Here is a 57,671-nt window from a genome sequence, read left to right as displayed (position 1 = left end):
CTGTTACTGATTTAGCAATAGGCGAAGTATCGGGGTTAGGTGAACAAAATATTCAAATTTGTATCTCCCGTGCTGAATCAAATTTGGAATTAGAACTTTAGACCTTATAAACTAAAAACAAATAAGATTGAAATAAACGAATTAATCATAGGAAAAAATAATGAAAACGATTAGCAAAAAATTAAACAAAGAAGAAATCGAAGCATTTGGCAATGAAGTAGATGCCTTGCGAGAAGAAGTTATGGCAAAGGTAGGCAAGGAAGATGCTGATCATATCCGTTTCATCTATAAAACATATCGTTATACTGAAATTTTGGGTCGTGGTCTCATCCATTTTAGTTTTGAACCAATATCGTTTGTAGCCGGGACATTGTTACTTTCCTTATCTAAAATCATCAATAATATGGAACTTGGTCATAATGTCCTACATGGACAGTATGATTGGATGAATGATCCGCGTTTTAATTCAAGGACTTTTGAGTGGGATATTGTCAGTGATGCACACCAGTGGAAATTTTATCACAACTATATGCACCATACTTATACTAACGTATTAAACAAAGACCATGATTACGGTTATAATTTTACACGATTGACTGAAGGACAAAAATGGAAACCAGTACATCTAACACAGCCTTTTACAAATTTGTTTCTTGCTATGAACTTTCAATGGGGAATTGGTGCACATGGTTTCCGTGTTGAACACTTGGAAATTCCTAAAAAACAAAGAAATAAAAGATCCTTAAAAGATTTTAAGAGAGTTTTCTTTAAGAAAATTGAACTACAGGTTGTAAAGGATTACTTATTGTTTCCATTACTTGCAGGCCTTAATTTTCCAAAAATCATTTTGGGGAATATGATTGCGAATTTAATTCGTAACCTTTGGACCTATGCAGTGATTTTCTGTGGTCACTTTACTGAAAATGCGGAATCCTTTTCTACCGAAGAAATTGTTGGTGAAACTAAAGCACAGTGGTATTTGAGACAACTCAAAGGATCTTCTAACTTGGATGGTAGTAAGTTCTTTTATACAATGACTGGACATTTGAGTCACCAAATAGAACACCATATGTTTCCAGGTATGCCGGCCAAACGTTACCGTGAAGTAGCTCCTCGTTTGAAAGAAATTTGTGCTAAATATGGCCAACACTACAATACAGGAAGTTTTGTGAAACAGTTCGCTTCTGTATGGAAACGAATCATAGCTTATTCATTTCCCGATTCTATTGCAGGAAAATTAATGGGAAATAAAAAAGTTTATTTGGAACCAAAACCTATGAAAACACAACCCAGTTTTCAAGTTTCCCTTCCTATGGAAGAGAAATCCGTTACTCTCACTTAACCTGAACAATATTGGACTTTCCACTGGCGCATTGGGGAAAGTCCATCCCTTTCCTTTTTTACGGGTCCTCAACTTAGAGGACCCTTTTTTTCATTTAACTCAGTTTGATTTTGTTAGCAGATAGGATTGCTAAACTATCAGTATGAAAATCTTTACACCACTGGCTGCGTAATTCCTTTCTATTTGCTGATTTATTTTTTGCTCTTTCCATTAGATATCCAACAACAACTCGCGCTGCGGACTCTACTACTTCAAAACTATGTGCTTCTTTTCTTTGTTGGTCTTCAATGGCTTTATATGTTTCCACAATAGATTCAAATAGATTTCGAATTTCCGCAAGTTTGGCATTGGCTTCTGAACCTTTTGCCAAATGATCTAAATAGGTACGGAATGTACCAGTGGCACTCATACCAGATGTAATACCACCTATGGCAGCATTCACTTGGATTTGTGTTGTGCCATCATAGATATTGGTGATTCTTGCATCTCTATAAAGCCTAGAGAGATCATAATCTTCTGTATATCCTGCGCCACCTAATACTTGCAATCCGTCGTATACTAAATCATTACACATTTCTGAGTTATAGTATTTGGAAATTGGAGTAAGTGTATTTGCTACCTTTTCCCAAAATTTTCCCGTTTTGGATTCTTCGGCTGTCGTGATTCGACCATCTTCATACCAATAATATTTATCAACGGAGTAGGCAGCTTCTACCATGAGGCAACGCATTCCTGCCAGTTCCCTTTCCATTCGGTCCAAAATACGACGCACGGCAGGAATTTCATAAATGGGTTTTCCGAATTGAATTCTTTCTTTGGCGTATTTAAGAGCTTCTTCATATGCCGCAGTGACAATTCCTGTTCCTTGGGAGGATACGCTGAGACGGGCTCCATTGAGCATTCCCATTACATATTTCACAAGTCCGAATCCTTCTTTGCCAACTAAGTGACCTTCGCTATTTTCAAAAACAGTTTCGCATGTGGCTGATGCTTTGATCCCAAGTTTCTTTTCAATTCCCTGTACTGCATAATTCTTATTTTCTACGATGAAGAATGATAGTCCTCTGGCCCCACTTTCCTGGGTTCCTGTTCTTGCCAGTGTGAGCGTAATTCCGGGGCTTCCATTGATTCCACAAGCAACAGTTTGAAATCGTTTGGTTCCGTTCAGGTACCACTTATCATCTTTTTTAATAGCCTTTGTTGTGATATTGGGTAGGTCGGATCCAAAGTCTGGTTCGGATAGACCCATTGTGACTGTATAATTTCCTGAGATCAATTTCGGAATCCATTCCTCTTTCATCTCATCAGTGGCACATACTTCTAAAATTGCCGCCAGCCCCATACTTCCTACAGCAATAGTGATGGAACTATCAGATCTATACATTAACTCAGCGATGATCGCCTTGATGATACTTGGAGTTCCCAGTCCGCCGTATTTTCTTTTGAAGGCGGCAGGTCCAAGCCCTGCATCATGATACATTTTAATTACATCTACCATCTCTTGCGGATGAATAACATTACCATTTTCAAATTTTAATCCTTTGGAATCGACCACACCAGCAACTTGAGAAACATACATTCCGCTAATTTCTCCGCAAGATTTTAGGATTTCTTCATAAAAAGCTTTCGCCTCATCTACATTAGATGGTGCATATTCTAATCTGGGATTATTGTTTTCTGCATATTGTTTGGAATCTGAAAAATGATTTTCGTAAAGAGGAACAATTTCATTCCAATCGATTAAATCGTAAAAGTGTTCCTTTAGGTCTTCGTTAGTTTGAAAGTAGTTGCTTTGAATCATATAATTTCCTTTTGGATTAGAAGATAAATTTCAGGAATGCTAGGCGATAAAAAAAAATCGTATAACAAAAAAAATGGAACACTTTGGTATTTTGTGAACCGATCGGTATACCGTATGGGTATCGTAAGATTTTGAAACAAAAAAGAACGTGGTAACTAAATTTCCTAAAGATCGTAATCTTGGAAATTGAATGAGAAATTAAGGTTTCTTTTTTTCTAGTTTTCTACTAAGATTCAAAACTATCTCCGCTTCATGATTTGGTTTTCCATTTTTTGTGGCGGAACAGGAGAGGTATGAAACAACTTATTTCTATTTTTACACTCGTATTGGCAATTCAGTGTGCGAGCGTGCCAACAGCGCAACTTCCCGTAAAAACAACGGTCACAGGAACTCCAGTGGAATATAAATTGGACGGGAAATTGTATGAAGGATATCTCGCCACAGATTCTTCCCTTACCGGAAAACGTCCTGGTGTTCTTGTGATTCACGAGTGGTGGGGATTAAACGAATATCCAAAACAACGTGCCAGACAGTTGGCCGATTTAGGTTATGTTGCCTTTGTGATGGATGTTTATGGAAAAGGAATTATTGCCAAGGACCATGTGGAAGCAGGAAAACTTTCTGGTGCCAACGGTGATCCCAAAATCATACTTAAAAAAATCTACAAAGCAATCGATATCCTAAAATCAAATCCCAATGTTGATGTGAGTAAAATTGGGGCCATTGGTTATTGTTTTGGTGGTGGGGGTGTCATTGAACTAGCATTAGATGGTGCTGATTTAAAAGGTGGAGTCGTTTCCTTTCACGGTTTTTTGGGTAGCAAAAATTTGGCAACTGGAGCCAAAAAAATTAAAAGTAAGGTTTTAGTGCATCATGGTGCAGATGATCCTTTTGTACCTAAAGCTTCGGTGGAGACTTTTATTAAAACAGTGACAGATGCAAAAGCTCCCGTAATATTTGTTTCTCATCCAGGAGCAGTACATGGATTTACTAGACCTGGTTCCGAAAAACATGGGTTACCTGGTCTAGCATATAATGAGAAAGCAGATTATGCTTCTTTCGATAGCATGAAAACTTTCTTTGCAGCAAACTTCAAATAAACGAGAGGTAGAACAAAAAGGGTTAGGGCACTTGCAGAAACTAACCCTCCAATTACTACGGTAGCAAGAGGTCTTTGGACTTCTGCACCTGGTGATGTGCTAATTGCCATTGGAATAAACCCAATTGATGCAAGAAATGCTGTTGTGAGTACAGGACGTAACCTTGAAATGGCGGCTTCTTTTATAGCTTCTTCTTTTTTCATTCCCGAATGTTCTAAGTCACGAATAAAGCTAATTAACACAAGTCCATTGAGCACAGCAATTCCAAAGAGAGCAATAAAACCTACTCCAGCAGAAATACTAAATGGCAAACCCCTGAGATACAGAGCAAAAATTCCACCCGTGATTGCAAATGGAACATTAAGGAATATAATTATAGCCGCAGATACTTCGTTAAATGCAAAATAGAGAATCAAAAAAATGATAAGGAGTATAATCGGTACAACAACATAAAGTGTTTGTGTTGCAGATTCAAATTTTTCAAATTCTCCACCTGTCGTGTAATGGTAACCAGAGGGAAATTTTATTTCTTTTTGTAGTACGGTTTGTACGGCATTTACTGTACTTACCATATCACTTCCTCGAATGTTAAATTGAACTAGGGCATAGCGGTTTTGATTTTGATGGTAAATTTGTACGGGACCATCTTCGATTTGAATTTCCGATAGTTCATGTAATGGAGCAAAAGTTTTATTCCCCACTTTCACTGGGATATTTTTAATTTGTTCTGGATTTGCACTTACATCTGTTTTAACTGTAATATCAAAACGTTTCATACCTTCATAAACAATACCTGCAGGAACACCTGATGATATAGATTCTGTGACGCGGTTTACATCAAGTATGGATTGGTCATATCTAGCCAACTTTTCTCTGTTAGGTTTTATTCGCAGGTATTCTAGGCCATACAATTGTTCGATCCGCAAATCGACAACTCCTGGAACATGTTTGATTTTTGTGGATATTTCTTCCGCTAATGTTTTTAACTGAATTAGATCATCACCAAATATTTTGATTCCTACATCTGCTCGAATGCCTGCCATAATTTCATTGTTACGCATTTCAATAGGTTGGGATAGACCATATGCAACTTGAGGTGTCACTCTTTCTATAATTTCTTGTAGTTTGGATTCAATCTCTTGTTTGGTTAAATTCCATTCTGACCTAGGTTTCATGTCTAAATACATATCTGTTTTTTCGACACCCATTGGTTCTATAGCCAATTCCGGAGAACCTGTTCTTGAAACCACTTCTGTGATTTCTGAGATTTCTTTAAGAATAGCCTTTTCTATTTTCATAGAAGATTGTAAAGATTCTGTTAATGTGGTTGATGGGTACCGACTAATTTCGATTAGTAAATTTCCTTCATCTAATTTAGGAAGGAATTCTCCACCTAATCGGAAGAATAAAACAATAGAAAGGATTAGGATACCGATTGTAGAATAGGTTACTTTTTTAGATTCTCTTAGGCAATAATCCAATTTTGGAGTATACCAGTTGTGAATTTTTTGGAAAAACTTTGTTTCTCCTTCGGCAATATGGCCGCCTTTTAAAAAGTAGGATGCAAGTACTGGAATTAGAGTCAGTGTCAAAAAGAATGCACCGAGAAGTGCAAATAGTACGGTTGTAGCCATTGGAATGAACATTTTTCCTTCTGTTCCACTTAATGTAAGAATCGGGATGTAAACGATTCCTATTATGATCTCTCCATAAATAGTGGCTTTCCGGACTTCGATGGTAGCGGTTAAAATGGTTTCTTTTTGCTCCTCATCGGTAAGATCTCGTTTTAATTCTTTTCGTTTTAATCCTAATCGTCTATGTGAGTTTTCAATCAATATGACTGCTCCGTCGACTATCAGTCCAAAATCTATTGCTCCCATAGACATTAAGTTTGCCGGGAGGTCCCGTAAAAACATTAATGTAATGGCAAATAACATAGCAAGAGGAATGACCGAAGCGATCACAAGACCTGACCGGAAGTCACCAATCATCAAAAATAGAATAATGATTACTAGAATGGCACCTTCCGAAAGATTCCATACAATGGTTTTTAATGTATTTTTTACCATAATCGATCGATCATAGTAGGGTTTTATTTTCATACCTGTTGGTAGAGTTTTTTCGATTTGGGAAATTTTATCTTTTACAGCCGTTGTTACTTCTAATGAATTTTCTCCCAGTAACATCAGTGTTACGGCTCCTACCACTTCGGCCTTACCAGAAGCAGTCGCTGCACCTTTTCTCAACCTAGGACCTTCTACAATTGTGGCAATGCTACTTAAATAAATGGGAAAACCATCTCCCATTTTTCCAACTTGGATTTTTTCAAAATCAGTTGTCGTTTTTAATAATCCATCACTACCAACAATCAACTGTTCGCCGGATTTTTCAATATATCCACTACCAGTGGAAAGATTATTATTTTGTACTGCATTTACAATTTGATTTAGAGAGACACCGAGAGAAGCAGCTTTAAAAGGATCCACAATCACTTGGTATTGTTTGGTTTTTCCACCGAAACTATTTACTTCTACAATTCCTGGAACGGTTTTGAGTGATGGATTGATATACCAATTTAAATAGGTAGTGAGTTCCATTTGACTATGAAATTCGCTTTCTAAGGTAAACTGAAAAACCTCTCCAAGGCCTGTGGTGATTGGGCCAATCACTGGTTTTCCAAAAATAGCTGGAATATTTTCGGAGGCTTCGGTTAGTTTTTCACTTACTAACTGTCTACTTTTCCACAAATCAGTTCCATCGGCAAATACTGCTGTAACAAGGGAAAAACCGTAACGAGAAACAGATCGAACTTCAATTAAATTGGGTATTCCTGTAATGGCTCTTTCTACTGGCAGAGTAATGTACTGCTCAATTTCCAATGTAGATAACGCAGGTGAGGTTGTGATGACCTGAACTTGAACATTTGTAATGTCAGGAACTGCATCTACTTTTAAATGGTTAAGTGAATAAAATCCACCAAATACGAGTAATGCGGTTATAATTAAAACTAATAACCGATTGTGTAAAGATACTTGAACAATTTTTGTTAAAAATTCCATGATTATTCTCCACCAAATGTAGATTTGAAGAGAATTGCTTTGAGTTCGAAGGCTCCTTTGGTTACTACACGGTCACCTTCATTAATTCCAGAAATGATTTCCGTTTTCCCATCTGTAGTGATACCTGTTGAAATTTCATTCCACTTGAATTCATTAGTTTTAGTTTCAACAAATACAAATTTTTTATTTTGATAAGATTGGATCGCCTCTTCTAAAATATGGATACCTAATCTACCGTTTACACTCAAAACTGCTTTGCCAAACAATCCTATTTTGGCTTTGCGGTTTTTATTTTTAAAAACTAACCTAGCGTGGACAGTTCTGGATTCGGGATCTACTTTTTCACCTATATGTTCCAAGATGCCTTCAAATTCAGAATCGGGATATGCATTTAGTATAATTTTACCAGGGATTCCCTCTGAGAGATATTTTAAATCATTCTCGAAGATTTTCGCTTGGAACCAAAGTTGAGAGAGTTCTGCAATCGTTGTTAGGATTTGATTTCCTAAAACAATAGACCCTGGGATTGCGTTTCGTGACAATGCTAGTCCAGATCTTGGAGAAAAAACATGATAGACGCCGGAAGCAGAATTATCAATGACAAGTCCGTTCGCACGTAAGTTTTCTTCTGCTGAAATTTTTTCAGATTCTATAACTTTTAGATTTGATTCAGCATCAATAAGCTCTTGTTTGGCGGCCAAATTCATTTTTACTAATGAATTAATTCTATTCAAATTTTGTTCTGCTGCATTGTATTTAGATTTTGCTACTAAATAAGCTGATCTTAGTTTCGCTAACTCTGGCGAATCGATGGTTGCTAATTTTTGGCCTTTTTTAACGGAATCACCTTCCACAAAGGAAACAGAGGTAATTCGCCCTGAGATTCTTGCTGGTACATCAATGATCGCATCGGGTACTGCTTCTGTTTCACCAATGAGTTCAATTTTAGTTTCAATTGATTCGGTTTTTGCTACTTCAATTTCTAAAGGTAAATTTTTTCTATTTCCCTCCAAAATTTTCACAACATCTTTAGTTTCTCCTGCAATTTCAGAGACGGAATTTGATTCTCTAATCTTCCAATAATATATTGAAATGAATACAAGTAGAATTGAGCTAAGTAGTATTATGATTTGTTTTTTCATGGTTTGACCTCTAAAGAGTCGCTAGTAAGGCCGAGAACACGAACGAGTTCAATTTGAGATAATTCAAACTCTGACTTTGTGTTCAGGTAATTTAGTTTTGTTTGTAAAAGAATTCTTTGATGATTGATCGCATCGATGATTTTAATTTTACCAAATTGGATTGCTTCCTGGAGATTTTTTAGATCAGTTTCTGCTCGTTCCATTTTGGTTTTATCATAAAGTTTGATTTCTTCAGAAAGATAAATAAAGTTGGTAAATGCAAAGAGGACTTCTTGTTTAATATTTCTTGAAACAGATTCTTTAAGTTCTATTGAACTATCAACTTTTGAAGTCGCGATGAAAGTTTCGCCTTCGTAATCACGCCAAATGGTTAATGGCAAACTTAACATTCCACCCACCACTTTTTCATTAAATCCATCGTTTTGTGCAAATGCTCCCAAAGTTACATTCGGAATTTTTTGTCGTCTAACTTCGTTTTGTCGTAAAATCGACAATTCAATTTCCTTTTCTGAGAGCGAAAGTTCTGGACGCAATTGCATAGCCATTTGAATTAACTCGGATTTTTCTTTAGGTAATTCTTTTGGAAATATCCAGTAATTATTCGGCATAATTTCTAATTCAAACGGTAAACCAAGTAATACTTCTAACTCAGATTTTGCATTTTCGGATAACCTATGAGTTTGGTTCCAAATTTTAAAAATTCGGATTTCTTCCGATTCAGAGAGTGATTCGTCTATTCCTGGAGCTAAACCTTCATTGACTCTTGCTTTAGAAACTTTTTTAAGTTCTTTAACAAGATTTAAGCTATTGAGGCTATTCTCTTCTTCCAAAAGTAAATAACGATACCTGATTATCTTTTTTAATGCATCAAATTCTAAAGTTCTTTTTACCGATTCTAACCGAATCACTTGTGCCTTAAATTCTTCATCTGCGATTTGAACTGAGATCTCTCTTTTTCCATTGGTAAAAATTTCTTGGTTTACCATAACCTGGAAGTTGTCAGCTGCATTTGGTCCTGATAAAAATGTGGGTCCAGAAGACTCGCCTTTTCTTGTCGCCACATAACTGCTGAAAACGGGATTCGATGGAAAGTAGTAGGAAGCAATTTTTTTTCTACCTGAAATTTCTTTTAGTTTAATTTCTTCAACTCGGAAGTTCGGATGTTTACTGACAATACAATGGCTAAGTTCCACTAAGGAACTATTCTTTTTACAAGAAACTCCATAGGAATTCATTGATTCCGAATGAATTGGTTTCACCGTAAAAGAAAAATAAACCAAACAACATACCATTACTCTAAGTTGTTTGGGGAAAAGATTAGAATACATAGAACCTCCCAAAAGTGTTCTTGCAATTAAATTGCAAATCAACTAAGAGAAGTTATGTTTAGGTGGTCGGAAAAAATTATTTAATGTTACTAGTTTTGGGATAAGAATTTCGGTTTGGCTGATATAAACTTTATGAAGTTGGATTCGTACGTGAGACAAATACAAATCCCAGGAGCAAGACATGATCAAATTACAAGGGCAAGAGAAACAAACATGATCAGCATGTTCTCCTTCTTCCTGCAGATCATGGCCAGGATTCAATCCTAAGGCATGATCTAAAAATGCATAGGGGCATCCACTTTCTGGAGAACCGATGAGTCCACAATTGATTTCATTGTCAACAATGCGTTGGTACATGAAATTTGCAGAAAATAAGAAGACAAAGCTAAATAGAAAAATTTTCTTCCAGAACCTGAGTTTTTTCAGATTTAACTTCATGACCTTACTTGAAGTTTGGTATCTCCTTTGCAATTTGCAATAACTTATCTGCTATTTCAGGTACACAAATTGGAGAAACATGGCTACTATCCACAAAAGTTTTACAATTCGTATTCCCTTTATTTAAGGAGATGAGACGAATATTTTTTGAATTTGCATTCACCAATGGTCGGCCAAACGTTTCCAATAAATTTCCCCCAGTGATTGATTTTCTCAGTTGGCTGTAATAGGGGTGGACTTGCGGTTCCCAAAGGACTGTTGGAATATTATGTTCCTCTGCATGTTGGAGGATTTTTTTTAGAAAACCATATTCAGTTTCTGAAAAAGTATAATTTGTTAGCAAAAGTTCACGTTGAGATTCACTATAATCTACGATTCTATCTTTGTATTCTTGCGGTGAAAAATTATCTAATGTGATTCCAATTTTTTTCGGATCGAACGGCCTTTTCTTATTTAAATAGGACGCAAGCGCAATGAAATATGTATCGTCGTTAGCAGTTTTACCTTTGATCCAATTTGATACACCTTGTGTCGGACTAAAATGATAGTTATAGGAAAGAAAAAATAATTTAGATAATATTTCTCTTTGGTATTTAAAATTAAATGTTGGATAGATGTCGATTAACTCATCTTCATGTAACATTAACTCTTGCCATTTGGATTTATAAGAAAACACATTGTTTTCATTTAACATCTCTTCTGAAAATTCCAAAAACAATAAATCTGGTTTAAAACCCGACTTAGTCATCGATTGAATCATTAAATAAAATAAAAAATACTCTGATGCTTTGATGGAAGACCTAGTTTCGAAATAAATCGGTCCTGTATAAGTAGATTGGTTTACTGGAATTTGTTCCCATTCGTGAAAAATGTCAGAACGAGAAGTGCCTGTCACAACTACCACTTTGGTATTTTCAGATTGGAGTTTTTTATCTTCTTCCCATACTTTTGGTAAGCCAACCAGTACGTTTTGTCCAGATTTGTAAGCTCTTCTACCTGCTTCTCTTAATTCAGGTATACAAACTAGTTTATCAACTAGAAAGACAAAAAAGATGATGAAAAAAGGATATAAATAAATTCGTTTTTGGTTCATAAGTTCTCTTAGAATTGGAAATAGATAAATGTTTCCACTGGGTTCTCAATTTTGACTAATGCGAAAAAAACGAGTAATGAAAATATTGGAACTAACCAATGCACGTAGGGTTGCAGTTTTTCTTTAAAATAGTTTTTGTATTCAACAAATTGAAAGACGTAACAAGCTAAAATTAATAACCAAAAATCTGGTTTATAAATAAAGTTTTTAGCCGTAGAAGTGGATGCTGACCAAAATTTATAAATACCTTGTAAGGAATCGATACGAAAGAAAGGACTAATCAAATTAAAACCAATAAAAACATAAATGAATCCAATGATTTTTTGTTTGGTGGTCATATCTTTTCTGTTTACTTTGCCAAAGGTAAAACGTTCTATCGCTAGAAAAATACCGTGTAAAAATCCCCAAATAAAAAAGGTGTATGTATTTCCATGCCATAATCCTGCCAAAGCCATTACTGTGACAGTATTGAACATAAAACGTGACTCGGATACTCTATTGCCACCTAACGGAATGTATAGGTAGTCTCTGATCCAAGTAGACAAGGTAATATGCCATCTTGACCAAAACTCAGAAAAACTAACAGATAAAAATGGTGAACGAAAGTTTTCTGGAATTTCATATCCAAGTAAAAAAGCAGATCCTCTTGCAAGATCAGTATAACCTGAAAAATCTCCATACACTTGTAAAGAGAATGCCATCGTAGAAATAAAAATACTAAGTCCATCGTATCCAGCAGGATCGGCAAAAACTGGATTGATGGTCTTTGCAATTTGATCTGCAATTAAAACTTTTTTAATTATACCGGAAAGTATATGTAGAATTCCTCTATGTACAAAATCCCAATTGAGTTTGGCATGATCAATTTGTTCATAAAAATCATCATGTCGCATGATAGGACCTGCAATGAGCTGCGGGAAAAATAAAATAAAAAGTAAAAAATTGGTAAAAGGCGATTCTGTAAATTTTCCTCTCCAAACATCAACAAGGTAAGCTATCATTTGAAACGTATAGAAGCTAATGGCCAGTGGAAGTGCAAATTGACTTAATGATTGGATAAAGGGAATCGAGATTTCTCCTTCTTTACTTAAAAATTGTAAGTAAGTCAGGATATATTTGAAAAAACAAAGGTTGAGTAAGTTAATCACTACTCCTAAAACTAAAAAGATTTTTTTTCTAGTTTTTATGATTCCTAAAACAAAAAAGTGTGTGATAAGAATGAAGAGTAAAAAGTGAGTTAAAAAAGAAAGACTCCAATATCCATAAAAAACTAAGGAGAAGAAAATCAGAATGTACTTTCTGAACTTTCCGGGTGCCATCCAATAGATAGTATAACAACCTACAAAAAAAAGAAAATAATCAATGGAATTGAACAGCATTTTCCCTAGAATTTCTGCGATATTTTTTTCTACCAGTCATTTTACACAATCATACTTGCCTCTAAAATCAAACCCAGGAAGATCAGTCTTCATGGCGACTCAAAATATACTTTGGACACCTCATTCAAAAGATACCAACCTTACTCGTTTTTCAGGCCATCTAGAATCCAAGTTTGGAAAATCATTTTCCGATTATGTTTCTTTCCATAAGTTTTCTGTGGATGAATACGAATCATTTTGGAAAGAGTGGTTAACTTACTCTGGATTTAAGTTACACATAGAACCAGAAAAAACGATAGAATTGAGTCAACATTTTTCAAAGTCGAATTGGTTTCCTGGTGCTTTGTATAATTTTGCTGAGAATTTATTGGAAGTGGGAAATTCGAATGATCTGGCTTTGGTGTTTTATTCTGAGGATGGAAAAATTCAAAAGTTAACCTATGCAAAACTTAAAAATGAAGTATTAAAATTACAGAAACATCTGATATCGCTTGGTGTTAAAAAAGGAGATAGGGTTGTTGGACTTGTGCCAAATGCACCAATATCCACAATAGGAATGTTGGCAACGACTTCGTTAGGTGCTATATGGTCAAGTGCCTCACCTGATTTTGGTGTTCGAGGAATTTTAGACCGATTCGAACAAATTAATCCAAAGGTTCTAATATCAGTAGAATCTTATTTATTCAAAGGCAAAAAGATCTCGATCACAGATAAACTTGAAGAAGTTTCGAATCAATTAAAAAATGCCAACCACTCCGAGTTCAAACAAACTTTGATTTATGATTTTGTGGAACCGATTAAAGATTTTGGTAAAATACAATTACCATACAAATACGAAGATATTACTGCCGCGAATTCTTCGGATATTATATCTTACACCTCCATATCCTTTTTCGATCCCGTTTATATAATGTTTTCATCCGGGACTACTGGTTTACCCAAATGTATTGTTCAAGGCGGGGGAGTGTTACTCAATCATACCAAAGAACTTTCGTTACACTGCAATGTATCCAAACAAAATCGATTTTTTTATTATACAACATGCGGATGGATGATGTGGAATTGGTCTCAATCTGTTTTGGCATTGGGTGCAACACTCTACCAATTTGATGGAAATCCTTTTCATCCATCTTGGGAAACTCTTTGGTCTATTGCTGAAAAAGAATCGATCCAAGTTTTTGGAACCAGTGCAAAATACCTTTCTGTTTTGGAAGAGGAAAAAATTCAAATCCAATCAAAGTATCCTTTGCCGGATTTAAAAGTCATCCTATCGACAGGTTCACCATTGCCGAACTCAGGGTTTCGTTATGTTTATGAAAATATTAAGAAAGATGTACAATTGTCTTCAATATCTGGTGGAACTGACTTAAACGGATGTTTTGCATTAGGAAATCCCAACTTACCAGTGTTTGAAGGTCAAATCCAATGTAAAGGCCTTGGAATGGATGTACAGGTGTTTGATGACATGGGTAAGTCAGTTGTTAACCAAAAAGGGGAACTAGTTTGTCCCACGCCGTTTCCTTCCATGCCGCTTTTCTTTTGGAATGATGAATCTGGTACCAAATACAAATCCGCATATTTTGAAACCTATGATAATATTTGGTGTCATGGAGATTTTGCTTCGATCACATCAGAAAATGGACTCGTGATTTATGGTCGTTCCGACGCTACGCTGAATCCAGGTGGTGTAAGGATCGGTACTGCCGATATCTATTCTGTTGTTTCTACCATTCCAGAAATAAAGGATAGTGTGATTATCGGGCAAGAGTATAAGGATGATGTCCGAGTGGTTTTGTTTGTTGTTACGGCGCCTGGAGTCACTTTAGATGAGTCTTTAGTTAAAAAAATCAAAGAACAAATCAAATTGGAAACATCGCCAAGACATGTGCCTTCTTTAATTCTATCTGTTCCAGAAATCCCTTATACAGTAAATGGGAAAAAGGTAGAAATTGCCGTCAAACAAACGGTAGCTGGTTTGGAAGTAAAAAACAAAAATGCACTATCAAATCCAAATTCACTAGACTATTTTAAAAATAGAAAGGAATTAAGTGAATGAACTGGAGATATAAAAGATTTGGTTTTCTATTTTTATATTTTTTTATTATAACTAATCTTTTTTCAGAAACAAATTCAAATCATTTTCAAACTTGTTTTCAATCCAACTGTATTTCGTTTGATCTCCCATCGAACTGGTATCTTACGGAAAGAAGGTCAAATGGAACCACAACTAAGTTTGATCATTTCAAAACATTTCCTCTCAAAGAGGAATCGGGACGAGAAATTATACCAGCACTTGTGGTTCTTTTTAAACAATCAGAAAATAAACTTCCACTTAATCCGATTATCTTTCATGCAGAATCCAGAAGATTCAGTATGGTGACAAATATACGTAAAGCAGTCACCTTGCAGAAAATTCCGAATGTTGAAAATGGTTTTAAGTTTTTAGGAATATTCGGCAGTTTTAAAGATAAGGAAGATACAATTTTACAACACTATATCACTGCCACTGACGAAGAGTTTGGATTTACGATTATCATTACTTGTTATGAGTCAGCTTATCCAAAAATCGAAAAGGATATCCAGCTATTTTTGGATAGTTTGTCTTTAGAAAAACGAATGAAACCCTGGAAGTTCCAATCCGTTGATGAACAAATTTTGAAATCAAAAGAATTGGAATCTTCTGCTCTTGTTAGGTTAAAAACTAAAAAGGCCGAAGAAATTGGAATGGCATTAGAAGAACTAAGTGACTCATGTGAATTAGGATCCGTAACATCTTGTGAAATGTTTACTACCTTGATGAATTTGGGAAGATAAAGTTCAGTATTTTATCTTTGCATCTTTTGAATGAATTCGGCAACTGCTTCAATTTCCTGTATTCGCATATGTCCATAAGCTTTCATATACGTTCCTGGAATTCCATTTTTAATGGTTTTGGCTATGGCTTCTTTTGAAGATCCATATACGTAGGTAGACTTGTCTTGGAAGTTGGGAATTCGTGAGTTAGATAACAAATGTGATCTAGTTCCGCGTCCATTGCCCTCCATTCCATGACAGGCAGCACATCCATTTTGTACATACATCGCTTCTGGAAAAGGAACAGTCACTGCGGGTGGTGGAGGCGGTTCTTTGACCGGTGATTCATTTTCCGGCGAACAATTGTTAAGTGTTACAAGGAAAACAATCAGTCCGAGGGGTATAAAATGAAATTTATGATTCAAACTTGAATGTTTAACTTTTAAAACATTTAAAAATTTTTTCATTAAAATAAAAATCATTCGCAGTACGTTCCCGAACCTGCTAAACTTAAATTGTATTTTTGTGACAAATAACAGAATACAATGTCTCTTCCTACATTCGTTAAACTAGTTTTATAATAAATGACTTCGCTGATATGGCCAGAGAAATAGTTGGTGGTTGCTGCATCTGTTCCCAAATAGACATTATTCTGCGTAAAAGTTTGTGTAGTGTTCACCGTGAATCCATAACTGAGTCCACTGGAATAAAGACCAAATAAGCTCGATCCCAAATGTTCAACGGCAAGTAAATAAGGCACCAAAGTTCCAGAAAAAATAGGACTGCTGTATCCAACATCACCAAATCCTGGTTTGGTCATATGAACTCGATTGCTTTGTAATTGGTAAGAAACTCCACCAGCCGCTGATTCTAATAATGGGCCATCAACAAGATTGGTTCTACTAAATGCCAAAAAGAAAGTCGAGTTGTTGAAGGGAAGGTCTAAAGCAGTTCCTCTATAAAGATATTGGGAACTAGCACCAATAAAGTTTACAGATGGTTTACCATTGTAACCCGCATTGTTGTAGGTTGGGGCTGCGGGTCCATTAAAAAAGGAAGCTGCATTTCCGCTACGATCGTGCCATGTAGTGACTGCTGTGCCATTTCCTTGGTTTGATAAACTATCGGCACTTAGGTGGAGGCGCAAACTGCTAAGACCAAGTGTAGGTGACCAGGTTGTTACTTGTCTTGGATCATATCCTGAGAGGGCTTGGATTTCATTCGTACTTAAAGCTCGATTATAAACCAAAACATCATCCAAAATTCCTGAAAAATTTGTACTGAGATCGGCTCTAGTTCCTATCGTAAAGGCTGTTGGTGTTGTATTCCATGTATTTTTGACCTGAGTATCAAGTAAAACCCCATTGTGGTAAATCATCGCCAAATTTCCGTTATTTGGGCCGTGAAATACTCCACAAAGTTGGTGCCATACATTTTCATGGTTATAATAGTAACCTTCGACATCATTTCCATAACCTGAAAAAAGATACCGACTGCCCACATTGGCAGTTCCAAGTGAGGTCATACCATCTGTACTGGCCTGACCATAACTCACCATTGTGCCCGGGTCAGATACACTGGACTTGTAATGCGCACAAATAGTACGTGCTTTGTTTGTTTTTGGTAATTGGGTATCGGTTGTGGAAATATTAATATAATTGGTTCCATTGGTACTAATCGCACCGGCAGCATTACCAAACCGATCGGTAAAAAGACCCACACCCATATTGGAAACTTGGTTTCCCATTCCACTGACATCTTGGAGGTCTTTGTTAAAGTCAAATCGGGCCACAAGGCCTGTTGGAATTTGAGCCGAGAGACGACGAATTTCTTTATTGGATAAGGCTTTAGAATATACTCTGAGATCAGCAATTTTACCAGCAAAGGTTTGTGTGGGAAAGGACATCATTTTTCCGACATAAACTCCTGTACCTGGCGTTGTAGTGACAGACGAACCGATATTAGATGGTCCAATCACATCGATTCCGTTCACATAAATAGATCCGTAGGTTCCATCAAAGGTTCCGCAAAGATGTGACCATCGGTTGATTGGAACGGAATGAGTTGTATATACTTCGCCACTTCCAAGTCCGCCGTAACGAAGTAAATTGTTTCCTCCTGCATCTGTATACATAGACAGAATGAATTCAGTACTCCCACCCGCCGTTCCATAGGAAAAGATGGCAGCGTTTTGAGTTCCTAGCGGATATCTTTCCGGATGAATCCAAACACAGACACTGCGTGGGTGTTGCCCCATTGGAAGTCCAAGTTCAAGACCATCCAAATGACCAACATTATCTGCCACGAAACGTACACTGGAACTTGGACTTCGGTCACGCCCTGGAGCAAACCCAGTTAAACCCCCGTACGCCGAAAGAGTTCCACCTATCGGGCCTGAGGGATTATAATTTCCATTCATTTCATATTGCATTAGGAGTTCTATTGGGCGTGAGGCAAAAGAGTTTCCCACAAGAGTAGAATCCGCATTCCGAGCTAAGTCATTCACTTCTGCTTCATTTAATACTTTGGAATAATACCGAACATCCGCGATCCTTCCTGGAAAATAACTGGCAAGAGAGGCAACTCCAATGGAAAAATCTCCCGTTGCTGCATTAGTTGGAAATTGTTTTTGAAACACCAAATTTCCATTCATATAAATGCGATAGATATTGTTGTTATCAACAGTCATTGTTACATGAGTCCATAAACCTGGAATGATCGTGATTGGAACCGCGTCAGGGGTATAACCTCCTCGTAAGATCCCAAGTTGGCTTTCGTTTGTGATAAAAAGTCCATGACCATTGGTACTAGCAGTTCCATTATAAAAGATCATTTTTGCAACGGCTGGTAATGTTCCGTCCCAATTCAACCATGCAGAAATGGATACGTTGTTTACCGAACCCGCTGGTAAGGGAGCGGTTCCAGCATTTCCTAACGATGTGGCCGCGGCACCCGTATTTTCTCCAAACCTACCTAATCCAAATCCTGGGCTTCCCACCGCCGTGAGGGATTGGTTGTTCATCAAATTTTGAACTGATCCGTTTAACGGATAATAGGCTAATAGTCCAGGAACATTGAGTGAGCGGAGAACATGAGTGGTTCCAAATACTAAAACATTTCCAATGTTTGCAATGTACATCGGAGCTTCGATAGTTGCATTCACACCTTCCCCATTCACAAGGCCAGTGCCTCCCGATCCAGCAATTGTAATCACTTCTCCAGTTGTCATATGGACACGGCGGATTCTATGATTTCCGTAATCGGCTACATATAAAAAAACACCATCATTTGTAATCCCATGTGGCATCACAAAACTGGCGCTAGTTCCTGTTCCATCCACAAATCCAGTACTGGTACTGCCAGCAAGGATCGTAGTGATTCCTGTATCTTTATGGGTTTTTGTAATGTTATGTGTCCCTAGGTTGGATGTATAAAGATAATCGCCAGATACAGTAATTCCTTCGGGTTGGTTGATATCTCCGCCAGTGGTGAGTGTGGATACTTCCCTAGTTCGAAGTTTCATTACGCGGATGGATGAATTGTTCCTATCGGCAATGTATAGTTTATCGTTATCAAAAACAATTCCAGTGGGAGAAGCAAACCTTGCGAGTGCAGGATCTGTGGAATCCACATTGGCATTGGCTGGGGAAACTGTAGAATCATCGCCGGCTAAAGTTTCTGCGAAACCTGAGCTTATCAAAATTCTTTTGATTCGGTTTCCCGTAAATTCTGTAACATAAAGATAAGTTCCATCGGTTGTGATTCCTCTAGGAAAATTGAGAGCACTCACAGAACCTGAGCCTGCCGTATTTCCAGGAGTTCCATTTCCAACAAGGGATGTCACAGCACTCGTGCTAGGATTAAAGATTCGAATTTTATGATTTCCTGAATCGACGATGAAACCTCTGGTTCCATCAAATGTAACTCCTCCAATACTAGAAAAAGTGGCTGAGGTTCCTATAGCATCTGCGGATCCACTTGTAGTTTGTCCGGCAGCTGTACTTACTAAACCACGGTAATAATGGATTTGTAAGGGTGCTGGTTTTTTGGCAGTAATTACATTTCCATACCGGTAACCCTCTACACAGTTTACCGCCACATTGCTAATGTTAGCTCCTAAAACTGTTCCAGAATACAAGGATTGGATGGCACAAACATATCCCGGTGGTTCTGCATTGATGGCAATATTGTAACCTGCTCCACTGTTAATGGGTGTGGAAAAAGATATAGGAGTGGATGTGGCACCGCCAGGGACATTAATGGTATCGATTCCATTAGTGACAGTGAGCCCTGTAGGTAATGGAACAGTGCTTGTAATGTTTCCACTCATGGTATACTGATTTACCGAACAAGTGATGGAGACATTACTGATGGCCGCTGCACCAACAGTACCTGTTGCGTTGGTTACATTACAAGTTTGCCAAGGGTTTTGTGGGTTTGAAAAAACTGTGACAGCATAATTGGAACCAGTCGGAATAGCTGTATTAAAAGTAAAACTTCCATTTCCGGCAATGGTCAAATCATCGGTAGCGTTGTTTTGTAAAACAAAAGTATTAAGCCCAAAAGGAGTAGTTAATAAATTTATAGTTCCACCTACTGTATACACATTTGGTTGATAATTTAAACTTACAATATCACTACCCAAGTAATTTACTTTACACATTCGGGCTTTAACATTTTGTGAGGATCCAGGTGTAGGGAAAACAAAATTACCCACTGTCCCCGATAAACATGTATTTGTTGCAGCTCCGCAAACAGGATCCGTTGGAGTTCCTACAGCACTATCTTTACAAATCCAAGTGGAACCAGTAGTTGTTGTTGAGAAACTAATTGAATCCCCTGAATTGAGTAATGAACCTGTCGCAAAACTTGGAGTAGGTGTGGAAACTTTTAAAGTATAACTAGAAGTGGTAACCGTTGATTCAACCCATCCAGTTTTACAATGGATGGCTTTAATGACACCAGAATTTGTATCAGTGATCGGAACTGTAGTGGTTGTTAACGTTCCTGTGGCGCAGGTTGGGTCCACTTGGCCACCGTTACCCAAAGTATAACGATACTCAGACCCAGGAATGAGCGTACTGAGAGTCACTGTTCCATCATCATTAAATACAGCGCCAGTAGCTGGAGAAAAAGTAGGGGTTGGCAAACTACAGTTTACAATCGCAGTACCTTGGTCAGATGTTGTGCCTGTGTGAGTGGCTCCTGCAGTCATTGCACAAACTTGGTCAGGTGCCGAACTTGAAACGACAATCTGATAGTCTGCACCGCCAGGTATGGTTGAAGGAAAAGAAAAGTTGGTAGTACCAACATTTACAACAGTTTGTTGTGATACAAATGGTGTACCACCTGTATTGATCAAATCCAATGTGACGGAACCGCTAATGATACTCGTTGTGGTTCCTCCAGGACTGGATACGGTCCCACTGATAAGAAATGCATTACTACAATTTACTGGGATGGTATAAGCACCATTTGCTATCGTAATCGTTCCTGAACTTAGTGTACATACACCAGTAGAAATGATTCCGCCTGGATTACCAATGGCTATGGAAAATGCACCTCCGCTTAAATAAGTGCCTGGGAAAGGAAAGGTACCATCAGCAGTTACGTTAATTGTATTTGAACCATCTAACGTAAGTTTCAGTTCGTTTCCTGCACCTAGTGTTCCAAGGATCCCTGTCACTTGCGCATTCACAACAAAGGAATTGGTTGTACAATTGATAGTTGATGGTAAATGGGCTGCTGCCATCGTTCCCGATGTGACTCCTGGTGAGGTAATCGAACAAGTTTGACTTGGACTTGTAGGTTGGCTTATGATATTGAAATTATAAGTTTCACCAGACGGAATGGGTGGTAAAGAAAAATTGGCTGCATTGATATTGACTACATCCGTACCAGAGCCAGTCACATTTTGGATTTGTAGTCCGTTGCCTAACAGTCCCGTAACTGTTCCTTGAATGAGATAAAGTGCCTCCCCACAAACAATTTGGATGCCTTCGATGTTGCCGTTAATTACGGTTCCTGATCCAGAAGAAACTATACATTTTTGGATCGGAGAAGATGGGGGAGTTTTTACGATTACGTTGTAAGGAGAACCAGAAGGAATTTTTTTTGAAAATGTATATGTTTGGTTGGCTGAAACATTGACAACATCTCCATTGTTTTCAATTTGTAGACCCGATCCCAAAAGCCCAGAAACACGGAAAGAGACAGTGTAAGAAAGAGTGTTTGTTTGTAAAAATCGAAACGTGGAAATGGTTTCCAAAAACGACCTATTGATGTTTGGAAATTGACAACCAAACAGTGGAAATAAGATCAAATAGAGAATGGTCTTTTGGATATGTCTCATAAGATAACGCTGATCAGAATAAGAATTTTCGAATGTCCTTAACTCTTTTCATTATCGAAAAGTAAAATGCAACAATCCATAAAGTCCAGATTATTTCTTTCCTAATGTTTCTATTATTAGGTTAAAAATTTCTCAAACTAGTACATTCCGAACTATAAAGTGAACCATTGAGAAGGAGTTTCAATTGAAACTCTTCTAATAACAAACTTTTGTTTGGTTTAAGTGAGGCCTTTCGAAGCCAAAAACTCTTGATTGTAAATTTTAGATTGGTATTTTGCTCCACTGTCACATAACACGGTGACTATGGTGTGGCCTGGACCAAGGTCCTTGGCAATTTGATAAGCTGCTGCCAAATTGATCCCCACACTTCCTCCCATAAACAAACCATCCTTTTTTAAAACTAAATTCAATATGCGAAGTGCTTCTTTGTCATGGATACGAACTGCATCATCGGCAGGCATTCCTTCCATATTTTTGGTAATTCGACCTTGCCCAATTCCTTCTGTGATGGAAGATCCTTCGATGGTAATGTTTCCTGTTTTCACAAAAGAATAAATTCCTGAACCATAAGGGTCAGCTACAATGCATTTGATCTTGGGATTTTTGGATTTGAAAAAAAGTCCTGTTCCCGCATAGGTTCCTCCGGTTCCTAGAGAAGTAGTCCATACATCGATTTTACCTTGGGTTTGATTCCAAATTTCGGGACCAGTGGTTTCGAAATGCGCATTTCGATTGGCTAAGTTATCAAATTGGTTGGCCCAAACGGAGTTAGCAGTTTCCTTTGCGATTTTTTCAGAAACTCGGACATAATTTCCTGGATCGGAATAGGGAACAGCAGGAACAAGTGTCACCTCAGCACCTAACGTTCGTAGCATTTCGATTTTTTCTTTAGATTGAGTTTCTGGAATCACGATGACAGATTTGTAACCTTTTGCATTACAAATATGTGTTAGGCCAATTCCGGTATTACCGGCTGTTCCTTCCACAACGGTGCCACCTGTCTTTAGGAGTCCCTTCCTTTCTGCGTCTTCGATCATATATAGGGCGGCTCGATCTTTGACAGAACCACCTGGATTTAAAAACTCTGCTTTGCCTAAAATTTCGCATCCAGTTTCTTCACTTAGGGAGTGGATGCGGATGAGTGGGGTGTTTCCCACTGTTTCAATAAAACCGTTTCGTATATTTGTTTTCATGAGAATCGACTTGACTCCTTCTCTCTAAACATCATCTTCCTAGTCTATGTTACAAACCATTCGCCTATGGTTCGCTCCTGCTCCGTCCATACCCCAAAAATCAGAAAAAGAAATTCAATCTCTTTATCCTAAATTTCGGTTCCGAGTTTTGGAATCGACTTTTCTTGGTTATACGACCTACTATTTAACTCGAAATAACTTCTCACCTGTTTCTAAAGAAATAGGAGAAGCTTTATCATATTCGAAAACAGATATAGGTGACATCCTCGCAGTTACTGCCATCACTTATGGGATTGGAAAATTTTTAATGGGATCACTCTCCGATCGTTCCAATCCAAGAAAGTTTATGGCGGTTGGTTTGTTTCTTACTGCCATTTTGAATTTTTCATTTGGATTTGCGAATCATTATTGGATTCACCTATTTTTATGGGGTGCTAATGGACTCGTACAAGGAATGGGTTGGCCACCCTGCGGGCGTTCGCTTGGACATTGGTATTCAGTGAGAGAACGCGGTACTACGTTTGCATTTTGGAATATTGCACATAATATTGGAGGAGGAATCGTTGGAGTAGTGGCTTCTCATTCCGCAGCGCAATTTGGATGGCAATATGCTTTTTTTGTTCCAGGAATCATTGCCCTTTTTGGCTCAGCATATTTATACATTCGACTCGTAGACACTCCTCAATCCGAGGGTCTTCCTCCCATTGAAGTTTATAAAAATGATTATCCACCGGAAGAAAAGGAAGACCACGAGGCAGAACTCACCACCAAACAATTAATTATTGAGCAAGTCCTAATGAACAAATACATCTGGTTATTTGCGGTGATTAATTTTTTTGTTTATATCATTCGTTATAGTTTGATTGATTGGGGTCCAACTTACTTAAAAGAAACAAAAGGGGCCGATCTTTTGGGCGGTGGATATTCTACACTCATATTAGAGTTTGGAGGAATTGGTTCCACAATCCTTATGGGATGGGTTTCTGATAAATTTGACGGAAGAAGGGGGATGGTTAGTTTACTTTGTATTATCCCGATTTTTTTTGCCTTTCTCGGAATTTTATGGAATCCCCCTGGTAATATTATTATCGACTATATTTTATTTGGACTCATCGGACTTTTTATCTATCCACCTGTAATGTTGTTAGGTGTGGCAGGTATGGATTTTACATCTAAAAAAGCAGTGGGAACGGCCGCAGGTTTTATTGGGTTATTTGGATCTTTGGGAAGAACAGCACAAGGCAAAGGCCTTGCGATCCTTGCCACAAACTACTCTTGGGATGTAGCCTTTTATGCGATTCTAGTTTCCACCTTGATCGCCATCGTCCTGCTCGTTTTCAGTTGGAATTTACGGCCACGTGGGTAAATAAATTGACTAAATGAAAATAGAACTATACAATCATTAACTTATGACACTCGGCAGAAAAATTTCCATAGGAATCATTGGCATAATCGCCATTCCCTTAGTTGTGGCCCTCTTTCTACCTACAGGATATCAGGTAGAGCGTTCCATTGACATAAGTAAACCAGCATCAGAAGTATTTGAGTACATTCGAATGTTGAAGAACCAAGACCAGTATAGTGTTTGGGCTAAAAAAGATCCAAGTATGAAAAAAATATATACAGGATTAGATGGCACGGTTGGTTTTATTTCTCGTTGGGAAAGTTTAGACAATGAAGTGGGAACTGGCGAACAAGAAATTAAAATGATTAATGCGGATGCATTGGAGATGCAAACTGAACTTCGATTCTTTGAACCTTTTGAAGGAACCGAACGCAGTTATATGAAAGTTTCTTCTTTGGACCAAAAAAAATCCAAAATCATTTGGGGATTTGATGGTTCGATGCCTTATCCTTCTAATTTGATGTTACTTTTTATGAATTTTGAAGAAATGATAGGAAAAGACTTTGAAGAAGGACTATCCAACCTTAAAGTTGTTTTAGAAAAATAAGGAAATTCATTTCGATTGAACAAACAAAATATCTATTGGCAACTATACCAAGATGATCCCATTCTAAAACCCGGATTCCCATCTCCCATATTGGCGGATCCGAGTTTTTTATTTCCTGAAAATTGTCCAGATGGCCTTTGGCATCTCTTTGCTCACAGTATCTTTGGTGTACAAGAATTTCTTTCGGAAGACGGAATCCACTGGAACAAAAGAACAACTGTAATTTGGAATGCCATGCGTCCTTTTATCTTTTTTGAAGATGGGACTTATTATTTATACTACGAAAAATACAAATTCTTACATGTCCTTATGTCTTGGTTTCCGTTTCGGAAATGGAAGTCTCATATTGAAGTGCGAACCAGTAAAGATTTAAAGTCTTGGTCTTCACCCAAAAAAGTCATTACACCTAAATTTCCATTCCATAAAGATTCGAAATATGGAGAGTCTGTTAGTAACCCTTGTTTGTTAAAATTTGGAAAAAAGTACAGAATGTACTTTTCTTCGTCTCTCGTTTTTATCCCTGATTGTGGGTTTTGTGAACCAAAACATATCACAGTGGCGGAAGCAGAATCTCCATTGGGACCGTTTTCCTATTTTTCTGATCCTATTATTTCACCAAATGAAATGGATCCATTTTGTAATTTGGGGGCCGGTTCCATCAAAGTCATTGAATGGAAAGGTAGATACTTGGGATTTCAAAATGGAATCTTTTGGAATCCTGTCAGGAAAGAATCTTGTTCGGCCATTCTCTTTTTACAAAGTGAAGATGGGATCAATTTTGATCGCATCAACCAAACTCCCATCCTTGGTCCAACAGGCAGAGGTTGGAAAGCAAGTCATGTATATGCTTGTGATGTGAAGTATTCGGAAACTGAAAAAATCTTTATCCTTTATTTTAATGCACGAAACAAAGCGCATTGGACCCAAGGTAAAGAAGCCATTGGTCTTTTTGTAGGCAAAGTAGAAGAATCGAAAACTTCTGGAACTAAACCTACCAAACGAGTCACCAAACAAAAAACAATGCCCAAAAAGAAAATATCCAAACCAAAAGCAAAGGTTAAGAAGTCTAAACGCTAATGGCAAATTCTCTTATAGGTCATTCTAAAAATTTAGGGGACAATTTTATCATCCGCCGTGTTCTGCCCGCAATGGAGAAACGTTCGGTAGGCCCTTTTGTTTTTTTTGACCACTTTGGTCCTGTACCTGTAGTGACTGGTGAAGAACTTGTGGTTCGTGCGCATCCACACATAGGTCTTGCTACCATTACTTTTTTATACGATGGAGTCATCACTCATCGAGATAGTTTAAAAGTGGAAATGGACATTCGCCCACATGAAACCAATTGGATGGTAGCAGGATCTGGAATCGTACACAGTGAACGCTCAAAATTTGATCCAAAATATGAGATATTAGAAGGCATACAAACATGGATCGCTTTGCCTAAAGATAAAGAAGAAATCGAACCAAGTTTTGAACATTTCTCGGAACAAGAAATTCCCGTTTTAACAAAAGAAGGTTTGGTTTTTCGTTTGTTAGGTGGTAGTTTATTAGGTTTAAAGTCTCCTGCCACCGTGCATTCACCTTTATTTTATGCAGACATAGAAATTAAACAAGGTTCGGATGTTGTCGATTGGGTCCTTTCTGATAAAGAAGAAGCGGGACTTTATGTGTCTCGTGGTGCAATTGAATCCAACGGCGAGTCATATACGGTCGGATCAATGGTTCTATTTGAAAAGGGGACTTCTGTTTCCTTTAAGGCAAAACAAAATAGTCGATTGATTTTGCTGGGAGGAGAACCCCTTACAGAGAAAAGACATATATTTTGGAACTTTGTTTCCACAAGCCAAGAAACTATCGAAAGAGCAAAGGAAAGATGGGCAAAAGATGAATTTCCGAAAGTTCCTAAAGAAACAGACCGAATTCCTTTACCCACTTAACAATTAAAGTTTAGGTATTATTTGATTTCGTCGGCAGCTTTTTTGTATTCTTCCGCTTCTGCACGAAATTCTTTTGCAAGAGTTAGGCAATGTTCTTTAAACTTTGCTTCGCTTATTGCTTTTCCACCTTTGTTTCCCGCCATTTTTTCATGTCTTTTCGCACTTACTTCCTTCTCTTTTGCCATCGCATTGAGATAAGAACGTGCAGCTTGTTTACTTTCTGGAGAATTTGCCTCTTTAATCATCAAGTTTTCCAAGTCAGATAAAGCAAATACAGATGTAGATGCTAACACAAGTAATAGGGAAATTATTTTTTTCATAGAACCTCTCTTTTGACTATTATAGCGATTCTATTAGAAAGTCAATAGGGCAGTGATTGATATTTTACGGTATCGGAACCAGAAGACATAAAAGCTAATTTAGTACCGGTTTCCGCATAGGCAGATATGGTTTCCAAAAATCCAGATGCGGTTACCATAAATGTTTCGTTAGGTCCTACTAATTTTTGAAATTCAGGAAAGTAAATAGAACCGGAAACAGTATAAAATATTCCGAAAGTTACTGGGTCGCATAACGGTGAGAATGTGAAATTTTGTGCTTGGTTAAACTCCCAAGATTCCAATCGAAATTTGTCATTAGAAGTAAAGAGATATCTTGGAAAAGGATGGTATGTGATGAGTTGTTTTGATTGTTTTTCGGAACCATCCGATTTTTGAAAGTTGAGGACAGCGAGTGCTTTTTCCAAATGAAGTTCTCTTGGATTTCCATCATCACCCAATCTTCCATAATCGTACACTCTGTACGTGGAATCTGATGATTGTTGCACTTCTAAAAGTAGAACCCCTCCACCAATGGCATGTATTGTCCCTGGGTTTAAGAGAAAAACATCACCTGGTTTTACTTTCCATTTGCGTAGAACAGTTTCTCCTAAATTTTGTTTTACTAGTGTTTCGTATTCTTCTCTGGTAGTTTGGGTATCAAAACCAACAACAAGTTCCGCACCAGGTTCAGCGCTTAAAACGTACCAACATTCCTTTTTTCCATTGGCTTTCGGATCGTATTTGAGTGCATATTCGTCGTCTGGATGGACTTGGACAGAAAGTTTTTCTTTTGCATCGATCACTTTCACAAGTAAAGGTAATCCTGATTTTTCAAAAGGTTTACCAATAACTGCTTGTGGAGATTTTCGTATAAGTTCTGTTAGTGGTAGATTCTGATACTCCGGATTTTGAATCGGGGATATATCGTCTCCGTAAACAGAAACTTCCCAGGATTCTCCAATTGGCCCTTCTGGAATTTTTCGACCAAGTTTTGTTTCGAACTTTCGACCACCCCAAATTTTTTCCCTATAAAGAGGGGATAAGAATAAAACTTTGGGAATCTTCTCCATCGAATTCCTTTTTAGACAGCACTCTTTACTCGTAAAGGGATATTTTTATGGACTAAGAGTTTCACACGTAGGAATTTTTTCTTAAAATGGGTGAAGGAATCCGGTCGGAATTTGGAAAGATCAAATTCAAAAACCTTTCCATGAACAAGGGCAGATTTTGGAAATTCTACCTTTAGGTTTTTGTAACCCTTATAACTGCCTCGTCCGTTGCAAGCGGGACAATGTGGGTCACTTCCCATACAATCACGGCAAACAATTCTCACTGTAAGCGGAATGACTGCAATCACAGGTCGAAAAATCTCCGATTCTTTTAAATCGATAATTAGATCATAATCAATTCCAGTAACTTTACGCCTATCTTTGTTACGGAAGCCCTTTCTCATTAATCCACGTTTGGCGAGCTCTAAAATCCCCGTTGTGAATCGAACTCGAGAGACAGGAAGAACCACTGGGTGTTCTTCTAATTTGCGTTTTAAAAATTCACGAGCATAGTTTTTTTTAAACTCTTCATCGTAAGTTTTTCTTCCCTCTCCCGATAAAGTTTGGTAGGCAAAGTATAATTCTTGGAATTTAGAATAGGATCCAGTGATAGGATTGTCTGGATGGAATTTTTTTACCAAATGACGGAAAGAGGATTTAACCTCTTCCGTCGTGGCTCCAAAGGGAATCTCTAGGACTTCGTATAAGTTGGAAACTTTCGGTGGTATGGAGAAACTCATTCCACCCTCATCATCATTATGGTTCTTGGAAATCCCCGCTCACAGAAACTTCCATAATGGATTCAGAAACCATTCTTGTTTCTAAACTGCCTTTTGCTTGGATGTATCTGTCAATGGTCCGCGCAACTTCGCGGAGTCGGTCGCGGTAGGCTTTTGCTAATCGCAATCGCTCCCAAGGGCTTTGGATTTTTTCTAACTCAAAACTTAATGTATTGTCATCAGCATTAGTAACAGTACGAACTGAAAGTGTAAGTCCTTTGACACCACCGCTGGTATTGTTTTTTAATTCACGGTATGTAGTGATAGGATCCTTTCCTTTTTCAGTCAGTGATTTTCTAGACCAGAAAGAAATTTCGTCCAACGAGAATCCACCACCTTCAGCACCACCGCCACCTTTCAATTTCATCACAAAACGACTGTGTAAAACATAACTTGGTTCAAAAGGAAGGTGGATTTCCCTTGCATTGGTCACTTGGCCATAACGGCTGTCTTTGATTTTCTTTTCGAAACTTAAAAACTTAATTTTTTCATTGATCACTGCATGGTAATCATCCACTTCTTTACCAATTCGTTCAATCTTCTGTTGTTGTTTCGCATTGTACTGGATGATAGCGATACTTCCATCCGGATTTAACTTTTGTAAATCTGTTTGGCTGACAGGTTCATTTTTCTCATCCGCGGCCAAAAGGCCAATGGTGAGTAGAAAGGATAAAATTAGGACAAACGAGATACGCATACGAACTCCCAGGTAGTAGACTCTATATATATTTTCGACTTTTGAAATGAAATCATTAATTTGTTAAAAATAAGGTTGATAAAAAACGCAAAAACACGACTCTAGCGGAAGGTCTTCTATGGAAATCAATCTAAAAAAAAATGCCGACGCCTATGTGATCAGCATTTCAGGAAGTTTGGACATTTATACTTCCCTCGATTTTAAAAACTTCCTGGAAACCAATGTTCCCTCTCAACCGACAGAAAATCTTCATGTCATCATCAATTTAGAGAAACTCAATTATATTGATTCGTCTGGAATTGGAATGCTTATCAAACAGCTGAATTATGTCCAGGAACTCAAGGGAAAGTTCTCGATAGCCAATATGAAACCGGCCATTGAGAAGGTTTTTAAAGTGGCAGGTCTCACTAGTTACTTCCAAACCATTGGTGAAGACGAATACCGAGAAAAATACGCAGTTTAAACCTTTCTTTTAGTTTTTCGCATCCAAACGATTTTCCAAAACATACGCATCCCAAATCCCCCAAAATCGACCAAGCGAGTTATGGCTAGGCACTAAATCCACATATATCTTTCCATCTGGGTATTCGGAAGGTTCTAAAGGAATTTCCACGGGATTTGTGAAATTTTGGTTTCGATCCACATAGACAGAAATTTTTGGCCTTCCGTTCACTAGAATATTTAGTTTTCTAGGTTTGAATTTGGAGCCTTTCAAGGGACGGTAACGAGTGAGGTCTAAGTAAAGGTAAACTGTTGATTTAGAGATCACCTGTTTTTCCAAAAGGAATTGGAGTCCAGTTTCTGGTACCATTCGGCAAATATAATCCTGGAGTCCTAAGTGAGGTGCATCTGGTTCTAACTCGTAAGATTGGTAGATGGCCCAAGTTTTTAGTTCAGGAAAGGTGGCAATATCTTCAGGGAGTAAACCTTCTTCTAATCCGAAGTCTTTTTTGGGTATGAGGGAGTCTGATGCCGACATCGAAGCAAAGTTAGATAAAAAGATTGCCGTTAGGAGAAGGATTCGTAGTTTCAATGGAAGCACCTAGTACAAGTATCGGAAAACGAGACAAGTCCCCCTTTGAAAATTATTCGCTCTTTAGAATCGATCCAAAACGAGTTTCAAAATGGCTCCTCTTTGACACTCGGCAACTTTGATGGAATCCACGTGGGCCACCAGACCCTACTCTTGCGAACTGTGGAAAAAGCAAAGGATTTAAATCTTCCCTCTGTCGTTGTGACTTACTTTCCCAATCCATCTGTGGTTCTAGGAAAAAAACCAAATTTCAAATACCTTTCATCGGAAACAGAAAAAGAAGAACTCATCCGTGGGTTTGGGATCGACTACTTGGTTGTTTTAGATTTTACTTTAGAACTTTCAAAAATGTCTGCAGAAGACTTTTTAGAAAAAATTATGATTCAAACTTTGAATGCTAAACATATTGTAATTGGTTATAATCATTTTTTTGGAGCAGAACGGCGCGGTGATTTTACATTACTCGATTCCAATAAAACTAAATATGGTTATGCGGTCGAATTAAAGGAAGCTGTTCTGAAAAAGGAAAGTAAAATTTCCTCTTCCCTCATCAGAGGATTTTTGGAAAAAGGGGAAATGGAAGAAGCAAAAATTCTTCTTGGAAGAAATTATCACATAACAGGCATTGTGTTTGAAGGTGCCAAACGAGGAAGAACCATTGGGTTCCCAACTGCCAATATCAAAGTTCCCGAAGATAAACTATTACCATCCATTGGTGTATATGCTTGTTTTGCAAAGTTTGATGGCCGTGACCACAAAGGTATGGTTAACATTGGCCATAATCCTACCTTTGACGGAATCGGATTACATGTGGAAGTCAATGTTTTTGATTTTGATGGTGATTTGTATGGAAAATATGTAGAATTAGAAATTGTTAGTAAAATCAGAGATGAGAAAAAATTTAGCGGTTTAGACGAACTAAAAAACCAACTAACAAAAGATAAAGAAGAGAGTAGCCGAATCCTAAATTTTAACTAAGTGGTATAACTTTCCTTTTCGTTTTATTTTTCCTAAGATTTTTTCGTTTGTAGAATCCTTTTCTATCAATCCTTCCAAAGATGTTTTAGATACTGCCCAATCTTCTTTTAGCTCATCAAAATAAAATCCATGTTCCTTTTTTGAAGAGTCTTTCATTAAAATTACATTTTTTTGTTTTTTTTCGCCTTCTTCCATAAGTACGAACCCAGGTCCTGGAAATAAAGGTACGAATTTTTCTTTGATGCGTAATTGTTTTTTGAAAGCAGGAATGTCACGGAGTATACGATAATTTTTTTTAGGAACTAAAAAGTTTACACCTTCTAACACATAACAAATGAAAACCAACTTATCTTTAAGATCTTGCGATGAAGCTGGAATTTGTTTTTTTACTGAGAGACGATTTGCAATGCGGTTGATTCTACTTTTTAAAGCGGAATCCAAAAACTCAATTTTATCTTCAGATTTAATTTTTTCTAAGATATGGAAAAGTGTATCAAATTCTTTTTGTTTGTATTCATTTTTGATTTTGAACTTTAAAATTTCTGCATTTAAACGTTTGCTTCTTTGTAAAAAGTAAGGCGATTCGTTTGTTTCAGAAAGTTGAATCAGTTGTTCTGAAAACTTAATCATTGAGGAGATATGAATTTTTGATTCCCTTTCGAGTTCTTCCAAACGAATCAATTCATTTTCTAATTTGATTTTAGTCTGAAAGAACTCTTCTGCCCCCAATATTTTTTTGGTCGGTTTCATCTTGGATCTTAGTTCGCAAACTTACGTTTTTTAATAGATAAGATAATCCCAACGGCAGTCATTGCCATCACCAAATGCGAGCCACCATAACTCATAAATGTCAGTGGAACACCTGTTACAGGTAGTAGTCCAATCACAATCCCCACGTTAATTGCAATATGAAAAAAGATCATAGCAACAATTCCTGCAGCCAGTAGGGATCCAAATCGGTCCTTACTTTCAAAACTAATTTGAAGTCCTCGGAGAGGGATTGACATAAGAAAAAATAAAAGAAGAACACTACCAAAAAAACCTGTTTGTTCTGCCCATGATGCAAAAATAAAGTCTGTTCCCGATTCGGGAACATGAGGGACACGACCTTCCGTCATCTCTCCGTGAAATAATCCTTTTCCAAATACCTTCCCTGAACCCACTGCGGGTTTGGATGCTCGGAGTTGGTAACCCGCTCCTTGTTTGAATTGGTCTGGATTGAGAAAAGCAGTAAGACGAATGACTTGGTTTTCGCGGAAGGGAATGGATTTGTGGACGGCAATGGCAGATAAGATGGACAGTCCTAAAATTCCAATAGTGATGTAGTAGTTTCTAAGATTTTTGGAACCGCGTGCAATTCGAATAAAAATCATTACCAAACTAATGAGGGCAAGTGTTCCACCGAGACCAAACATAAAGGCTTCGTTTGATAGAATTTTATATCCGAGACTTGCATATTCATCTTTTACAATTTCAGCTGCTTCCCGAATCATCTGTAGGTTCTTTGGGTTTTCGATACCAGGTAAAGTTAGACCAGAAACTTTTTTCCCATCCAAAATTAACCAAATTTTTCCTTGGAGTTGGTTTACTATGGATACAAGTTCTACCTTGTTATCTTTGCGAAGTAAATCAATGAGTGGTTGGATGAGAGTAAGTTGTGAGTATGCAAGGTACATGGGAACCATGAGGGAAATTCCACCGAAAGTAAGTAGGGATCCCACATGTAAAATATCAGCTCCACCTAAGTATAACATGGTGAATAACATTGGCAAAAAAGATACGGCAGTTCCAAAGTCTGGTTGTAAAATGATGAATAACATTGGAACCAAACAAATGATAAAAGGCACAATTAATACAGTGATTTTGTGCATTTCTTTTTCTTTTAAAACTAAATATTGTCCAAGTAGAATCACTGTGGCTAGTTTTGAAAACTCGGATGCTTGGAGAGTAATGGGACCTAGTTTTAACCAAGAACGAGCACCACGACCGGAAGGAAGGTATCCAATTCCTGGTATCAGGGTTAGAATCAGTAAAACAATTGAAAAGAGATAAATGAAAAGGGCATACGAACCTATCAGCTGATAGTTGATTCTTGACATAAACCACATGGAGATCAGACCAACGAAAACAAACGTAAACTGTTTATACCATCGTCCGAGCCCATCAGCGGTGTTTGCTTCTTGTGTGTATAAAGTTAGGACTCCTGCCATTGCCACTAGGACAACGGAAAAAATGAGAAAAAAATCTAGTTTTTCTGTATTGCGATCAGCCATTAAAATGCCTCTTGTTCTACTGGTGCTTCTTCTTCCATTGTTTTAGCACGTGACCTATCTGTTCTTGGGAAAGACCCAGGAGGGAAAGCTGCTTTGAAGACTTCACGTGCTGCAGGAGCCGCAGAGGCAGCACCACCTACTCCATATTCTACGAACGCAGCAACTAATATTTGTTTTTCGGGAGGTGCATTCACAGGTGCGTAACCAATGAACCAAGCGTGGTTAGATGAGGAAGCACCTCGCCTTCTTGTTTGTGCCGTTCCTGTTTTACCTGCAATTTCTGGAAGTGTAGGTGAGTTAAGTACACCAGACGCAGTTCCTGAATATCCTACTAAGTACAATCCTTCTTTGAGTGCTTCCACTGTAGAACGTTTCAAAGGAATGTCTCTTAATATTGTAGGTTCTGTCTTTTGAATGAGAGAGTTATCAAGAGGGCTTCTAATTTCAGATACAATATAAGGTTTATATATTTTTCCATTGTTGACAACTGCCATATAAAAAAGTGCCATCTCAATCGGTGTCACAGATATAAAACCTTGTCCGATAGAAAGGTTTACCGTATCTCCATCAAACCACTTGTTACCGTAAGTTCTTTTTTTCCAATCGGAACTAGGAATAAATCCAGTGGCTTCGCCAGGAAGGTCGATACCCGTTTTTTTGTCTAAACCAAATAACCGTGAGTAGGCGAGAATTGGTTCTGCACCTAGTTTATAACCTAATTGATAAAAATAAACAGAATTGGATTTTTCTAGTGCTTGTGCTAGATTCAACTCTCCATGATTCTTTTTATCCCAGTTATAAAAGACTTGGTCTGGAACACCTTTAAAGGTTGACTTGAGGGTAAAACTTGCTGGGCAGGAAAAAGTTTGTTTTGGATCAAAATTGATTTTATGTTCACTTTCCATTGCGGCAAGGCCAACGAGTGTTTTAAAGGTAGATGCAGGAGGGAACCTAGATTGGATTGCTAAATTCAAAAATCCACCATTGTTCGTAACACGTGTAAAGTGGTTAGAACGATCTAGTTTATTTTTGCCAGATAAAATATTTGGGTCATAGGCTGGATTTGATGCCATTGCCAAAACTTCCCCCGTAGTGGCTTTGATAGCAAGAACAGTTCCTCTTACCCCTTTTAATGCACGATAGGCGGCAATTTGCATATCGCGGTCGATGGTTAAAATTAAATTATTACCAGGAACAGAATGTTCGATGACACGTTCTTCTTCAATATTTCCTTCAGTATTTCTTTTTTGGATGCGAAATCCATCCTGACCACGGAGGGTAGTATCATAGAGAGATTCGATTCCACCTTTCCCTATGAGTTGGTAAGTTTTGATTTCTTTTTCTTGTAAATCGCTGGTAGTTGGTTTTCCCACATAACCAGTCACATGCGAAAGAGCGGGGCCCATGTGGTACACTCGAGCGGGTGAAGAAACCAAATACACATACCGGTTGATATTATCCAGAACGAGGATTCTTTCTTGTTGTTCCCGTGAGATTCCCTCTAAAAGTACAAAAGGTTCTCGGGAACGAATTTTTTTGATCAACCGGGAGTCTTGCAGTTCTTTTTCATAATAAACGATGGGGATAGAAAGAGCTTCGCAGAATTTATAAATAAAAACTTTTACCTTTCTTGGATCGTTCTTTAATAAACTAGTATTAAGAATTACATCGAGAGAAGCGGAATTGGAAACTAAAGGTTGGCTCGTTTCTGGTGTGAGAAAGTTCCTATCAAAAATATTGCCCCGGTCAGCTGGAATGGATTCACTTCTGCGAACAAAACGTTCTGCCTTTAATGAGTTTTCACTACCTTGAACAATTTGTAAATTAAACAACTGGAGAATGTAGGCAGTGAGTGTAAATACAATCATCCCCGTAAAGAAATACAATCGTTTACGGAAACTTGTTTCTAAACGAAACTCAGATGCCGACTGGCTCATTGTCTAACCTCGTCCGCATCCAATCGGAAGGCCCAAGAAAATAAAAAGAACAAAGCCGGACCAATGAAGGCATTGTATAATGATACATATAAAAAGGAATAACTTTGGTTCGAATGGAAAAACATCAAAAATAAAAGATAAGTAATGAGTCGGGATAAAAAGGTAAATCCGAGAATATAAATCGTAATGGAAATATAGTTCTCAGTGTAAGAACTTCGCATTACTTTTCCAACAAAATATCCGATGATGGCATAGGAAAAAGAATGAAGTCCAATTTTGTAGTAAACAATATTGTCCCCACCTATCTCCCCACCTAGCGCCGTATCTGTGAGTAACCCGCCAAAAAAACCAAGCCATAATCCATAAAGTGGTCCTTTTCTTAAGGCAAAAAAGACAACAAAGATCACCATAAAATCCGGTCGAATGGCATTTCCTAATTCAAATAGATTGGATCCATTTAGAAAATGGGAGAGTAACAAACCTATGACGATAAACAGTTTGTCTAAAATCATGGTGTTACCTCCTTAGGACCTTCTTGTGTGGAAGGAGCGGTAGGCGTTGTGGGTGTCGAATCAGGTGTATTTGTATTCACAGAAGGTTTTGTATACTGAGGATTTCCGAAAGTAGAAGGAAAGTTCCCTTGTCTTTTTTCAGGTTCTTTTCCTTTTTTGTTATAATCTTTTTCTTTAGGAAAATCAATTTCGCCAAAATAAGGGCCATCAATTTGGATAGTTTTTTCAGCGGGCCACTCTTCTCTCCATTTTTCAGGTTGTTTCTTTAAAACAATCACGTGTAATAGTTTATCAAATTCAACAAACGGACGTAAGATGGCAGTTTTAAATGATCCATTCCTTGGACCTTCTTCGATAATCGTTCCCACAGGGATTCCTTGTGGAAATACTCCAGATCCTCCAGAACTAAAAACTGCTTTTCCGATTTTACTAAACCCTTCCGTAAACATAGTGTTAGCTGATGTAGGTGGAGGGTTTGGTCCCATGGGAAAATTACCAATGGCTTTTGGATCAATCACAATCCCTGCATCAATATAATCCAACAAAACGTCAGTGCCACGACCGCTGTTTCCATTGAGTGAAGCCCAAAGATTGGTTCCTGGAATAGAAACTCCCATAGAAAAGTTAGAATTGATGATGGGCTGGATGACTGCCGATCCTTTGGATACGGCAATAATTTTGCCAACTAATGCTTCCGTAAATTTTCCTTTTTCATCCAAAGCACGAGCCACAACAGGCATATAAGGTTTGATACCTACTTCTGAACCTTTGTTGATGATGATGGTTCTATAAATCGCATTTAAACGAACACTCAATACTTCCGCTCTTACAGAAGGATAATCTAAATGAAGCGGAAAGTTTAACTCTTGTCTAAGGATGGCATTTTCGGCCTTCAATCTTTCGACATCTTTGGAAAGTTGGCGGTATTCTTCCATGACGTTCAAACAAGAATCGCGTTCTTCTCTGACACGTTCGAAAGATTCAAGTTTGTTATAGCTACTTTTGATAAGGGATCCAAAGGAATCAAAGGACCCAGAAAAAAAGTCGCCTACACCCTGAAAGCTGGCAATCCCTCTTACCATGAAGTTGCCGTTCCAAATTAGGGAAGTAAAGGAAAACAGGAATACGAAGAGTAGGGAAAACAATTCGTCATTTTGATTGATGCGATTCCACTTCATGGACTTATGTCACATTAATTTTAGCGGAAAGAATCTTTCAAGCGAGAATCAATTTTGGCCAATTTTTCAATTCAAGTTCTCAGGTAGGAAGAAAAGTGAGGCCGGAGCCTCCCATCTTGCCTCGCCTCGAATGTTCTGGAGTCCTTTTGGGTTTCGGTATACGGTGACTCGGACGTTTCCTGGCGTGGAAAGACGACTTCCATTCAGTCCCAATTTGAGTCGGACTTCCCCGAATCCTGGATCAACAACTTGTGCGAAATAAGTTTTCGTCCCAGCTTGTACAATGGCAAATTCTCGAATTCCCATAATGGGTCTCGGGTCATTTGCCGTTCCCAAAAATTTCGAGACCAAAGAAAGGAAACTGGGGAAATCTTTTGTATCCAAAGCAGATATATAATGGAGCAAATGTTGGCGTAGGTATTCTTTTGCGTGGTTGTGTGCCAGTAACACACGATGGCGTCGGTCTAGTTGCGAGTAAAAAGACTGAAGAAGGTCTCGTTCCACCCTAGTACAGCCCGCACGAAACGCCAATCTGTCGAGTCGTTTGCTGTGCATACTTACAAGTTCAAACCGATAAGTGAGGTAGGCACTGATCCGAAAGCTAAGATAAAAGAAAAGAATCAGAAGGATTAACTGTAATAAGGCAAATTCGGGATCACCCTTCCAAATCCAAACTGGTTTTTCTGGAAACATTTGTTGTTAGACGGATTTGGTTTGAGTTTTTGTGCTTTATCTTTGGGAATACGATAAGGTAACATGGAGTTAGATGGTGGTTTTAGATCTTTCCATTGTTCTATATGCATAGAATCTATCTGTTAATTTTCTTATATTTTATAAATTGCCTCGTGATTCTGAAGGGACAGGATACTATCAGAAAAAGTGAAGCAGAAAGAGAAATCGCAAAAATTATTTTATTAAAAACTATTAGTTGTGGTTATAATGCCGGACGAGCCTATGCAATTTCTGAATTAGGAAATGAAGAAGAAGAACCGTATCCTTGGGTGCAGATCGGTGGTGGTTCGAATGCAAGTAGAGTTTTTTATGATAAAAAGGCATTAAACCATTGTTTGAGATCTTTGTCGGTAATGCCTTGTCCTACCAAAGATATAAAAACCAATGAAGGCGATCGGGAATATGTAAATACTCTTATCTTCACACGCCACCAATCCTGTAATTTTCGCCCAATCGAAAATTGGAAAATATTTGAAACATTCAAGGAAGAAATCTAATGAGAATTTCGGATAATATCTCTGTAAAAATTCTTTCGACAAAGTATTCATTCTTTGCTGTGATCATTTGGATTTTGAACGATTCATTTTTCAAATCTATATTTCAAAATGAAATAACAGGAAAAATAAGCGATATCATTGGTTTGTTTTTAGCTCCATTACTTCTGTCTGTAATAGTTTTGTTTATTTGTAATATTAAAAAGTATAAGGTAGAAGAATCAATCGTTTTATTCGTTAGTCTATTTGTAGTAGCTCTTATATTCATTCTATTGAACTTAAACCAAAAAACGAATGATTTCATAACTAAAATTCTATGGTTTTTTATTCCTTCAAAAGGAACTGCTGACCAAACGGATATATTCTGCTTAATCGTTTACATTCCATTGCTATTGTTATTTTATAATCTTAAAAAGAAACAGTCAGGAAAAAATTTAACCTTATTAAAATATTTAACTCCAGTTTTAGTAAGTATAGCTTTTATTAATACTTCAGCTGTTGGAAATTTGGAATCAGACTATAGTAGGATTTCCCTTTTTTGGTTACTTGCCGATATGGATGACCAAATAATTTCTATAACTCCGAAAGATGGTGATACCTTTCAAAAATCCGAAATGATAAACTTTGAATGGATTTATAAAAACTATTATGGAGTTACTGAACCATCAGTTTACGATAATGAAATCGACTGTGGTATTACGCAAGACCTAGGTGAATTAAAGAGATTTGTCACAGGAAAATTCCAGAATTATATAGTTCAAATTGCAAAAAACGAAGTATTTTCTCCGATTGAAATGGAAATTCATTCTAACGGAATAGAAAAAAAAGTTATAAGCGCGATAAACAATTCCGGCACTTATTACTATAGGGTCGCCCTGTTATATAAGAATAAAGAAGATTGTGCAGAACAAAAGTTTCAGATTTATTTACCCCAACAAGTTAAGAAAATATTCATAATTGATTAACGGATGAATCTAAGACCAAAAATGAAAATAGAAAGAGAAGATATACTATTATGTAAAGGCCATAGACCCTGGGAATTGTTTCATTGGGATAGATAAAACATAGGCTGTCATGATTTCCAATTTCGATCATTTCCTTCTCTATTCTTATGAACCAGAAAAAACATTTCAGTTTTTAAAAAATCGATTTCAGTTAACCACTTTAATACCCTTAACAAATTATGGATCCTTTCAAAGCGGGATGTTTGCTTTTAGAAATGGAATTTTAGAAATTCTTTGGTATGAAAACAAAACAGAGAAAGTGGAAACGAATTTTCTAATCAATCAATTTGTTGGTTTTGCATTACAATCCAATTTAAGTATCATTGATACGAAAAGTGAATTAGAAAATTTAGAATTTACTGTGTCTCATGTTATGGAGCAAAAAGTTTTTAATGCAAAGAATGAGGAGGTAGTCATCTCGGAAATTATATTGTTGGATCGTTTTTTGGAAGGTTTCCAAACTTTCTTTATCGAATATAAAACTGATGATTTACTAAAAAAATTCGAAGAATTATCTAAAACCTCACTGTGGGAAATGGAATCGTTTATTTTAGAGACGGCAAATCCAGAAGATACCCGAAATGAATTTTTAGGTTTAGGTTTTAAACAAGAGAATGTTAATTGTGTTTCTGATCCGAATGGAATCAAAGTTAAATTCAAAAAAACATTCTCTCAAAATGGTATTTCCTCTTTTCTGATCCAATCAAAGGAAGAGAAGATCGATATATTGCAGTTGTTAAGAGTTGTTAATGGTTATAGATGATAGAGTATTCACCTCATTTCTGCATAAACTTGCATTAAAAATTCTTTAACCTGGTTTCGATTCCCTTTGTTTTTTACTGTATAAACACCCGCGCCAGCGATTGGAGCGGAAATCCTTTCCGGTGAGTAAAGATATTTGTAACAAACCAAATGGGAAAGATTGGAGCGGAAAGCGCGGTCACGTCCACGAATCATAGAGAAACAACAAACTAATGTGAGGCGCCCAAATTTCTTATAAGATTCGGAAAAAAAATTAATCTGTTAGATCAACCTCTTCGAATGCTTCTGTTTGGTGGCGAAACATCCAAAGTTTATCTCCTGAATAAAAATTAATAAAACTATCTCGCATTTCGAATTGGCCGATGCTTCGAAGTAATAAGTTTTCTTCAAATTGAGTTTCTGATGGTAAATCAATTACAATCATGCGGCGTGTTGTAATAATGGCCACTTTGTCATAAAGATTGGCAAAAGAACGAATGATTTCCTGTTCAAGGCTGATGGTTTCCCAATGGTTGGTATAACTATTATATAAAAATAATTTTCGATCGCTCATAACTAAAGCTGCTTTGTGGCCCATAGCGATCTGGTATCGTTCTTCGCCAAAATGATGTCCTTTTTCCCATTCAGTGCTTGAGTTACTAACACCTAACAAATTCTTTTGTGTGACTAATATACAAAGGTCTCCATAACATTGGGAGTGCCAAATATGTTCCCCGCGAGTAGAGTAGGAAATTTCTTGCCCATCAGATAAAAATGCCTTAAAGGAATGATGGCCTTTGACAAAGTTGATTGTAGTTTTGATGTATGGATAAGCAGTGCTGTCAGTTACGCGACTTTCAAAAGTTGTGACTTGGTGGTGAACTTCTGGTGGAGCATTGAGAATTCGGTTGGCCTCGGGAGTCAATTGTCGTAGTGGATTAAGACGAGTTTCCTGGTATCCTTGTCGATCGTTACTTGGATTTGCTACAATACCCAAGCTGTTAAAAATCGATGTAATGAGAATAAAATTTAGAAAACCACTTAACAGATTACGCATATTGCATTTCCTATTGGTAATAGAATCTTAGACTGTATCTTCGGACAACCATTTCTCCGTCTTAGACGGTGAATAGTTTTGAAGTGTGGGAAGAAGGTCTTTGGAATTTTCAAGGACTTGCACCAGGGCGGCATTTTCCTTTTTTAAAAAACCGGAACTTACCATATTTTGTATGAGTGAGAGGAGGGGATTGTAAAAACCATGCCAGTTAAGTATGATGATGGGTTTGCTATGTAAACCTAACTGAGACCAAGTGATGATTTCAAAAAACTCTTCCATAGTTCCAAATCCGCCTGGTAACACAACAAATGCGTCCGACAAATCAAACATCTTTCGTTTTCTTTCATGCATGGTTTCGACAAGGATTAGTTTTCCAAGCCCACTATGTTCAATTTCTTTTTTCTTTAAGAATGTAGGAAGTACACCTGTAACGGAACCGTTTTTTGATAAACAACCGTTTGCCACTGCTCCCATTAAACCCACACTGGCTCCGCCATACACCAATCCAATTTGTTCGGTTGCTAGTAGTTCGCCTAATTCGTATGCGGCGGTCATAAAATAAGGATCTTGGCCAGGGGAAGAACCACAATATACGGCTATATTTTTAAGTGCATTCATTTCGTAATCAGGTTAACAAAAGAGTTCGATTCTTCAATCTGTAAATTCATATATTTCTTTTGTTGGAAATTCCCATTCGGGAGTGGGGAAGGTTTCGTCTTTAGGAACTTCAAACCAAGGAGAGAATATGTTTTCTGATTTTAGAATGTGCATTTCTTGGGATGGCATATAACTTTGTGCTAAAAGGAAAAGTGTTTGCCCGCCTTTTCCTGTTACTTTATCTACCACTAAAACTACGTGACCTGGGGAACCTGCTTCGACCCAAACATCACCTGGTTTTAAGTCAGAAATTTGTTTTTTCTTTAATTCGGATTTTAAGGATATGGTTCCGGCATATATGTAAATAAATTTTAAATATTCTTCAAATACTTCGCGGCCTGTGCCTTGCGTAAACTTTCCTGTTTTCCAATGGGTTTTGTTTCCATTCACTTGCACTCTTTCGCCTTTTACAAATTTTGAATAGGCAACATCCATCCCATTGCTGATTTTAAAATGGATCTTATCATATTGTTTTAACGAATATAAATACTCGGCTCGTAACTTTATCACCGCATCAGCACATTGGATGAGGTCGGCTTTAAGAAGTGGAAAATCCAAAACGGCAACATGGACTTGGTTCGTTTTGATTTTTCCATTGTAGAGAGAGACTGTGCTTCCTTTTGGTTTTAAGGGAAAGTTTTGTAAGTATGTCGCAAAACTATTGTTTGCATATTCCACTCTTTTGAATTCATTGGGAGGTAAAAAACGTTCTTGGATTGATTCTGCAAATAGGTTTTGGATCGCAAAAAATATAAGAAATAAAAAAATCCAGTCTTTAAATCTAAAATTCGTAATTTGATTTTGATTAAAAATACGTGAGAACAATTTCATATTGATTGGACTTGTTTTATTTGGTAATCACTAGTTTGATTGATTCTTCTAACCAAGCTTCTTTTGCCTCATTAAAGGAAGCTGTTTTTGTGACTATCTTTTCTGGTGTAAAAGCTCCAGATAGAATATAAGGATAAAGTGCTTCCATCGAATCTTTGGATTCCACACGTCCCAAATGAATTTCAACACCTTGGTTGTACATTTCTAAATATGGAATTTCCCATTGGTTGGTCCAAAAGATAGAAGCCGAACTAAAAATAGCATTTCGACCCAGAGAACGAACTGCAAAATCCCAACCTTGTTTGTTAGCCGAAGCATCACAAACTAAATCATATTTTTTAGTTGGTTTGGGGAATTGTGAAAAATGTTCCACAGGGATTCCTAACGACGAAGCTAAATCAATTTTTGTAATATCTGTATCAACATACAATACATCGGCTTTTTTTGTTTGGTGGAGAAATAAGGCTGTATATAGTCCAATACTTCCCGCAAAACCTCCCACTACCAAAACCTTCGGATCTTTTTTTTGGTTTAAAAATCTTCCTGCGAGTTTCCAAACTTCCGCAATATTATCACTGAAACTTGCAATTCCCACTGGATCTATTTTTTTATCTATCTCAAATAGCATTTGTTTGGCGAATGGAATTTTGATTTCATCGGTTATGGCTCCCCCAAAGGGATGTGCCCCTGGTGGCATTCCATAACCAGATGTATAAGGTACGGATTCGCAAGAATTAGTATGATGGTTTAGGCACGATGGGCAAAAACCGCAGGAAATTTGGAAAGGCACAGCAACTGTCATACCAACAGAGTATACATTTGCCAAATCTTCAGAGACCGATTTGATTTTACCAACAAACTCGTGGCCAACTGGGAATGGGGCACGAAATAACGTTTCCCCTTTTAGGATAGGTAAATCCAAATCACATCTGGCGACAGATATGGGTTCCACAATGGCTTGGTTTACTCCTGTGATGGTAAGTGGTTCTGTTTCCTCCCACTCTAAAATTCCTTTTTTGCGAAACATCAATCGACGCATAAAACACCTCTGGTATACCGATTGGTCTACTAAATAAGGCTTCTTTAAATCTTACAACTAGAATTGTTTGAACCAACTGGGTATCTGTGGTAGTTCGGTTTCTTTCCAAGTCCAATCCCCGAGAACCGTAACAATGGGTTCTGTAGAATCCAAGGCTAGGCCTAAGCCGCGACCTAAATCTTCACGCTTTGTGGGACGGTAAGGTGTTTCGAATTCTTTTTGAAAGTTTACCTTTTCATGTTCCCAAGCATAGGAAAGAAAAAAGTCCATAAATTTTTGATCAGAGTTTTCATATCGACTTTTTAATGTTAGAAGGTCGGGATTATTTGTTTTTTTCATTGTACGTTGGAGGACAATTGAAATCCCTCGAACACTCTTTGAAAAAAATGTTCCAGCCCTTACAATTTTTCTTTTTTGGGGATTTTCTAATGCCCAAAGATCACCTTTGTATTTGGCTATTCCCATTGAACCATAAAAAGACAAAGTATGACTCAACCAATAAAATGCAGAATAAGCAACGGTAAGGTCTGGATTGAAAGTTTGTTCCAACTCCAAAAGAGGATAAAAACTGATACTTAAAGTTTCTTCTATTTGTTTGGGTGTACTTTCATTGATAGGAAAACCTACTTCACCGAGAGCTGGTGTATAAATGATGGCTTTAAAATTCGGTGGAATCTTATGATTTTGCAGATCCTCTTGGATTTTTTTGGAAAGTCCTGGCGTAGCTGATTTATTGAAAAGTGTAAGATCTGCATTCGACACAGGTTCATTTGTTGTAGTTGTTGTTATGATATAGGCTGAAGGTTGTTTCTCTTTTAGGCAGGTTATGGCACTTTGGCCTGCTTCCCCCGAACCACCGACGACCAAATATTGACTTTGCTTCATGAAATCCTACCTGATTTGTACGAAGATAATAATTTTCGATTGATCAGTCAAAACTCTCCTGTTTTATTTATCGGAACAAGCGAAATATGAAAACGATTTTATCCTGCTCAAATTGTTTTAGCGGTCACTCTATATCCACTTTCAAAGTGGAAGGAAAAAAAGGGAAGTATCGTTGCAAAAAATGCGGTTCGTGGAACCATTTTGATTATCGAAAAGAAATTGAACAATCTAATTCCGACTCACTTGTGTTATTTGATCTTCGTTTTGATGACCAAATACCCGATCATAAACTTCAAGGTCAAATTTTTGGAAAATATACTACAGATTTTATTTCTGATTGGTCAAATGAAGAACTTGTATTTTTAAAAGATGAAGAAGGTACGGAAAACGATTTACGTATTTCTGTCACAGGATTACCTGAAATTGTTAAATTAAAAAATTTTCTCTTTGATATAACTACTGAATCTCCATCAAAGAATTTAAATATTATAATCAATCACAATGTAAATAATTCACCAGTTAGACTTTCGGTAACAGTTGATATGTTAGATGATCGTTTTGTAGCTGGTAAATTGTATTTGGCCATCGCTGATGAATGGAATACATTCTTACACGGAAGTTTCACTGCAACACGCATTTATCAAATTAAATTTGATGAACATGGAGATTCGGACAAAAAACTACCCGATTTTATACCTAACGAATTATCTGCAAAAATATATGCATTGTCTGGGAATATTTTAGCATTACAGGAAGTGTTTTCCTTTTTAGACCAACAGGCAAAAGATGAACTTTTAACGCTTGTTATGTACCATTGGCCAGAAGACCAATCAACCATATCAGAGGTACATTTCAAAGAGGGAAACTTGTTGGTTGTGTTTCAGTTGACACAAAGAAAATTGAATGAAACTTTGATTTTTCTTTTTTCTAACCAAGTAATCCCTAATCAAAAACACTGGCAACTTTTTCATGAAGTAGTCTGTCATTCAGAATCCGAACCTTTATTTATTCCAATTCTTAAACATAAATTTCCTGAAAATTATAAAACCAATTTAGGTGATAATTTGGAATCTACCAACGAGGACAAAACTTTAGATTGGTTGGATGCAGATGATATCTATCTTTTGGATTCCTTTGTTCGAACAGTTGGATCTCTTGATTATGTTGTCAGTGATCCAATTCGAAATCCTCTTGGGTTTTCTCTTCTGCAAGAATGTTTTGTTCGCGCAAAATATAAATCTTGTATGAGGCTTTTGGAACGTGGCGCAGATCCCAATCAAATGGATGCCAATGGAGAAACTGCGATATTTAAACTCTGCCAAGATAGTACGCTTCGTTTGCAACTAAAAACAACACTTATGGATGAACTCATCCGGAAGGGTGCTAAAGTAAATCTCCAATCTGTAAATGGAATGACTCCGCTTCATTGGTGTTCTGTTTTTGGTGAACCAAGTATGGCAAAAAGATTGATTCAGGCTGGAATCGATATCCATGCTGCAGATAATAGTGGTAGTACGGCGCTCCATGAAGCCTGTAAGTTTGGAAATTCTGCTGTCCTTGCTTTATTATTGGAATCTGGTGCTAAATCAAATGTAAAAACTTTTGATGAGAAAACCGGTAGAGATCTAGCCTTTGAAAATTTGGAAATTGCAGAACTAGAAGGTGATGAAGAGAAAAAGAACCGTTGTAAACGAGTTCTTTCTCTTCTGGATGTATATGGTGGTTAAGTGTCATTTACTTTTTTTGTCATCTTCCAATTCACAAATCTTAAAACCAAATAGAGTAACCAACCTGCAGGGCCGTAGTAAAATGTTAATGCCAAAATAGGAACTAAAATCCAACGATTGATTCCTTCTTTGATAGCGTCTTCTGCTTCCCAAGTCCCTAAAAACAAATCAAAAGCTAGGTAATGAATCCAACCAGCTAGTAAAAAGTAATCATTAGCGAATAATAATCTTACAGATTCTAAACTTGAAAAGTTTCCTTCTGTTTGGCCATTTCCAATGATAAGGGAAAATACATAAATCCCTCCAAGGAATAGCCCTGAAACAAAAACTCTTAACGGACGTATCACCTTCATTTGATTTGGTGATAAAATTAATACTAACCATGCTAAAACTGTTATGCCATTAGCGATTTTAAATACTAAGGAAGGGTTCATATAGTTACCTCGTTTCGAAATTGTTTTGGTATGGAAATGATTTTTATCAGACAAAACACAATGAGTAGGGATAAGATTCCGTAAACACTTGAAAAGAAGGGATTAAAATGAAAGATAGATTCTCCATTTAGGGTTTGTATTACCATAAATAGATTGATTAATAAAAATAAAACTCCCAAAATTCGGACCAATGTTTGGTTTAAAATAGAATCTTGTTTATTCATTAGATAAGCTGCTAAAAAAACAAAAACCTGCATGACGTGCATTCCAAAAAAATGAGGAACTCTCATATCACCTAGTTTAGTACTCCAACCAAAAAATAAAATTCCCGCTCCTGGATCACCGCTACCAAATTGATGGGAACCACTCGCTACAAAGATTCCTTGTTTCATTGCTTCGAGTTGGTCTGGTCGAGGCGAGGTCATAAAAAACCCAATGACCATTCCAAATCCAGCAATGACCATTCCCCAAACTAAACTTTCTTTGATAGACCTTGAGATAGACTCTTTTTTAAAAATATTGTAACCCATCCAAAGGTGCAAGACCCAAAAGATGGAGATACTAACGCCCATAATGGAAAATATAATTTGGTTCCAAACAGTTGTTATATTAAAATGACTCATCTCCCCACGACTTGCTTGTAAAGTAATGAGAACAATTTCGATAAAAGAGGTAATGGTTAAGGCCATTTGGATCTTACCATTGAATTTCCAACCCTTCAAAAATTTTACCATTACCCAAACTGTAGTCATTGAATACAATCCTACGGATAAGGTAAATTTTAAGGGTTTGATCCAGACATTGGCCCCCAAAAGGGTTCTTGTGTCTAGAAATAAGAGAGGCAGGATGGCGACAGTGATTACTGTCATAATGATCCCGTTCCAAAAAAGTGGTTGTTTTTTGTAGTCATCAAATTTCATAATGTAGACAGTGTAAATATCAATGTATACTCTGTCAACATGAAAGTATACATTGTAAACATTTTTCGATATGAAACCAGCCAAAAAAAAACAATCTCTGAATAAATCAAATTCCCCCATTTCTCCCATTTCCTCCAAATCCAGTGCCTATCACCACGGCAATCTACGTGAGGAGGTTCTCGAACATTCTAAAAAGGTATTAGAATCAAAGGGTGTCTCTTCCTTGAGTCTCCGTGACATTGCCACTGATCTCGGTGTAAGTCATACTGCCCCCTACCGACATTTTCCCAAAAAAATGGATCTTCTCCAAGCTTTGGTTTCAGAAGGATTTCGGGAACTAAGTGAAGGTATGGAAAGGGCCTGGGTTTTTTCAGAAGATCCGTTGGAAAAAATAAAGAAGGCAGGAGTGGAATATATTTTTCTTTTACTGAAAAATCCAAGAAGGACAGAACTAATGTTTGGTGGAGAAATTTATGTTTCTGGAGATCCTATTTCTGATGAGTTGAGAGAATGTGGAAATGCCGCTTATATGGGAATGTTTAAGATAGTGGAATATGGTCAAAAACAACTAAAGTTAAAAAATTCCATTCCTACGGATACACTTATGATGAGTTTTTGGAGTGGTGTTCATGGATTTGCCGTTCTCAATGAACGGAAATGGAAACAAATCAAATCCAAGGACGACGACGAACAATTTCGAAAAGAGGTAGATCAAATTTTAGACATTATGATCGAAGGAACTCGTTTGTAAAATAGAGGACCCGACTTGTAATAATGGTATGTTCCCCTTCCGATTCCAAAGTAACTTCCATTTCTACAGGGTAATCTTTTAAAACCATAATTAGGCCTATTCCTGAATGATGGGGATCATTTTCGTTGGTTTCAAGTTTTTCGATATACAAACTATCTAAGTCATTTGAGGAAAAAATTTCTTTTAAACTCGATTCATAAGCTGTTACATTTGCATCATTTGTTATATTTCGAACTACCATTTCAAATGTACTGCCACGATGAATTAAAGATATATCGATATCTGCTTTTTTGTCATAAGAGTATTTTGCAGCATTCTCCAGTAATTCGTTAAACACTGTGGAGATGGAATTTACAATTTCCGAATTTTTCATATCCATCGATTCGGTTGGAACATTGGGTAAAAAGGAAAAACCATAAAAATAACCGATAAAATCGGAAAGGATACCGATACGGCGCCAATAACGCATTAAATCCAATGGTTTTAAATGGATCTGAATTATTGAATCTGGTTCTTCGTTGAGGTGATTTGCTGACTTAAAATTGCCGTACTTTCGCATAGTCGTAGTTCAACTAAGGAATTTAGACTATTTATTTCAAAGCCGCAAGCGCTTTTTCTAATGCATATTGCATTAATCTGCGTTCTTCGGGGTTTGTGCTCAGTTTATCAAAATGTAATGGTTTGAGCAGGAATCCGTCTGTATCGAATTTTAGAAATGGGTTTTCTTTTTTTTCTTGTTCGTTTTTTAAACCGATCACTTGAAAGGTTTCAATCGGTGTATGAACTCCTTTCACTACGATTTCACCCTTAGGTTTTGTGTCTATGTACTCGTCTATGAGTGATTTTGTGGCGTTAGAGATAAGGATTTCCCCAGCATCAGAGGCATTTTCTAACCGGGAAGCTACATTGACTGGTCCACCAATGATGGTGTAGTCCATCCTTTCATTGGTTCCAAAATTTCCAACTGTCACATAGCCTGTATTAATTCCAATACGACAAGTTAGGTTATGATTAATTCCTGATTGTCTCCAATATTCAGCTAATGCTGGTAAACTATCCCTCATTTCAATTGCCATTTTTACGCAGTTTAATGCATGGACTTTGTCGTTATCAAATGACGGAGCGCCAAAAAAAATCATAATGGCGTCGCCGATAAATTTGTCGATGGTTCCACCGTATTTTATGGCAATACTAGACATGACATCTAGATATTTATTCAAACAGTCCGAGAGAATTTCAGGTTCGATCGAATCTGTGATGGTAGTGAATCCTACAATGTCTGAAAAGAAAATAGTGAGTTTCCGTCTTTGGTGAGAAATGGAGGTTTCCACTTCGGAACCAGTAATCATTTCATAGAGTTGTGGTGATAAGTAACGACGCATACGATCCAAATACATCTGGATCTTCTTATTATTTTCTAATAGTTCGTTTTCGATCTCGGTTGAATGATCAATGATGTTTTGGTAAAGGACTTCCAATTCTGCATATTTGGCTCGCTCTTCCTCCAAAATGGATTCATTTTCCATAATAAACGTTTATCCTCTTTTCCTCATGATCATGACTGTGATATCGTCATACACTTCCATACCATCGATAAAAACATAAATATCTTTAAAAATTGCATCTAAGATTGCATCAGTGGATCCAAGTTCTGCATGTCTTTCCAATGATTCAACCAATCTATGTGAACCAAATTGTTCTCTTTTTGAGTTTTCAGCCTCTGTAGCCCCATCTGTATACAAAAGAATGATATCTTTCGCTTGGAGTGGAATTGGTTTTTCATGAATGAATTCGTCGATTGATTCGGTTAATCCAACTAACATACCATTGTCGACAGTATCAATGATTTCTGTTTTTTTGGACGCATGACGATATACCATAATGGTTTCATGTTGTCCAGCAGTGGTAAACACTCCGTTTTTATAAGAAAATAAGGATAAAGTTAAGTTGCGAATGTCATTCATACGGACATGAATGTTGGAAAACAAAATGGAGTTGATGGAACGAAGAGATTCTCTTAAAGAGATGACCTTCGAACGCAAAGTAGTGATAAATGCAGACTGTGTCATTAACATCACTACGCCTGATGCAAGACCGTGGTCTGTTACGTCTCCAATTCCAATATAAACAGTTCCATCTTCATGGTGAACTACATCGTAATAATCTCCTCCCACTTCATTGGCAGAATCCATACGTGCTGAAATTTCAAGTTCTTGGATTTCTTTTAATTCTTCATTACGTGGTAATACCATCGCTTGGATTTGTCTGGCAACATCCAATTCCATTCCCAGACGCATATTCTCTTCCAAGATGGCTTGTTTTTCTGTATTAAAAATTAAATCGGCTTGTTCCTGAGTTGTTCTTGAAGTATTGAGGATTGCATATAAAATCAAACCACCTGTAACAACCATATAAAGAAGGATAAGAAAAATTCCCATTGGAACAGCGCTAACTAAAAAGAAAGAGCTGTTTGTCTCTAAGAAGTCTGGTTTGAGATACTGAGACAAATTCATGAGCTTTGCGTTCAAATCGTTCATCTCTGGGTAGAAGTAAATGGTTAAAGAAGCATACTCTACTAACAGGACAACAACGGCAAAAATGATTGTTTTTGTATTATTTCGTATGGAAGCGAGTGCAATGAGAATGAAGAAAACATAAATCATTGGAGCCGCATATACAAGGCTCGGGTTTTTTTGGGAGTAAGCCGAATACCCTGTAACAAATGTCAGTAGGGTAATTTCTAAAAAGGAAGATAGAAATTTAAAGATGTTGAGATACTTTCCCGATTTCTTTAATGAGTATAGAACAACAAAATTGTAACAGAGAAGTACTAAGATCGCAGATATTTGGTAATAGAACTCTATCGGTGGGCGACCAGAGAGTAGGCCTAAAGTGGCAAAGATAACCAAAAATCCCAGGAAGAAGAATCGAAACTTTGTCGCAAAGGTTTCGGCCCTGAATTCCCCCTGGTAAGCAATCTCTTTTAGCTGTTTCTTGTAATAGTCCGAAAGGACGAATCGATTTTCGTTGGGAGGAGATTGCGGCATAGAGTAAAGGTTTCTTTCTTTATATTTCGTGTAATTGAATGCGGAAAATTAGCTTATAACGTCATACATTTTGCATAAATTGCAAATGATTTTTCATTTTTTTGAGGGAGACGACTAGGATGAGTCAGATCAAAGTCCATTTGGCCAAAACAGAGGAGGATCGTAATAAAATCTTCCGCCTGCGCTATGATATATATGTTCAAGAAATGAACAGAGTCCAAGCCTATGCCGACCACGAAACAAAAATGGTAAAGGAGCCTTTTGACGAAACGGGCCACCTTTTTCTAGCGGAAACGGAAGAAGGGGAGTGCATTGGAACGGTTAGGATTAACTTTCGAAAGGATGGACCATTAGAATGCGAAGAATTATATGAAATGGAACTATTTCGTCCCTTTTATCCTGACAAAGTTTCCATGTCTACAAAACTCATGGTCAAAAACGAATACAGACATTCAGCCGCAGCCAGCATGCTTTGTATGAAAATTTATGAACACGCCAGAGAAAATGGGATCCTAATCGATTTTATTGATACTAACCCTCATTTGGTCCGCTTGTACAACCAAGTGGGATACAGGATGTACAAAAAGAATATCCATCATCCTGAATATGGCATTGTGATTCCTATGGTTTTTCTATTGGATGATAATGAATATCTCAAACAAATCCATTCACCTTTCCTTCGTTTAGCGAAACGTTTTCCCGCAGGTACTGAGCTTGCACAACATTTTGAAGTAAACTTCACTGATTACAAAGACATCCGTCCTCTCTTCTCTATGGAAGGAGATGAGGTTTGGCAAAATATTGTTCATGATATGATGCTTCCGCCGAGCCAGTTTCTCTCTTTTTTAAGGGGATTCACAGAAGAGGAATCAAAGAAATTATTATCGATGTTGGATCTAATTGACTATGAGGATGGGGATATTGTTTTCCAACAAAACCAAGAAAGCCAAGGCCTCTTTTGTGTTTTGGAAGGTAGTGTCGAGGTAGTGGTCAATCGAGACGATGGAGTTCGTTCTACAATTTCGATTTTAAACCAGGGCGAAATTTTTGGAGAATTGGGTTTTGTTTCCAAGTCCAACAGAAATGCGGATATTATCGTACGAGATCATGCTAAATTACTAATTTTGACACCAAATGAATTTCAAAAATTGGAAATCCAAAGTCCAACTCTTGCAGTCAAACTTCTTACCAATTTGTTTGTAATTTTAGCGCAGAGATTTAATGAAATGTCCCGCCGCATGCTCGAATTTAGAAAGTTATACGAGATGGGCGGTAAAACCTAAGGTTAAGAAAACGATTTTAGGCGATTTCTAAAACCACTTGGTCCCAAAGTTTTTTGAAATTGGAAAGGGATTTTGACTGCCAGGAAATATTTAAGGATCCCTGAATTTTGATTTGGTAAGCTGCCGTTTTTCGTGAATCAATAATGAACATAGAGAGGGTAGTGATCCCCGAACTGTTTACAAATTGTAAATCTCTAAAATCCATTGTTAATACAGAACCTTGGCAAAGTTTAGCAACATCTCTTAAAAATAATTTTATGGGTTCATAAGCGGGTAAATTCTGCAATCGGATGGAACCTGCAAATTTGACAGTCTTAGTGGCTTCGTCGTATTGTATATTGTAATCTAAGTCTTTGATTTCCATGAAGCTTCGCCTATTATATCTCTTCTACGTTGATAATTGCTCTTACCGTGATTTCATGAGTATCGGCATCGATCTCATGGAAACTATAACCAAAACGTACTGGATAATCTTTTAACATCATCAGTAGTCCAAGACCAGATTTAGTATCACCGTCTTCTTTGGTTTCGAGTGTAGAAAAATACATCTCCTCCACGTTCTCCGACAAGAGTTTATTTACAAAAAGCTCAAAACTATCTCGTAAGGTTTTTGACGCCACATTTAAAACATCAATTCTTAAAAGATTTCCGTATTGTTTTAATTCTACGTTGATTCTACCTTCGCGTGCTTTCGAAAATTTAGAAGCATTCTCTAAAAGTTCGTTAATGATAGTAGAAAGGGAGTTTGCTTTGGATTCACTGGCTTCGTAGCAGTAGGAATAAAATCCCGCAACAAAGTTGGCAGTGAGTCCACAACGTCTCCAATACGTAGTCATATCGATTGGTTGAAAGATCAATCGAAGTTGGCCATCAGCAGGCAAATTTTCTGGAATGATGTGATATTCCCCGATAACTATGGGTGACTTTTGATTCAATTTTGCCTCCGTTTATTTTTGGTACAAATGTGTTTCTAAATTGATCGTGAATTTCACACGATTGGACATATACTCTGATTGCAGTTTAGAATACAGATCTTGCATTCCATCTGGATGTCCCATAAAAGACATCATAGACCAACCCGTCATCATCCCTAAATGGATTTTAGGGTATTCTACAACGGGTCTGTCATCGTTCCCATCATTGGCAGCGACAAAATCGGTCCTTGTGACTAACCGAAATCCCATTTGTTCCATAATGCCAGGTACTTTTTCCATTACATAACGGTCAGCAGGGTGGATAGTAGCATGTTTTGCTACCATATCCAAAAGTACATTTGGGCCTGTAAAGGATTTATCGTTAGGGCAGTGGATGAGAACCTTTCCTCCCGGTTTTAAAACTCGGTAGAATTCTTTTAAAGCTTTTTCTGGTTCTTTGATATGGATGAGAACCATAGAATTAAAAATAAAATCAAAATGATTGTCTGGATAATCCAATGCTCTGATATCGGAGACCTTCCAGTCTACTTTTGGATAACCCAATTTACAATACTGCACCATTTCTTCAGAAATGTCGCAGGCAGACCAATGGAGATTGGGATTTTTTTTCATAAGGAAACTGGTGAGTACACCTGGACCTGCTCCAGCATCCAAAGCTTGTCCAGATTCCTTTTCGAAGGAAATGGAATCCAAAAAAGGATCAAGGAGGAGTTTTAGGAGATTGGCCTGAGCAGACAATCTTGGCATCTCATCCTGTATGGATATTTTTTGTGTGTATAGGTTTTCGCTCAAAGTGAATACGCGCTAAGAAGTAGTTCTAAAAAAAGAATCCTTTTTTTTAGATCGGTCAACTGAAATACAGGTCTCTTTTTTAGGTTTTTTTCAGTATATCTTCGAAAGTAGGTATGGATCCGACATAATGACCAGGAAGTCAAGTCATTGGAGTTCTCGTGCTACCACTCCGTCGATATCACTTCCATTATAACTGCCCGGGGGCCAAGGGAATTTGCTCCCTGTGTTTGGGTTATTCATATCAGCAGCCGAAGTAATTTTCAGGAATTTGAAACCGTTTGTTTTGATCGTGTTTGCTAAGGTAGTGTCACAATTAATATCGTTAGGATCATTGGGGTCTAATAGGTCTAAATCGAATCCGTCACCACCACCTAACAAAAAGGATCCATTGGTTTTGGTAAATAATTCTGAATTGGTAAAAGGTTTTGTTGTCATATTATAATAAACAGGGCGTAAACTTCCAAATCGGTTCCAACTATTCATTAAGTTTACATTCCCTCCCGTATAACTTGGGTTAAATCCACAAAAGTTTGTATTATCAATCGACACTTGGATGATAGAAGGGTCCATTGCATAGGTATTGGACTCGTCCGAAACTCGAAAACTGTTGTCATACACGATGAAGTCATCACCTGAAACGTTTTTTACAGTTTTTCCTCCCCAACTTAGAACTATAGTGGCTCCAGTTCCTGTAATGTCTAAGGCATAAACATCCAATGAACCTGCAAGTTCACCAGCACCGCAGATTCCATTAATTGCTTTTTTCGGATCGGAAAATCCCGAGATGTTTGAGTTTGCACTAACAACGGTTGTAGCAATATATATGTCTGTAGGAGGTAAAGACTTGGGGCAAACAATTGCAGCCTCTGCGGCAATAATCAGTGGCAATAATGCTGCAAGATTTTCTTCCCCAGAAGAGGATTTTTTGCAGGAAGTTAAAAATACAAATAAAACAAAAACCAAAGAACTTAGTATTTTTGTTTTGAAACGTTTTTGCATCACATCACCAATTTAAGGAATGATTCCTTAAAGTCCAGTTCAAGTTTGAGTTTTCTTTTTATGAAAAAAACAAGTTATAAACAAAATTAGCGGTATAGGTCCCTTAACTTGTGAAAGGGACCTGTTTGCTAAATTATCTTAGTTACTATATTTTTTTATCGATTCTTGAAAATGCAGAAGCACCGCAACCGGAACTACCTGGATTTGTTTTAGTTGAAGTATCTGCTTGTGCTTTTGCTGCGTCATATGTTTTTCCAAATGCTACAGTACAAAGCCAATAAGAGTTTTCTTTGGCAGTATTTTTAAAGAAAAACACTTTATTATATTTTCCTTTGTTTGTATCGCCAGAAAAACATCCACCATTGTTTTCAGGGTTTTGTGTGATGAAACTTCCTTCTGCGTTATTGAATTCAATGATAATGTAACAACTTGAATATCCACCAAATCCAGAACTATCATCTAGTTGTAATCCTTTTGAGCCAAATTTAGCCGAATATGTAGATATTGTATCGAGAGTTGTTCCGTTTCCCGTAAAACTATTCCAAACACCATTTAACGCAAAATCTTTACTAGATTCTGAAGCTTGACCAGCTAACAATCCGATTAGTAGCTTGTTGTTGGCATCTGATTCAGATACTTGTTTTTCTGCTTGGCAAGTTATGATTTGTCCAAGTAAAAATAGGGAAAGGATTGTGGTTCCAAAGGTTCGTTTCATAGAAGTCTCCTAAATGTTTTGAATTTAGGGGAACTCCGATCCAATGATAAACAAATTTCCGTTAGGTTCTTGATACAAAAATCCTAATATACAAATATTGTTTTTGATTGTTTCGGGTGCCCCGATGCCTTCGGGGCCCCTGTATCCAAATGGTAGACATTTGAAATCAGTGTATAAAGTTCCATTACCACGAGGTTAACTTTATGGGGAAGATCTGGCTCACCAAACATCGGTTTGGATTACAGTTGCGGGTCAGCACAGGAATTGCACCTGTTTCCTCCCAGAAGGTATTTTCCAGAGTTTCGTTTCCCAAGGAATTGTCAAATTTTTAAAGCCAGGATTTAGGAAACTTGGATTTGTAATTTGATACAGAAATGTCTTGAAATTGTAGCAAAAATCTTAGGTAAACTTTTGCAACCAAATGTGATTTTGGGGCACATACCTTTTAAGAGGAAAAGTTATGTTCTATTATGTAGGAAGATCAATCGGATTTGTGCTTATGTGGATAGTGGTCAAACCAATGAGATTGAAGTATGGAAACAAAAAAGTTGAAATTCAAAATGACCATATCTTGCGTAAGTTAAACGGAAAATCTATCATCTTTATTTCTAATCATATCAAACCAAGAAACAAATTTTTGAAAGTAATTACGATGCCTTATGATGCTTTTGTAATTCGTGGTGTTCTTAAAAGATATGGAATTTATACAACGGCACTTACCAGTTATGATTCCGGAATACCTAATAAAGGTAAAAAAAGAAAATGGTTGTATCGAAAAGAACAAATGGTAAAAGGAATTGTTAAATCCATTGATTTAATTCCACTCAATCGAAGCGAATCTGATCCAGTGACTATTAAAGATTTTAAACGTAGAATTAACCGCGGCAATTTAGGGATCGGTATTTTTCCTGAAGGTTCTTGGTATCGAGGATTTAGAAAAAGTCGTAAACTCTATCCCGGTAT

At 37.3% G+C, this 57,671-nt stretch carries 54 protein-coding genes and 1 riboswitch (2 of these 55 cut by a window edge); of the genes, 18 read left to right on the top strand and 36 right to left on the bottom strand.

What is annotated here, in order from left to right:
- Both EHQ31_RS12075 and EHQ31_RS12070 read left to right on the top strand, forming a co-directional pair.
- Positions 1-101, top strand: partial view of a flavin reductase family protein gene (locus EHQ31_RS12075; protein ID WP_135573373.1) — the final stretch only. 985 nt of this gene lie to the left of the window's left edge; only the last 101 of its 1,086 coding nucleotides appear in the window; its start codon lies off the left edge, out of view; its stop codon occupies positions 99-101.
- 59 nt (positions 102-160) lie between these two features.
- Entirely contained in the window at positions 161-1,342 is a 1,182-nt protein-coding gene (locus EHQ31_RS12070) for a fatty acid desaturase family protein (protein WP_135573375.1), read from the top strand.
- 94 nt (positions 1,343-1,436) lie between these two features.
- Here the strand turns inward: EHQ31_RS12070 and EHQ31_RS12065 are convergent, their stop codons facing one another.
- The gene (locus tag EHQ31_RS12065) at positions 1,437-3,143 is read right to left on the bottom strand and encodes an acyl-CoA dehydrogenase family protein (RefSeq protein ID WP_135573377.1); all 1,707 of its coding nucleotides are present in this window, start codon (positions 3,141-3,143) and stop codon (positions 1,437-1,439) included.
- 293 nt (positions 3,144-3,436) lie between these two features.
- On the opposite strand from EHQ31_RS12065, the gene EHQ31_RS12060 reads away from it, so the two are divergent.
- Entirely contained in the window at positions 3,437-4,243 is an 807-nt protein-coding gene (locus EHQ31_RS12060; protein WP_135573379.1) for a dienelactone hydrolase family protein, read from the top strand.
- On the opposite strand, the gene EHQ31_RS12055 is transcribed toward EHQ31_RS12060, so the two are convergent.
- The 6 genes from EHQ31_RS12055 to EHQ31_RS12030 form a co-directional block, all read right to left on the bottom strand.
- Positions 4,192-7,302: an efflux RND transporter permease subunit gene (locus EHQ31_RS12055; RefSeq protein WP_135573381.1), complete on the bottom strand. Its 3,111-nt coding sequence runs from the start codon at positions 7,300-7,302 to the stop codon at positions 4,192-4,194. The two genes, EHQ31_RS12060 and EHQ31_RS12055, sit on opposite strands and share 52 nt — an antisense overlap.
- 2 nt (positions 7,303-7,304) lie before the next feature.
- Positions 7,305-8,444 carry an efflux RND transporter periplasmic adaptor subunit gene (locus EHQ31_RS12050; RefSeq protein ID WP_135573383.1) on the bottom strand — a complete coding sequence of 380 codons (1,140 nt, stop codon included), beginning with the start codon at positions 8,442-8,444 and terminating at the stop codon, positions 7,305-7,307.
- On the bottom strand, positions 8,441-9,772 hold the full coding sequence (locus tag EHQ31_RS12045; RefSeq protein WP_135573386.1) for a TolC family protein: 1,332 nt from the start codon (positions 9,770-9,772) through the stop codon (positions 8,441-8,443). Before EHQ31_RS12045 ends, EHQ31_RS12050 begins: the two co-directional genes overlap by 4 nt.
- A gap of 42 nt (positions 9,773-9,814) precedes the next feature.
- On the bottom strand, positions 9,815-10,129 hold the full coding sequence (locus tag EHQ31_RS12040) for a hypothetical protein (RefSeq protein WP_135573387.1): 315 nt from the start codon (positions 10,127-10,129) through the stop codon (positions 9,815-9,817).
- An 85-nt stretch (positions 10,130-10,214) separates the two neighbouring features.
- On the bottom strand, positions 10,215-11,303 hold the full coding sequence (locus EHQ31_RS12035) for a DUF1574 family protein (protein ID WP_135573389.1): 1,089 nt from the start codon (positions 11,301-11,303) through the stop codon (positions 10,215-10,217).
- An 8-nt stretch (positions 11,304-11,311) separates the two neighbouring features.
- On the bottom strand, positions 11,312-12,682 hold the full coding sequence (locus EHQ31_RS12030; protein ID WP_135573391.1) for an MBOAT family O-acyltransferase: 1,371 nt from the start codon (positions 12,680-12,682) through the stop codon (positions 11,312-11,314).
- Between the two features lie 91 nt (positions 12,683-12,773).
- Between EHQ31_RS12030 and EHQ31_RS12025 the strand changes: the two genes are divergently transcribed.
- Together EHQ31_RS12025 and EHQ31_RS12020 are read left to right on the top strand one after the other, a co-directional pair.
- On the top strand, positions 12,774-14,738 hold the full coding sequence (locus EHQ31_RS12025; protein ID WP_135573393.1) for an acetoacetate--CoA ligase: 1,965 nt from the start codon (positions 12,774-12,776) through the stop codon (positions 14,736-14,738).
- Entirely contained in the window at positions 14,735-15,496 is a 762-nt protein-coding gene (locus EHQ31_RS12020) for a hypothetical protein (protein ID WP_135573395.1), read from the top strand. The genes EHQ31_RS12025 and EHQ31_RS12020 overlap by 4 nt, the downstream gene beginning before the upstream one ends.
- Positions 15,497-15,507: 11 nt before the next feature.
- Here the strand turns inward: EHQ31_RS12020 and EHQ31_RS12015 are convergent, their stop codons facing one another.
- The 3 genes from EHQ31_RS12015 to EHQ31_RS12005 all read right to left on the bottom strand — a co-directional run bounded on the left by EHQ31_RS12015 (position 15,508) and on the right by EHQ31_RS12005 (position 23,020).
- Complete coding sequence (locus EHQ31_RS12015) at positions 15,508-15,957, bottom strand: c-type cytochrome (RefSeq protein WP_244247370.1); 450 nt, start codon at positions 15,955-15,957, stop codon at positions 15,508-15,510.
- A complete protein-coding gene (locus EHQ31_RS12010; protein WP_135573397.1) occupies positions 15,954-21,827 on the bottom strand; it encodes a LamG-like jellyroll fold domain-containing protein in 5,874 nt (1,957 codons plus the stop codon). Before EHQ31_RS12010 ends, EHQ31_RS12015 begins: the two co-directional genes overlap by 4 nt.
- Positions 21,828-22,045: 218 nt before the next feature.
- Entirely contained in the window at positions 22,046-23,020 is a 975-nt protein-coding gene (locus EHQ31_RS12005) for a cysteine synthase A (RefSeq protein WP_135573399.1), read from the bottom strand.
- A 46-nt stretch (positions 23,021-23,066) separates the two neighbouring features.
- Between EHQ31_RS12005 and EHQ31_RS12000 the strand changes: the two genes are divergently transcribed.
- The 4 genes from EHQ31_RS12000 to EHQ31_RS11985 are packed head-to-tail and all read left to right on the top strand — an operon-like array spanning position 23,067 to position 26,909.
- Complete coding sequence (locus tag EHQ31_RS12000) at positions 23,067-24,386, top strand: MFS transporter (RefSeq protein WP_135573401.1); 1,320 nt, start codon at positions 23,067-23,069, stop codon at positions 24,384-24,386.
- 43 nt (positions 24,387-24,429) lie between these two features.
- Entirely contained in the window at positions 24,430-24,972 is a 543-nt protein-coding gene (locus tag EHQ31_RS11995) for an SRPBCC family protein (protein ID WP_135573403.1), read from the top strand.
- A 15-nt stretch (positions 24,973-24,987) separates the two neighbouring features.
- The gene (locus tag EHQ31_RS11990) at positions 24,988-26,049 is read left to right on the top strand and encodes a glycoside hydrolase family protein (RefSeq protein ID WP_135573405.1); all 1,062 of its coding nucleotides are present in this window, start codon (positions 24,988-24,990) and stop codon (positions 26,047-26,049) included.
- Positions 26,049-26,909 (top strand): pirin family protein, encoded by an 861-nt coding sequence (locus tag EHQ31_RS11985; protein ID WP_135573407.1) that lies wholly within the window; start codon positions 26,049-26,051, stop codon positions 26,907-26,909. The genes EHQ31_RS11990 and EHQ31_RS11985 overlap by 1 nt, the downstream gene beginning before the upstream one ends.
- 17 nt (positions 26,910-26,926) lie before the next feature.
- Here the strand turns inward: EHQ31_RS11985 and EHQ31_RS11980 are convergent, their stop codons facing one another.
- Genes EHQ31_RS11980 through EHQ31_RS11965 form a run of 4 tightly spaced genes read right to left on the bottom strand, consistent with a single transcriptional unit; the run spans position 26,927 to position 29,754 of the window.
- Complete coding sequence (locus tag EHQ31_RS11980) at positions 26,927-27,229, bottom strand: hypothetical protein (protein WP_244247369.1); 303 nt, start codon at positions 27,227-27,229, stop codon at positions 26,927-26,929.
- A gap of 41 nt (positions 27,230-27,270) precedes the next feature.
- Entirely contained in the window at positions 27,271-28,299 is a 1,029-nt protein-coding gene (locus tag EHQ31_RS11975; protein ID WP_135573409.1) for a type I phosphomannose isomerase catalytic subunit, read from the bottom strand.
- Between the two features lie 11 nt (positions 28,300-28,310).
- Complete coding sequence (locus EHQ31_RS11970) at positions 28,311-29,018, bottom strand: DnaJ domain-containing protein (protein ID WP_135573411.1); 708 nt, start codon at positions 29,016-29,018, stop codon at positions 28,311-28,313.
- A gap of 16 nt (positions 29,019-29,034) precedes the next feature.
- Positions 29,035-29,754, bottom strand: a complete 720-nt coding sequence (locus EHQ31_RS11965) for an LIC_12936 family protein (protein WP_135573413.1) — start codon at positions 29,752-29,754, stop codon at positions 29,035-29,037.
- Positions 29,755-29,872: 118 nt separating this feature from the next.
- Here EHQ31_RS11965 and EHQ31_RS11960 point away from each other — a divergent pair, with 118 nt between their 5' ends.
- Entirely contained in the window at positions 29,873-30,217 is a 345-nt protein-coding gene (locus EHQ31_RS11960) for an STAS domain-containing protein (RefSeq protein WP_002973307.1), read from the top strand.
- A 9-nt stretch (positions 30,218-30,226) separates the two neighbouring features.
- Here EHQ31_RS11960 and EHQ31_RS11955 read toward each other — a convergent pair whose 3' ends face one another.
- The gene (locus EHQ31_RS11955) at positions 30,227-30,796 is read right to left on the bottom strand and encodes an LIC10729 family protein (RefSeq protein WP_244247368.1); all 570 of its coding nucleotides are present in this window, start codon (positions 30,794-30,796) and stop codon (positions 30,227-30,229) included.
- A gap of 36 nt (positions 30,797-30,832) precedes the next feature.
- On the opposite strand from EHQ31_RS11955, the gene EHQ31_RS11950 reads away from it, so the two are divergent.
- The gene (locus tag EHQ31_RS11950; protein WP_135573417.1) at positions 30,833-31,765 is read left to right on the top strand and encodes a bifunctional riboflavin kinase/FAD synthetase; all 933 of its coding nucleotides are present in this window, start codon (positions 30,833-30,835) and stop codon (positions 31,763-31,765) included.
- Here EHQ31_RS11950 and EHQ31_RS11945 read toward each other — a convergent pair.
- From EHQ31_RS11945 to EHQ31_RS11920, 6 genes are all read right to left on the bottom strand, one after another.
- Positions 31,751-32,515: a hypothetical protein gene (locus EHQ31_RS11945; RefSeq protein WP_135573419.1), complete on the bottom strand. Its 765-nt coding sequence runs from the start codon at positions 32,513-32,515 to the stop codon at positions 31,751-31,753. The genes EHQ31_RS11950 and EHQ31_RS11945 overlap by 15 nt on opposite strands.
- 8 nt (positions 32,516-32,523) lie before the next feature.
- A complete protein-coding gene (rodA, locus tag EHQ31_RS11940; protein ID WP_135573421.1) occupies positions 32,524-34,038 on the bottom strand; it encodes a rod shape-determining protein RodA in 1,515 nt (504 codons plus the stop codon).
- Positions 34,038-35,975: a penicillin-binding protein 2 gene (mrdA, locus tag EHQ31_RS11935; protein ID WP_135573423.1), complete on the bottom strand. Its 1,938-nt coding sequence runs from the start codon at positions 35,973-35,975 to the stop codon at positions 34,038-34,040. The genes rodA and mrdA overlap by 1 nt, the downstream gene beginning before the upstream one ends.
- Complete coding sequence (gene mreD / locus EHQ31_RS11930; protein ID WP_135573425.1) at positions 35,972-36,487, bottom strand: rod shape-determining protein MreD; 516 nt, start codon at positions 36,485-36,487, stop codon at positions 35,972-35,974. The genes mrdA and mreD overlap by 4 nt, the downstream gene beginning before the upstream one ends.
- Positions 36,484-37,665 carry a rod shape-determining protein MreC gene (gene mreC / locus EHQ31_RS11925; protein WP_135573427.1) on the bottom strand — a complete coding sequence of 394 codons (1,182 nt, stop codon included), beginning with the start codon at positions 37,663-37,665 and terminating at the stop codon, positions 36,484-36,486. The genes mreD and mreC overlap by 4 nt, the downstream gene beginning before the upstream one ends.
- A gap of 66 nt (positions 37,666-37,731) precedes the next feature.
- Positions 37,732-38,358, bottom strand: a complete 627-nt coding sequence (locus EHQ31_RS11920) for a hypothetical protein (RefSeq protein ID WP_135573429.1) — start codon at positions 38,356-38,358, stop codon at positions 37,732-37,734.
- Between the two features lie 152 nt (positions 38,359-38,510).
- Here EHQ31_RS11920 and EHQ31_RS11915 point away from each other — a divergent pair, with 152 nt between their 5' ends.
- The 3 genes from EHQ31_RS11915 (at position 38,511) to EHQ31_RS11905 (ending at position 40,658) form a co-directional block, all read left to right on the top strand.
- A complete protein-coding gene (locus EHQ31_RS11915) occupies positions 38,511-38,894 on the top strand; it encodes a hypothetical protein (protein WP_135573431.1) in 384 nt (127 codons plus the stop codon).
- The gene (locus EHQ31_RS11910; protein WP_135573433.1) at positions 38,894-39,856 is read left to right on the top strand and encodes a hypothetical protein; all 963 of its coding nucleotides are present in this window, start codon (positions 38,894-38,896) and stop codon (positions 39,854-39,856) included. The genes EHQ31_RS11915 and EHQ31_RS11910 overlap by 1 nt, the downstream gene beginning before the upstream one ends.
- 109 nt (positions 39,857-39,965) lie before the next feature.
- Positions 39,966-40,658 (top strand): hypothetical protein, encoded by a 693-nt coding sequence (locus tag EHQ31_RS11905; RefSeq protein WP_135573435.1) that lies wholly within the window; start codon positions 39,966-39,968, stop codon positions 40,656-40,658.
- A 252-nt stretch (positions 40,659-40,910) separates the two neighbouring features.
- Here the strand turns inward: EHQ31_RS11905 and EHQ31_RS11900 are convergent, their stop codons facing one another.
- From EHQ31_RS11900 to EHQ31_RS11880, 5 genes are read right to left on the bottom strand one after another with little or no spacing between them, the layout of a single operon-like run.
- A complete protein-coding gene (locus EHQ31_RS11900; RefSeq protein ID WP_135573439.1) occupies positions 40,911-41,693 on the bottom strand; it encodes a hypothetical protein in 783 nt (260 codons plus the stop codon).
- A 27-nt stretch (positions 41,694-41,720) separates the two neighbouring features.
- Positions 41,721-42,311 (bottom strand): LOG family protein, encoded by a 591-nt coding sequence (locus tag EHQ31_RS11895; protein ID WP_135573441.1) that lies wholly within the window; start codon positions 42,309-42,311, stop codon positions 41,721-41,723.
- Between the two features lie 33 nt (positions 42,312-42,344).
- A complete protein-coding gene (locus tag EHQ31_RS11890; protein WP_135573443.1) occupies positions 42,345-43,181 on the bottom strand; it encodes a DUF4846 domain-containing protein in 837 nt (278 codons plus the stop codon).
- 16 nt (positions 43,182-43,197) lie between these two features.
- Entirely contained in the window at positions 43,198-44,220 is a 1,023-nt protein-coding gene (locus EHQ31_RS11885) for a zinc-dependent alcohol dehydrogenase (RefSeq protein ID WP_135573445.1), read from the bottom strand.
- Between the two features lie 57 nt (positions 44,221-44,277).
- Positions 44,278-45,105 carry a hypothetical protein gene (locus tag EHQ31_RS11880; protein WP_135573447.1) on the bottom strand — a complete coding sequence of 276 codons (828 nt, stop codon included), beginning with the start codon at positions 45,103-45,105 and terminating at the stop codon, positions 44,278-44,280.
- Positions 45,106-45,191: 86 nt separating this feature from the next.
- On the opposite strand from EHQ31_RS11880, the gene EHQ31_RS11875 reads away from it, so the two are divergent.
- Complete coding sequence (locus EHQ31_RS11875; RefSeq protein WP_135573449.1) at positions 45,192-46,832, top strand: ankyrin repeat domain-containing protein; 1,641 nt, start codon at positions 45,192-45,194, stop codon at positions 46,830-46,832.
- On the opposite strand, the gene EHQ31_RS11870 is transcribed toward EHQ31_RS11875, so the two are convergent.
- Both EHQ31_RS11870 and EHQ31_RS11865 read right to left on the bottom strand, forming a co-directional pair.
- Positions 46,829-47,266: an ABA4-like family protein gene (locus EHQ31_RS11870; protein ID WP_135573451.1), complete on the bottom strand. Its 438-nt coding sequence runs from the start codon at positions 47,264-47,266 to the stop codon at positions 46,829-46,831. The two genes, EHQ31_RS11875 and EHQ31_RS11870, sit on opposite strands and share 4 nt — an antisense overlap.
- A complete protein-coding gene (locus EHQ31_RS11865) occupies positions 47,263-48,135 on the bottom strand; it encodes a hypothetical protein (protein WP_338069465.1) in 873 nt (290 codons plus the stop codon). The genes EHQ31_RS11870 and EHQ31_RS11865 overlap by 4 nt, the downstream gene beginning before the upstream one ends.
- A gap of 121 nt (positions 48,136-48,256) precedes the next feature.
- On the opposite strand from EHQ31_RS11865, the gene EHQ31_RS11860 reads away from it, so the two are divergent.
- Complete coding sequence (locus EHQ31_RS11860; protein ID WP_135573455.1) at positions 48,257-48,937, top strand: TetR/AcrR family transcriptional regulator; 681 nt, start codon at positions 48,257-48,259, stop codon at positions 48,935-48,937.
- Here EHQ31_RS11860 and EHQ31_RS11855 read toward each other — a convergent pair.
- From EHQ31_RS11855 to EHQ31_RS11845, 3 genes are read right to left on the bottom strand one after another with little or no spacing between them, the layout of a single operon-like run.
- Positions 48,912-49,496, bottom strand: a complete 585-nt coding sequence (locus EHQ31_RS11855) for a DUF6272 family protein (protein WP_135573457.1) — start codon at positions 49,494-49,496, stop codon at positions 48,912-48,914. The genes EHQ31_RS11860 and EHQ31_RS11855 overlap by 26 nt on opposite strands.
- A 31-nt stretch (positions 49,497-49,527) precedes the next feature.
- The gene (locus EHQ31_RS11850) at positions 49,528-50,463 is read right to left on the bottom strand and encodes an adenylate/guanylate cyclase domain-containing protein (RefSeq protein ID WP_135573459.1); all 936 of its coding nucleotides are present in this window, start codon (positions 50,461-50,463) and stop codon (positions 49,528-49,530) included.
- Between the two features lie 9 nt (positions 50,464-50,472).
- On the bottom strand, positions 50,473-51,984 hold the full coding sequence (locus EHQ31_RS11845; RefSeq protein WP_135573461.1) for a PP2C family protein-serine/threonine phosphatase: 1,512 nt from the start codon (positions 51,982-51,984) through the stop codon (positions 50,473-50,475).
- 119 nt (positions 51,985-52,103) lie between these two features.
- Between EHQ31_RS11845 and EHQ31_RS11840 the strand changes: the two genes are divergently transcribed.
- Entirely contained in the window at positions 52,104-53,267 is a 1,164-nt protein-coding gene (locus tag EHQ31_RS11840; protein ID WP_135573463.1) for a GNAT family N-acetyltransferase, read from the top strand.
- A 16-nt stretch (positions 53,268-53,283) separates the two neighbouring features.
- On the opposite strand, the gene EHQ31_RS11835 is transcribed toward EHQ31_RS11840, so the two are convergent.
- From EHQ31_RS11835 to EHQ31_RS11815, 5 genes are all read right to left on the bottom strand, one after another.
- Complete coding sequence (locus EHQ31_RS11835; protein ID WP_135573465.1) at positions 53,284-53,631, bottom strand: slr1659 superfamily regulator; 348 nt, start codon at positions 53,629-53,631, stop codon at positions 53,284-53,286.
- Between the two features lie 13 nt (positions 53,632-53,644).
- Positions 53,645-54,202 (bottom strand): slr1658 superfamily regulator, encoded by a 558-nt coding sequence (locus EHQ31_RS11830; RefSeq protein WP_135573466.1) that lies wholly within the window; start codon positions 54,200-54,202, stop codon positions 53,645-53,647.
- A gap of 12 nt (positions 54,203-54,214) precedes the next feature.
- Positions 54,215-54,994, bottom strand: a complete 780-nt coding sequence (locus EHQ31_RS11825) for a class I SAM-dependent methyltransferase (RefSeq protein ID WP_244247367.1) — start codon at positions 54,992-54,994, stop codon at positions 54,215-54,217.
- A 144-nt stretch (positions 54,995-55,138) separates the two neighbouring features.
- On the bottom strand, positions 55,139-55,993 hold the full coding sequence (locus EHQ31_RS11820; protein ID WP_135573468.1) for an LIC_13355 family lipoprotein: 855 nt from the start codon (positions 55,991-55,993) through the stop codon (positions 55,139-55,141).
- 145 nt (positions 55,994-56,138) lie between these two features.
- Positions 56,139-56,708, bottom strand: a complete 570-nt coding sequence (locus EHQ31_RS11815) for a hypothetical protein (protein WP_135573470.1) — start codon at positions 56,706-56,708, stop codon at positions 56,139-56,141.
- 188 nt (positions 56,709-56,896) lie between these two features.
- A riboswitch (cobalamin riboswitch) is annotated at positions 56,897-57,037 on the bottom strand.
- Positions 57,038-57,168: 131 nt separating this feature from the next.
- Between EHQ31_RS11815 and EHQ31_RS11810 the strand changes: the two genes are divergently transcribed.
- Positions 57,169-57,671, top strand: the 5' portion of a protein-coding gene (locus EHQ31_RS11810) for a lysophospholipid acyltransferase family protein (protein WP_135573472.1). 253 nt of this gene lie beyond the right edge of the window; 503 of the gene's 756 nt are visible here — the first part of the coding sequence; the start codon lies at positions 57,169-57,171; its stop codon lies beyond the right edge, outside the window.

The organism is Leptospira montravelensis, assembly GCF_004770045.1.
In the GTDB taxonomy this organism is placed as follows: domain Bacteria; phylum Spirochaetota; class Leptospiria; order Leptospirales; family Leptospiraceae; genus Leptospira_A; species Leptospira_A montravelensis.
This window is presented reverse-complemented; position numbering and strand designations above follow the sequence as displayed.

Bases quoted from the DNA above. Each gene is read 5' to 3' on its own strand.
- EHQ31_RS11880 (WP_135573447.1), bottom strand. From the start codon at position 45,105: ATGAAGCAAAGTCAATATTTGGTCGTCGGTGGTTCGGGGGAAGCAGGC.
- EHQ31_RS11855 (WP_135573457.1), bottom strand. From the start codon at position 49,496: ATGCGAAAGTACGGCAATTTTAAGTCAGCAAATCACCTCAACGAAGAA.
- EHQ31_RS11860 (WP_135573455.1), top strand. From the start codon at position 48,257: ATGAAACCAGCCAAAAAAAAACAATCTCTGAATAAATCAAATTCCCCC.
- EHQ31_RS12025 (WP_135573393.1), top strand. From the start codon at position 12,774: ATGGCGACTCAAAATATACTTTGGACACCTCATTCAAAAGATACCAAC.
- EHQ31_RS12030 (WP_135573391.1), bottom strand. From the start codon at position 12,682: ATGCTGTTCAATTCCATTGATTATTTTCTTTTTTTTGTAGGTTGTTAT.
- EHQ31_RS12015 (WP_244247370.1), bottom strand. From the start codon at position 15,957: ATGATTTTTATTTTAATGAAAAAATTTTTAAATGTTTTAAAAGTTAAA.
- rodA (WP_135573421.1), bottom strand. From the start codon at position 34,038: ATGGCTGATCGCAATACAGAAAAACTAGATTTTTTTCTCATTTTTTCC.
- EHQ31_RS11875 (WP_135573449.1), top strand. From the start codon at position 45,192: ATGAAAACGATTTTATCCTGCTCAAATTGTTTTAGCGGTCACTCTATA.
- EHQ31_RS11960 (WP_002973307.1), top strand. From the start codon at position 29,873: ATGGAAATCAATCTAAAAAAAAATGCCGACGCCTATGTGATCAGCATT.
- EHQ31_RS11910 (WP_135573433.1), top strand. From the start codon at position 38,894: ATGAGAATTTCGGATAATATCTCTGTAAAAATTCTTTCGACAAAGTAT.
- EHQ31_RS11980 (WP_244247369.1), bottom strand. From the start codon at position 27,229: ATGAAAAAAATAATTTCCCTATTACTTGTGTTAGCATCTACATCTGTA.
- EHQ31_RS11985 (WP_135573407.1), top strand. From the start codon at position 26,049: ATGGCAAATTCTCTTATAGGTCATTCTAAAAATTTAGGGGACAATTTT.
- EHQ31_RS12065 (WP_135573377.1), bottom strand. From the start codon at position 3,143: ATGATTCAAAGCAACTACTTTCAAACTAACGAAGACCTAAAGGAACAC.
- mreC (WP_135573427.1), bottom strand. From the start codon at position 37,665: ATGAAGTGGAATCGCATCAATCAAAATGACGAATTGTTTTCCCTACTC.
- EHQ31_RS11840 (WP_135573463.1), top strand. From the start codon at position 52,104: ATGAGTCAGATCAAAGTCCATTTGGCCAAAACAGAGGAGGATCGTAAT.
- EHQ31_RS12045 (WP_135573386.1), bottom strand. From the start codon at position 9,772: ATGTATTCTAATCTTTTCCCCAAACAACTTAGAGTAATGGTATGTTGT.
- EHQ31_RS11945 (WP_135573419.1), bottom strand. From the start codon at position 32,515: ATGAAACCGACCAAAAAAATATTGGGGGCAGAAGAGTTCTTTCAGACT.
- EHQ31_RS12050 (WP_135573383.1), bottom strand. From the start codon at position 8,444: ATGAAAAAACAAATCATAATACTACTTAGCTCAATTCTACTTGTATTC.
- EHQ31_RS12070 (WP_135573375.1), top strand. From the start codon at position 161: ATGAAAACGATTAGCAAAAAATTAAACAAAGAAGAAATCGAAGCATTT.
- EHQ31_RS11970 (WP_135573411.1), bottom strand. From the start codon at position 29,018: ATGAGTTTCTCCATACCACCGAAAGTTTCCAACTTATACGAAGTCCTA.
- EHQ31_RS11975 (WP_135573409.1), bottom strand. From the start codon at position 28,299: ATGGAGAAGATTCCCAAAGTTTTATTCTTATCCCCTCTTTATAGGGAA.
- EHQ31_RS11895 (WP_135573441.1), bottom strand. From the start codon at position 42,311: ATGAATGCACTTAAAAATATAGCCGTATATTGTGGTTCTTCCCCTGGC.
- EHQ31_RS11850 (WP_135573459.1), bottom strand. From the start codon at position 50,463: ATGGAAAATGAATCCATTTTGGAGGAAGAGCGAGCCAAATATGCAGAA.
- EHQ31_RS11905 (WP_135573435.1), top strand. From the start codon at position 39,966: ATGATTTCCAATTTCGATCATTTCCTTCTCTATTCTTATGAACCAGAA.
- EHQ31_RS11885 (WP_135573445.1), bottom strand. From the start codon at position 44,220: ATGCGTCGATTGATGTTTCGCAAAAAAGGAATTTTAGAGTGGGAGGAA.
- EHQ31_RS11820 (WP_135573468.1), bottom strand. From the start codon at position 55,993: ATGCAAAAACGTTTCAAAACAAAAATACTAAGTTCTTTGGTTTTTGTT.
- EHQ31_RS11900 (WP_135573439.1), bottom strand. From the start codon at position 41,693: ATGCGTAATCTGTTAAGTGGTTTTCTAAATTTTATTCTCATTACATCG.
- EHQ31_RS12000 (WP_135573401.1), top strand. From the start codon at position 23,067: ATGTTACAAACCATTCGCCTATGGTTCGCTCCTGCTCCGTCCATACCC.
- EHQ31_RS12055 (WP_135573381.1), bottom strand. From the start codon at position 7,302: ATGGAATTTTTAACAAAAATTGTTCAAGTATCTTTACACAATCGGTTA.
- EHQ31_RS11920 (WP_135573429.1), bottom strand. From the start codon at position 38,358: ATGTTTCCAGAAAAACCAGTTTGGATTTGGAAGGGTGATCCCGAATTT.
- EHQ31_RS12060 (WP_135573379.1), top strand. From the start codon at position 3,437: ATGAAACAACTTATTTCTATTTTTACACTCGTATTGGCAATTCAGTGT.
- EHQ31_RS12020 (WP_135573395.1), top strand. From the start codon at position 14,735: ATGAACTGGAGATATAAAAGATTTGGTTTTCTATTTTTATATTTTTTT.
- mreD (WP_135573425.1), bottom strand. From the start codon at position 36,487: ATGATTTTAGACAAACTGTTTATCGTCATAGGTTTGTTACTCTCCCAT.
- EHQ31_RS12010 (WP_135573397.1), bottom strand. From the start codon at position 21,827: ATGAGACATATCCAAAAGACCATTCTCTATTTGATCTTATTTCCACTG.
- EHQ31_RS11890 (WP_135573443.1), bottom strand. From the start codon at position 43,181: ATGAAATTGTTCTCACGTATTTTTAATCAAAATCAAATTACGAATTTT.
- EHQ31_RS12005 (WP_135573399.1), bottom strand. From the start codon at position 23,020: ATGAAAACAAATATACGAAACGGTTTTATTGAAACAGTGGGAAACACC.
- EHQ31_RS11815 (WP_135573470.1), bottom strand. From the start codon at position 56,708: ATGAAACGAACCTTTGGAACCACAATCCTTTCCCTATTTTTACTTGGA.
- EHQ31_RS11870 (WP_135573451.1), bottom strand. From the start codon at position 47,266: ATGAACCCTTCCTTAGTATTTAAAATCGCTAATGGCATAACAGTTTTA.
- EHQ31_RS11995 (WP_135573403.1), top strand. From the start codon at position 24,430: ATGACACTCGGCAGAAAAATTTCCATAGGAATCATTGGCATAATCGCC.
- mrdA (WP_135573423.1), bottom strand. From the start codon at position 35,975: ATGAGCCAGTCGGCATCTGAGTTTCGTTTAGAAACAAGTTTCCGTAAA.
- EHQ31_RS12035 (WP_135573389.1), bottom strand. From the start codon at position 11,303: ATGAACCAAAAACGAATTTATTTATATCCTTTTTTCATCATCTTTTTT.
- EHQ31_RS12040 (WP_135573387.1), bottom strand. From the start codon at position 10,129: ATGTACCAACGCATTGTTGACAATGAAATCAATTGTGGACTCATCGGT.
- EHQ31_RS11865 (WP_338069465.1), bottom strand. From the start codon at position 48,135: ATGACAGTAATCACTGTCGCCATCCTGCCTCTCTTATTTCTAGACACA.
- EHQ31_RS11845 (WP_135573461.1), bottom strand. From the start codon at position 51,984: ATGCCGCAATCTCCTCCCAACGAAAATCGATTCGTCCTTTCGGACTAT.
- EHQ31_RS11835 (WP_135573465.1), bottom strand. From the start codon at position 53,631: ATGGAAATCAAAGACTTAGATTACAATATACAATACGACGAAGCCACT.
- EHQ31_RS11965 (WP_135573413.1), bottom strand. From the start codon at position 29,754: ATGCGTATCTCGTTTGTCCTAATTTTATCCTTTCTACTCACCATTGGC.